Genomic DNA, 57,671 nt, shown 5'->3' on the forward strand with positions numbered 1-57,671 from the left:
TGAGAGTAATCAGAACGTCTGATGTGGGTTGGGAGGTTAAGGCGATGCTGAAATTTCCGGTGTCTCCGGCTTCTGATGTTAGGGTGTCTGTGGTTGTCAGGTTAATCCCAATACTATCGTTATCTGTAATATTAGCTGTAACCGTATTTCCTGCTATTCCATCAACAGTAAAGGGAGTATTCGGAGCATTATAGTTGGGATCAGAACTAGAAAGAGAATGGGTGATAATACTACTATGATTTCCTTCAGCAATATTATCATTAGTGGCTGTTATATTAACAGTTTGAGGGGTTAATGCAGTAGTATCAGCAGCAAAGCTTAAGTTAAGAGGAACTCCTGCGCCTAAACCTAAATCAACTTCGGGATTTGAAGGAGTCGCAGTAATGGTAACAGGCGCAGTGGGAACAGAATTTAAGACAATATTATAAGTATCGGATAATCCACCTTCTGCAATATCCGTACTACTTCCCGTTTGAGTAATACTAACACCAGTTGTATCATCATCGGTTAAAGAAAGGGTTGCATTAGTTAGGGTTCCTAATACGCCATCTCCACTGAATCCAGTAATTTGTAAATCAATATTTTCATCTGATTCATCAATTAAATCTCCTAAAATTTCAAGGGAAACAAACGCATTAGTTTGACTGGGAATAAAACTCACTAAAAACGGCCCAGCTTTATAATCACTTCCTGCGGTTGCTGTTCCTGAAATCGCAGTGACTGTCACATCTTCTGCTACCGTAGTATCACCAGTTCTAACAATTTCTACAAGGTTAGGAGTCGTCGTAGTATTTCCTTCCGGTGTGGTGTAACTGGCTGCACTAAACTGATAGGAGGTATCATCATTTGTTAAGGTTAATGTCGTAGTTCCTTGGGTTCCAACTACTCCTGAACCACTAAATCCGGTTATCTGTAAATCCAGGGTTTCATCGGGTTCAACTCCCAAATCCCCTAAAATTTCAATGGGAACAAACGCACTGGGTTCATTGGCTACAAAACTAACTGTAAATAGTGCTGTTGTATAATCATTCCCTGCGGTTGCTGTTCCTGAAATCGCAGTAACTGTCACATCTTCTGCTACCGTAGTATCACCCGTTCTAACAATTTCTACAACATTAGGAGTCGCTGTAATATTTCCTTCTGGTGTGGTGTAAGTAATATTCCCAAAATCATAGGTTGGTGGAGGTACAATTAATGTGGCTTCTGGTGCAAAACTAGAACGTCCAAAGGCGGTATCAACCGCTTGTACACTCCAATAATAGGTTCCGTAGGGTAAATTTAATGTCCAGTTTGTATTATGATTAACATTCCCAATTTGAGGTAAAGAAGATTGAGGAGAAACAATTTCAGACCCTCCGGGTGTTGTTCCCACTCGTAAATTATAAGTTAAACCTGCTGTAGGAGTTTGATTATCAGTTGCGGGGTTCCAATTTAAGTTGAGGGTCTGGGAAGTGACAATTGTATTTAAGTTTGTGGGAGAGGTGGGAATAGTATTCGTCAGAAGAGAATTATTTTTGTAAATCTCAGATAATCCACTCCCTGTTAATAAAAGATTGAGTGTGTTATCATTATTATAATCTCCCCAAGTCGCTGAACCTTCAAGGATTGTGGGTAATTGTGTACTAATATCAACAAAAGTATTAGCACCTTCATTGCGATAAACAATAGCACTATTAGAACCTGTTACAACCAGATCGAGATCCCCATCATTATCATAATCTCCCCAAGCAATAGAACTATCGGTAACACCGACTAAAGCAGCGACTGGAGAGAAAACTCCCCCAGTATTATTATAGATTTGTGTGACTTGATTGGAAAGACTATCAATTCCCGTCAAACCCAGATCTAAGTCACCATCATTATCATAATCTCCCCAAGCTGCATCACTATGATTAACACCTGTTAAGACTGCATTAATATCAGTAAAGGTTCCACCATCATTGCGATAAATCTTTGTCAAAGTATCGGTTAAACTTTGGCCTGTGATTACAACATCTAAATCCTGATCATTATCATAATCTCCCCAAGCAACGGAACCATATTCTAAGCCAATAATGGTTGTTCCACTATCAACAAAGGTATCAGCACCTTCATTGCGATAAATTTTAGTGGTGGGAATATTGTTACTATAATCACTTCCATTAATTAAAAGATCGAGATCCCCATCATTATCGTAATCTCCCCAAGCTAAATCACTCGCGTAAAAATTAAGGAATCCAGCCCCAATATTGTTAAAAATTCCTCCATCATTTCGATAGATTTGGGCAGTCCCAACTGAGAATTCATTATATCCTGTGAACGCAATATCAAGGTCGCCATCATTGTCATAATCTCCCCAAGCAAGCGCACCACTGGAGGCTTCAGGAAGGGTTGTTGCTATGCTAAAAGTACCTGCATTATTCTGATAGAGATTAGTTGGAGAATTAACCCCTGAAATTAACACATCTAAATCACCATCATTGTCATAATCTCCCCAAACTCCATCACTACCCGTAACCCCTGTTAGTCCAGCATTTATAGGTTCAAAAGGAATAATACCCAACTTAGAAATAAAACCATCGTCAGCCCCCGCACTGGTCAGGTTGGCTGTGCCTGCATTGGGATCAAAATCTACTGTTCCACTAAAATAGCCTGTGGTATAAATATTATAGGATTCATCAAGAGTTATCCCTGTCGCGACATCTTGACCTACACCACCAAAACTTTGAGCCCAAATATAGTTGCCATTGTTATCTAACTTGGATATAAAGGTATCGTCAAGACCATTGGTCGGTAAATTAGCTGTGCCAGCACCAGGGTCAAAATCTGCTGTTCCCTGAATACTTCCAGTCGTATAAACATTTCCTGTACTATCGAGGCTGATACCAAAGCCAGTATCACTGTTGAGTCCTCCTAAATTTTTTGCCCAAACATAGTTGCCATTACTATCTAACTTGGAGACGAAGATATCGTCAGCACCATTACTGGTCAGGTTGTTAACGAGGGCTACATCTGGGTCAAAGTCTACTGTCCCATTAAAACCTCCGGTGGTGTAGACGTTCCCGGCACTATCTACGTTGATGTCACTACCAGTATCAGAAGCACTTCCCCCGAAATTTTTCGCCCAGATATAGTTACCATTGCTATCTAACTTGGATACGAAAATATCTTCAAGACCATTATTGTTAAGGTTGGCTACACCTGCACCTGGGTCAAAGTCTGCTGTCCCATTAAAATATCCAGTGGTGTAAACGTTCCCGGTACTGTCTACACTGATACCGAAAGCCCAGTCAATTCCACTTCCCCCCAAATTTTTCGCCCATAGAAAATTGCCATTACTATCTAACTTGGATATGAAGATATCAGTATTATTAGACGTGAGGTTAAATGTGCCCGCACCGGGGTCAAAGTCTACTGTCCCATCAAAATATCCAGTGGTATAGATATTTCCAGCACTATCTACACTAATGTCATAGGCAATGCTAGTCAGTCCAGGGGTGATTTGGGGAAAATTCTTCGCCCAAAGGAAGTTACCATTACTATCTAACTTAGATACGAAGACCTCAAGTCCATTGCTGGTGAGGTTGGCTGTACCTGCACCAGGGTCGAAATCTGCCGTCCCTTGAAAACCGCCTGTGGTATAGACATTCCCTGCACTATCTACGCTGATGCCATAGGCATTGTCGTTATTAGTCCCCCCTAAATTCTTTGCCCAAAGTAGGTTTCCCTGGCTATTGAGCTTGGAAATAAAGATGTCATCTAACCCATTAGTGCTGAGGTTGAATGTGCCTATTCCGGGGTCAAAGTCTGCCGTCCCATCAAAAAATCCAGTGGTGTAGACGTTTCCGGCACTGTCTACGCTGATATCACGGCTAATATCCGAGTTAATTCCCCCTAAATTCTTCGCCCAAATATAACTATTATTCTCAGCCATTTGTCCTGACTCCCCGTTTGCGATCGCAATTTATCAGTAATATTAGAAAATTGATAAGGTACAATTACGTTCCAATAGTAACAAAAGCACCCTAAAGGAATTTAGTCCTGAATGAAAAATTGATTTGCCGTTAAAGCAGGTTTATTCGTTAAGGTTAGGAATTGACCCCCAGTACCCCAACCTGACGCTGTACCATTTTGATTGTAAAATAATCCTCCGGTTGTCGTGTTATAAACAAGATCAGCAGCACTGGTCGCTGCTACAGTATCGTTAGTAACTGTGGCAAATTCACTACTAACAGAAAATCCGGTTCCTGCATTAGAAATAATTGTGTTAAAGGTGTTTTTATCTAAAACAATTTGATCAGTTTGGGAGATATTAAAATCCGTAATTGTATCAATACCCACCCCAGAAGTTGAAAAGGCAACATTAGTATCATAAACAAATTGATCAGCACCCGTACCTCCTGTCAGAGTATCATTTCCACCCCCACCATTGAGTTGATCATTTCCCTCCTGACCTTGAAAGGATGGAGTCATTTTTACAAAGGACTCCCAATTAAGGTAAAACTCGCCCAATAGTAAGGATGAACTAAGGAAAAATCATCTAAATTTCTCAGTTCTGGGGGAAGGGAAACTTTTATTTTTTCTTCAGATAAGAATAAGTGCTCAGGCTCAAAAACAGCCGTTCCTCGAAGTAAACTAATTTGTGCTTTTTGTAAAGCTTCTGCTTTGGTTGTAGTTTCGGTTAAATGGTGATAAAATCCCGTCATTAATGCCAAGGTTCCGGCATCACTAATATACCATAAACTGGCTAAAGCAGATTTTGCTCCAGAGGCGATCGCTAACCCCGCAAACCCTAATTCCGCTTGATCATCTCCAATGGCTGTCCGACAAGCAGAAAGGGTTAATAAATCTGCCGTTGGGCGACTCCACCCCATTTGCTCCATTTGATCTAAAGTTAATTTTGTATCCCATAATTGAATAAAAGAATTGGCGGGACTACCGGCTCTAAAATCTGCATGGGTGGCTAAATGAACAATGGGGGAAGGTTGCATTTTATATTGTTGTTTAAGATTTTCCAAAGTAAATTTTTCATTCAGAAAATATTCGCCTTGAGCCCGTTGTTCGGCAATGGTTTCGACTTCAACAGGTACACTGGGTAAAAAGTCTTGATCTTGAAAAATAGAAGCCCCCATTGCTAAAACGTCCGCTTGAGAAATGGAACGATAGCGAGTATCTAAAGAGCTAAAACTGGGAATCAGACTCAAGCCATATTTTTCAATTAAAAATTGACTGCCATCATGAAGGGCGGCTAAGGGAAGGGATCTTAATCCCGAATCCAAAGTTAACATGATAATATCCACTTTATTTGCCTTCAAGGTTGCCTCAAGGGGAGCAATCATCCATTGATAAAGTTGTTGGGCTGGTGGCAAATAACTGGTGGTATCTCGTTGGCGAGGAGAGGTAATTTCTTTGACAAAATTCCTGGTGGTAGCAAACAATTTTTCTGGAATGGCTTCTGGAACCGTTTTGTGAACAATTGTATTTTTTGTCACGACTACCAGTTCTAATCCTTCAGGTCGAGAATAGACATAAATGAGAGCGGATTCTTTACCCGTTTGAGCTTGCATTGACCTTAATTGATATTGCATCTCCTTTACCGTTAATTGTGTAATTGATGCGGGTTTGCCCAAATAATTGAGATATTCCAAATTCACTAATTCTTCAATTTGCGAGATCGCAGTTTCTACATTGTTAGAGTCAAAACTCTGATTAATCCCTAAACGAAGATTTTTAATTGAAGTTTCTACCAGATTAGGATTATTTACAGATGGATTTTCCAGGGTGAGTTGATTATCTGCATTCACCTGAACAACCAATCCCCCGCCTAATTCCGAAAATTCATCGTTAATTCTGGTATCAATAGAGGGTTCAATCACTAATACTTCTGCCCCCTGAATGGTAGGCAGATTTTCAACGACCGAATCAGGTTGTATCCACACCCTAGGGACAGGTTGCAGGAGGGTTTGTGTTGCTTGTTCGGTCAAGGTTTCAGGAATGGGTGTTGGTGTGGGAATGGGTGTAGCAATGGGTGTGGGAATAGGCGTGGGAATAGGGGTGGGAATGGGTGTGGGAATGGGTGTTGGGGTTGGTACCACAATTGGTGGACGGGACGGAGTGGGTGGGGAGGTGGGTACAGGCGGTGCTGGTGGCGGTGTAGAAGGGGGTTCGGGAGTTGGGGGTGGGGGGGGTATGGGGGGGACAGGCGGGGGCGTATAAGAGATTANGGGGACGTTCGATGAATGTGGGGTTTAGGTTTTGTTGTAGGGGGGTCATAAATTTTTTAATGATTGAACCGAAATAACTTAACTACTAATATAGACATTATTCTGAAAACTCAAAACCAATGGAAAGCCGTCAAACCTTAAATTTTCCTGTGATGGGATGTGGAACTTGGGCCTGGGGAAATCGCCTATTATGGGGTTATGATCCTAGTATGGATGAACAGTTACAGCAAGTCTTTAACTTGTGTGTGAGTCAGGGGGTAACGTTATTTGATACGGGAGATTCCTATGGGACGGGTAAATTAAATGGACGGAGTGAATCGCTTTTAGGACAGTTTTCTCAACAGTATCAAGGTGTTAATCAAGACCGAATTTGTATCGCTACAAAGTTAGCGCCCTATCCTTGGCGATTAACACGCAAATCGATGATTCAAGCCTGTGAAAATTCGGCCAAACGGTTAGGAAAAAATGTCGATTTAGTGCAGATGCACTGGTCTACAGCTAATTATGCTCCTTGGCAAGAATGGAATTTATTAGAAGGGTTAGGCGATTTATATGAACAGGGATTCGTTAAGGGAGTGGGATTATCCAATTATGGGCCGAAACGGTTAAAAAAAGTGTATCAAAAATTAGCAGACCGAGGAATTCCGATTTCAACTTTACAGGTACAATATTCGTTATTATCAACTTATCCGGTCAGGGAATTAGGATTAAAAGAAGTTTGTGATGAATTGGGGATTCAATTAATTGCTTATAGTCCGTTAGGGTTAGGATTATTAACAGGAAAATTCTCGGAAAATAGCCCCTTACCGAAAGGGATTCGAGGGGGATTATTTAAAAAATTATTACCGGGAATTCAACCGATTTTAGGTTGTTTGAAAGAAATTGCTGAATTTCGGTCTAAAACTGTTACCCAAGTTGCTTTAAATTGGTGTATTTGTAAAGGCACAATTCCAATTCCGGGGGCTAAAAATTTAGAGCAAGCTAAGGATAATTTAGGGGCGTTAGGATGGTCTTTAGACTCAGGAGAAGTAGCAGGGTTAGATAATGCCGTAATGCGTTCTAATCAACAAATGGTGCAGAATATTTTCCAGACTTCTTGATTTTTATCATTTCTGAGCGATTAAACTCAAAAAATCTGTTGCATTTACAATTTCAATTCCTTGATAATTATTTAAAGGAAGTAAATGTTTTTTGTCTCCAGTTACGATATAATTGGCGTGACCTATAACCGCGCATTCTAATACCATATTATCATCAGGATCAGTAATAATTACATTAAGAGTATTAGAAATGATAGCCAACTCTGAACAGTTAGCTATCATTTCGACTTCTGACTCAACTTTTTCTAACGAATAGCGAAATTTAAACTGTAGTTTTTCTCGAAACTCATCCAGAATTTCTTGACAAGTTACAGATTGAATTTGACCTAAATGAGCAAGTCGCAAACACTGATAGGGACTACCTCGTTGTGAGAGAACAGTTGCAATCAGAATATTAGTATCAAAAACAACTCTTATTGACACTTTCTATCCTCATGCAAAATATCATTAATAAAATCTAATCGTTCCTCCTCATTCATCTTATCCCAATCTTTCCCCCTTTTCCAAGCTAAAAGTCGCCCATTTTCTTCTCCATCTTTTGTAAACTGGTCGAGGGAACCCCAACGAGACTCGATTAAAAATCCGACTAATTCCGCTTGACAATAAGAAGGAAGTTGCTTGACTAAATCTAGGACTTGCTCATAAGTTAAAGTTAAGGTTGATGTTGACAATGGTTTTACCTCCAGTATATAAATTTACTATCAATAATGATTGTAGCTTTTATTTTTAATAATTGATATAATCAATATGATTAAACTTACAGTAGATTGAAGCTAAATTATCTAAAATAAAATTACTCACAACTTGCTTCCTCTCGTCGTTCTTGAATGAACTCATCAACTAAATGACGTTCAGGGTAATTAGATTTTAAAATCCCTCTTAATTTTCCTGTTGGGTTTTGGGTTTCGGTTTCTTTGGCAAGTTCTAGCAACACCATCCGTTTTTGTTCTAATGGCAATTGTTGGATCAGATCAATAATTTGTTCTGTTGTTACAGTTAAGGTGGGCATAAAGATTATTCTGAAAGATTAAATCATGATAGGGAATATGAGAAGGATATAGTATTTTTTAGTATAACACAAATATTATCTAACAGACCAATCCTCTAAAGCCATCTGGATTATACTGTCTACTGAGGTAAAATCAGAAGCATCAACTGGTCTTAACTTTTGACGAGATTTCATATATTTTCGATAATTGATATAGTAATCTTGGAAACTCTTATAAACCTCATTAATTTCTGTTGTTCTTAAAGGATAATTTAAGTAACAAGGATCATCTCTATAACAACGAGTATAAAAATCTTCAAATTTTTCAACATTGGTATAATCATCAGTACATATTCTAATTCTATCTACTCTTTTAACATTCTTAGTTACCATCGAAAAGATAGTAGGTAAATAAACATATAATGATAATTTATCTTTTGGATTTGTTTCTTCTGCGGGATCATACATAAAAGATACGCAAGTTTTATCAGTTAATAACTCACCCTTTTTATTGAATTTAGCAAAAAACATTTCTTTTGAAGAATAATTATATTGAGTCTCTAAACTCAGATCAGGACTATAGGATAGAATTTTTTGAATGATTAATAAAATCCTTTCTCTAATTTCTGGTTTATCTAACAAATATCCCTGAATAAAGGAAGGTAAAGACTCAAATAATGAATCTTCTATAATTTCAATTGGAATTTTTGATAAAATTCTATTATCAAGTTTTTTTAAAACTAAAAAATATTCTCCATTGTCGTATTGTTTGACTTCATGGGTTAATAATAAGCAATCAGGAATCATCTTTTGAGCATAATCAATAGTTGAATTATTAAAATGTGAAGCGATCGCAATTAAAAGAAATTTTTTACTAAAATCTACTCGTTTAAAATTAGGATCTTGATGAGATTCTTTTCCGAAAAAATCTTGATATCTTAATAATTGATCTATACTGGCTTTTCCTTCTCCTTTTTTAAGCTCTAAGATTGCGAGTCTACCGTCTGGGTTAACTCCTAATATATCAGAACGATTTTGTTTATTAATAAAATATTGTCTTTTAACCGGTTCTAAATTAAGTAATGGTTGGAGGTGTAACCAGATAAATTCTTCGAGTAAGGCTTCAGACTTAAGCAAAAGTTTTCCCTTGGACGACCTTAACATAATTTCGAGAATAACCTCATAAAGTATTAAGCTAACAATCAACCGCGGTTTAGAACTCCTCCACCATCCATTCTGACGATCTCCCGCCTAAATCTAGGGGAATACTAACGGCTTTTCCTAAACGAGGTTTTTCACGGGTATTGAGAATATAATGTTTCACCTGTTCAGTAGTTCCCCAACTATTCAAATAATCGGCGATCGCATTCAAATGGGCAATATATTCAGCTTCACTCAGGGGAAAAGACATTTGTTCTAAATATTTCCACATAATTTGTAGGAAGATTTTACCCCGTGTCCGTCGTAATTGTAGATCGTAGGACACGCCCCATTTATCTAATAAAAGTTGACGTAGATCTTCACCTGTCATGGTTAGATTTCCCCCCTAAGATTAACTGCCAATTCCTAACCCTCTAGCTAACCCTGGTGTCAGGGGAAATAGGGTTGCAATCATTAAAAATAAAACCAATAATCCCAAGGCGGCGCGAGTATCATCGGGTTCGGTTAATTCATTTAAACTGGGGCGTTCTAAATTCCGTTGTAAAATTAAAATTACTAAAGCCCAATACAGCGCTAAAGGATTGGCTAAAGATGCGATCGCTAATACAATAAAGGTCGCTAAGGTTGAACGTCCGGCAATTTTTCGACCATAAATCGCCTGCATAATTCGTCCCCCATCCAATTGTCCCGCAGGCATTAAATTTAAGGCGGTAATCACTAATCCAAACCACCCAATTAACGCCAAAGGATGAATATCTACGGTGGTTTGATGCAATTGTGAGCCTAAAATTGCCCGTGATAAAGTTCCGACCAAAACTGATCCTTGAAAAAATTCCGTTGGAACTTTAAATAAACTCCCTGGATGAGATAGAAATAACCCACTAATTAACATTAATAAAGATAATCCTCCGCCGGCGGCTGGCCCTGCAAAGGCGACATCAAATAAAACCGTTCTATTGGGTAAAACCGATTCAAAACGATTGAAGGCCCCAAAGGTTCCGATTTGAATCGTCGGAATAAAAAACGGCCAGCTAAATTTAATATTATAACGTTTGGCTAGGATTTGATGGGCAATTTCATGCAGCATTAAAATGGTCATAATCCCGATGGCAATTGGTAAAAGTTCAGGATAGCGATTAATATTTTCAAAAAAATCGAATCCTAATAATAAACCAGTCGCTTCAAAAATAGTACCAACTGTAATTCCCCCTAAAATAATCGCTAAAATTTTTTGAGTGGTTGAAGTGGTTGCAGGTTCATTGGTGCGGGGAAGAACAATCACAACGGGTTTTCCATCAGGATTATCCACTAAAAATAACCGTAAGCGATCGCCAATCCGTTGTTGTAATTTCGTGGATAATTGTTGATAAGCCGTTTCAGGATCACTGCGAAGATTTCCTTTAAAAATTGCCCCATCTTGATAGGGAATGGTTTCTGTGGCAAAAAACGTGTCAACGCCAAAAATTCCTTGAATAATTTTGAGATCTTCGGGAGATAAAGGAACAGGTTGCAAAGGAGAAATTGGCTCAGAAGCCGGGGGCGTGTGATGGGCTGTTTCGGATGAAGTTGAACTGTCCACAGCATCAAGTTTGGGTTCAGGGGGAGACACTGCATCTTGATTGGCGATTTCTCGGAGTTTTCGGCCAATCATTATATATAAGCCTGTGGACGCTACAAATAAGAATAAGATACTCACCACATTCAGGTAGATTCCCAGGGCTGCCAAGGTGAAAAATAGTAACCAAGGGGACATTAACGCGACGGATTGTAACCAGGATAATAAACCTAGTTTTCCGTAAGGTCTAGCGCGATAATACCCCCAACCTAGGATGCCAAGGGCAACAAAAAGAACTAGAACAGTGGTGTTATCAGATGCAGTAAACATTATTGACCTTAATTTTAAGCTTTGGGAGAGAATCTACATACATAAAAGCATATAGCAATCGGCTCTTTAGCGGTTGGGGTGTCCTAACTCCTGGGTATTCTCCCGTCAAGTCGCGCTTAATAGGAGTTCTGTGACTCGATTTAGATCGAATTTAAGGGGTTAGGACTCTTGGCCTGGGGGTTGGAATCCTCTAGGGGGATGAAGTCAGGATTGGCGGCTAAAATGGCTTTGGCTTCGGCCATATCTCGACGGGTGGCTTCCCGCAATTGTTCGCGCAGGGCGGGCATAGCAGCTAAAGCCCTTGTCCAGTCGGGAATTTGAGCAGCGGCTGGATTTTGAAAAAATTCTTCCCCAGCTTCAGCGATGACTTGTTGAAAGATATCAACTGTTGCTTCTTCTTGATGACGATCGTAATGTAAATTATTAAATCGAGCATCAACAAAATATTGACGGGTAAAATCTTGAGCTTCTCGCGTAAATTTAATTCGCAGGGTGTGAATTTGTTCACGGGTAACAACGACTCGTTCTGTTTCGATTAAGGTTCGCAAAATTGACCGCAGAACATCGGAACACATTTTGCGTAATCCTTCTTGGGAAGAGGTGCCAATCACTTGATGTTTATGATCAAAATTTCCGAGGTCAATTTGAGCAATTCTTTGAGGAGCAAGATTGCGATAGACTTCTGCTAACAACCCGATTTCTAAACCCCAATTACTCGGAATTCGAGTATTGAGAGCAATATCATTGGTGAGGGCAAATTCACCGGATAGAGGATAACGATAGGCACTTAAATAACGTAAGTAATTGTTATAACCATATAAATCCATTAAGGCGACTAATAAGGGCGTGACAAATAGACGCATGACGCGACCATGAAAGCCTCTAGGATCTCCTCCTAAACGAGCATAATAGGCTTTATTAAAAGAAATTCCCAGTTCTTTTTCTAGGAGGGGAAATAATAGTTTCAGGGGATAGGATTTATCATAAGTAATAATATCAGCATCATGAAGGGCGATGGCTTCTGCTTGTAAAGAGACTACCCCTAAACCAATCCATACCGCCCGACCTTTGCCTTTGAAACTCATCAAGTCTAAGCCTTTTTCCCGCAATTTTTCTAATAATTGATTAACTCTAGGGCTATTTTCCCAAATCACCAAAGTCGGTTGGGGTAAAACACTAAAAAAGTGAACCGCTTTTGTGTATTGTTCAAGGCTTTTAGCATATAAACAAACCACAACAGTATTCACAAACTGACAGGTTGTCAGACAATCTCGAATTCGAGTTAAAGCAGGGCGTTCTAATTCCTCATATAAAGCCGGAATCAATACAGCCGTGGGGAAAGTTTCACACAGTTGAGTGAGTCGGGCTTCCAATAAATCAAGATCACAACCAAAGTCGTGAATCGTGGTAATTAATTCTTGTTTATAGTCCATTATCGTTACCCAACTCCCAAGGCTGCAAGCCAATGATAAATTCCATCCTAACACTGAACGACAAAGACGGATACAAATTTTTACAACATAGTCTCAGGAAAGCCTCACCTAGGGTTAAGAGCTAGATGAATTAGCAGTGGATTTTAAGGCTGTTCAGGGTTTAAATTTACTCTTTAAAAAAAACTTGATTTGTGTCATACTAAAGTTAGTTTTAAAATTAATAATAGTCGGCCAAAATCCGCATCTATCATCAGGGATAAGAGGTTGAGATTCAGTCAACCGTTCAAACTCTGTTTGAGCGACCCAAACAATGGGGAGGTTCGTTGAACACTAAGGAGATAGTATCTTAATAGTTAGAAAACAGCATTCTTGAATTTATTGTGATGATTTATGTCCAGGTTTTGACTTTTAATATTCAATCGGGTATGCTTTTGTATCAGACTATACCATAAACCCAGTAAACCGCCAGAGCGATTAACCTAATCTTATATTATGCAACAGGAAGAAGCAAGTATCCTCAATCAGGATTTTGTGGCACTAGAAGAAGAATTTATTAATACTCCGGGTAGAATACAACCTCATGGTCTTTTGTTAACGTTACAAGAGCCTGATTTAAAAATTTTACAAGTCAGCAGAAATGCTTTAAGGCTGTTTGGGGTTTCTGTGTCTGCTTTTCTAAATCGACCCTTAAGCCATTTTTTAAACAAACTCCAATTTTTTCAAATCCAAGACTGTTTAATTAGCAACAATTTCCAATATTATAACCCGATTCATCTTATTTTCCATATTAAAAATAAAAGAATTATCTGTGATGGAATTCTCCATCGATATCAGGATATTGTGATTTTAGAATTAGAGCTAAATCAAGATGAAAATGTCACCTTTATCAATTTTTATCATCTGGTCAGATCCTCTGTTTGTAAGATTCAAAGTGCCACAAATTTTAAGGATTTAAGTTTATTTTTGGCTCAGGAAATACGCAAAATTAGCGAATTTGATCGCGTGATGGTCTATCAATTTGATCAAGAAAAAAATGGAGTTGTGATTGCTGAAGATAAACGACAAGATTTAGAAAGTTTTTTAGGACTTCATTATCCTCACCTAGATATTCCTGAATTTGCGAGAGACCTTTATCAGCGAAATTGGCTGCGATTATTAGTTGATATTAATCATCAACCCGTTGATATTGTGCCTCCGATTCATCCCCTAACCCAAAAACCCTTAGATTTAAGTTTTTCGGTGCTGCGTTCTGTTTCTCCCTGTCATTTAGAATATCTTAGAAATATGGGAGTTCAAGCAACCCTTTGTATTTCTTTAATTAAAAAAGAAAGCCTTTGGGGTTTAATTGCTTGTCATCATTATTCTCCTCGTTATGTCTCTTATACCATCCGTAAAGCTTGTGAATTTCTCGGGCAAGTTATGGCGGTAGAATTACCCTATAAAGAAATTAGTGAAGATTACCTCTATTACCGTGAAAAACTCAAATTAGTGCGTAAAAATTTACTGAATGCTCCTGCTTTAGAAACCTCTTTTATCCAAAGTTTAGCACAAGACCAAATTAATTTATTGAATCTAGTTAAAGCTCAAGGGGCTATGATTCGGTTTGGGGAAGATGTCATGTTAGTCGGTAAAACCCCTCCCTTAGCAGAAGTTCAAAAACTAATTGAATGGTTATCTCAATATTGCCATCAAGAAATATTTTATACGGATTGTTTGCCAAAATTGTATCCCCAAGCCGAATCTTATAAAGATTTAATCAGTGGAATTATGGCTATTTCTTTATCTCCCAATCAAAGTGAATATCATTTAATTTGGTTTAGGCCAGAAGTGATTCAAACGGTGAACTGGGCTGGAAATCCCCAAGACTCTATTGAAATTGAACAACAAGGATTGCGTCGATTAACCCCACGCCAATCCTTTGAACTCTGGAAAGAAACCGTTAAATTAAAATCCTTACCTTGGAAACCTGTTGAAATTGAAACAGCCCAAGAATTAAGAAATTCTTTGATGTTAGCCGCCTTAGAATCCAGTGAACATCAGTTAAGACAAAGCAAAGAATTAGCTCAAGTCACGTTACAATCCATTGGTGATGCCGTGATTACCACCAATAGTCAAGGACAGATTGAATCCCTCAATCCTGTTGCTGAAGAATTAACAGGTTGGTCAGTTTTAGAAGCGAAAGGTTTACCTTTAAATGATGTGTTCAAAATTTTGGATGGAAAAACCCATCTCTTCAGCGAAAATCCCGTTGAAAAAGTTTTAAAAGAAGGGTGTATTTTTGATTTTTCCGATAATGTTATTTTAAGGGGAAAGGATGGTAAAGAACGGTCAATTGATAATTCTGCGGCTCCTATCCGCAGCCGAGATGGTACGATTATTGGGGCTGTTTTAGTGTTTCGAGATGTCACCCAAGAACGAGAACTTGCAAATCGATTATCTTGGCAAGCTTGTCATGATTCCTTAACCGGATTAATAAATCGCAGTGAATTTGAAAAACAGGTGACAAAAACGTTAAAATTAGTCCGCGAATCTCCCCATCATCATGCCATTTGTTATTTAGATTTAGACCAATTTAAAATTGTCAATGATACCTGTGGACATCTAGCCGGGGATGAACTTCTACGACAATTAAGTTGTTTGTTACAAAATCAAGTCACAGAACGAGATACCTTAGCCCGTTTAGGAGGAGATGAATTTGGTTTATTGTTAAATTACTATTCCTTAGATGAAGCCCAAAAAAAAGCAGTAGATTTGTGTAATGTAGTTCGAGATTTTCGCTTTGCTTGGGACGAAAAAGTTTTTTCCATTGGAGTCAGTATTGGATTAGTACAAATCACGGATAAAACTCATGATTTAGCAACGGTTTTGAGTGCAGCAGATGCGGCTTGTTATGCAGCAAAAAATCAAGGTCGTAACCGGGTTCACCTTTATCACGCCGATGACCAAGAGTTGATTCAACAACGTCGTGAAATTCGCTGGGCGGCGCGAATTCCTCAAGCCCTAGAAGAAAATCGCTTCTGTTTATATTATCAACCTATTATGGACATTAATCCCGCGACAAAACCCCATAAACATGGTGAAGTTTTACTGCGGTTACGAGACACATCCGGTCAATTAATTTCACCGATGGCATTTATTCCAGCAGCAGAACGATATGATTTAATGAAAAGCATTGACCGTTGGGTTATTCGCACTGTTTTTCAACATTTAGAACAGCATTATCTCTCTATCCATCTCTCCGAAAATCTAGCAGAGATTCAAGAATTTTATGCGATTAACTTATCCGGGGCGAGTTTGAATAATGATGAATTTATTGAGTTTCTCTATGACCAATTTGCACAGTATAAAGTTCCTCCCCAAGTTGTTTGCTTTGAAATTACAGAAACCCTCGCTATTGCTAACCTCAAAAAAGCAGTACAACTGATACAATCTTTTAAAAGATTAGGGTGTTCTTTTGCCCTGGATGACTTTGGCAGTGGAATGTCTTCTTTTTCTTATCTAAAAACCCTGCCCATTGATTATTTAAAAATTGATGGGGGTTTTGTGAAAGATATTTTAACTGACCCCGTTGCCCGTGAAATTGTTGAAGCTATTCATCGTATTGGTCATGTGATGAAGATTAAAACGATTGCAGAATTTGTAGAAAACGATGCTATTTTAACAGAACTCAAAAAAATAGGCATTGACTATGTTCAAGGGTTTGGAATTGGCAAACCTCAACCCTTTATTCTTCCGGTTATTAAAAGCGGAGGCGAGACAAACCCGAATAAACATTAAATCGTTGACCGCGTAAAAATCCAATCAGAGTAAGATTAAACGCCTGGGCTAAACTCACCGCTAAACTACTGGGTGCAGAAACCGCACAAATGATGGGAATTTTTGCCATCAAACACTTTTGAATAATTTCAAAGCTGGTGCGTCCACTCACCATTATCATTCCTTGATTTAGAGGTAATTCATCCGCTAAAAAAGCTGACCCAATTAACTTATCTAAAGCATTATGACGTCCGACATCTTCGCGTAATTTTAATAAATTCCCCTCTGGATTAAATAACGCCGCAGCGTGTAACCCCCCGGTTTTATGAAACACACTCTGCGCCTGGTTTAATTGTTCGGGTAAATTATAGATAATATTAGCCGTAACGTGCCAATCTTCTGTTAAAATCGGACAACCTTTTTGCTCTAAAGATTCAATACTTGCTTTCCCACAAACTCCGCAGGAACTATTTGTAAAAAAATGACGTTCTAAGGATTTAAAATCAAGGTTTAATTCGGGTTTTAGGGCGACATTAACAATATTTTGTTGTTGTTCTCCATCAATATTAGGGTCAACGCAATAACTCATTTTGACAATATCAGATTTATTTTTAATCATTCCTTCACTATACAAAAATCCAGCCACTAATTCAAAATCAGCCCCAGGGGTTCGCATCGTCACTGCCAGGGTTTTGTTAGTCGGAGATAAGCGAATTTCTAAGGGTTCTTCCGTTGCTAATTCATCAAAACGAGAACGTTCTTTTCCCTCAAAAACTACCCAAATTTTTGCTTTTATTTTACTATTACCTGTATTCATAATTCCTAACTTAAAAACCCGGTTCTTTTTCCTTATATTGTAACTTTAGACCCAGGTTTAACCCTAGAAACCTAGTTTCTAAATTACCTATCTCTGTAGAATTTGTAAAACAGTCCTGTAGGGTTTGGGTAATCCAACCCAGGTGCCTAGAGGGTTTGAAAACCAAACCCCTACAATAAAATATTACAACATCGGCACAAATTTCAACATCATATTTTTTCCAGTTTAACAACAGCATTATAATCAGGAACCCCTTCAGTAGACCGTTTATCTTTATCCAATAAAATGTTTCCTTCTGGCCAATGAACTTGTAAATTTTTAGGAGTCATAGGGGCAATATAAATCCGTCCTTGATAATCTCCATAATCATTGATTAACCTGACTTTATCTCCATTATTTAAACCCAACTGTTCTGCATCAATAGGGTTGATTAATATTGCTTCTCGCATCGCCCCAGTAATAGCATCTTTGCTTTCCTGTACCATACTATTAAACTGTTTTCCCCGTCTTGTTGCTACGAAGAAATGCCCCTCTGGTAAGGTTTCAAGGGTTGGAGATAAGGAACAAAAATGAGCTTTTCCATTGGCTGTTGGAAACTGCCAACCAAAACATAAATGTGTTCCCCCATATTGAAATTGATCTCCCGCTTCTTTTAAATGTTGAATACTTGCATATTGCGGTACAACTTTGGCAATTTCTTGACGCATTTCGGCGGTGGTTTCAAAGGTTAATTGTTCGGTTAATTCAGGACGAACTCGCCGCGCTAACTCCATAAAAACTTGCCATTCTGGACGCGCTTCTCCTATCCTTGGCCCCGGAATTTCAGGACTAAAAATCACCCGTCGTTCTGTTGTGGTTTCCGTCACTCCTCCGGGTACTTCATAACGAGTTGTAGCAGGTAATATTAATACCGTTTCTCCCGGTTCTATTAACATTTGATGAGAACAAATAATATCCGCATGAACCCGCAAGGGAACCGTTTTTAAAGCGGTTTCCACAAAGTCAGGGTCTGGCATGACTTCTAAAAAATTCCCCCCAACAGAAAATAGAACATCTAGGTTATTTTCTGAAGCAGCTTGAATCATTTCTGCGGTCATTAAACCCGGTGTTTCAGGAACAGTAAACCCCCATAAATTTGAAAGTTCTGCTGCATTTTCAGGGTTAATTTTTCGCCCCCCTGGAAATACCGTTGCATAACATCCCATTTCCGCCCCCCCTTGTACCCCAGAATGTCCGCGAATGGGCATTAAACCACAGCCTTCTCGTCCCACAAATCCTTTCGTTAAGGCTAAATTAATAATGGCTTTCACATTATCTTCCCCGCATTCATGTTGAGTAATACCCATACTCCAGACAAATACCGCTTTTTCTGCTTCATGAACCATTTGAGCAAACCGGTACATTTCCTCACGGTTTGTACCCGAAACTTGCTCTAAAAATTCCCAAGATTGTTGGTCTAAATTCGCTTTTAAAGTATCAAAATCTGTGGTATAATTTTTAATGAAATTATTATCAACCCAATTCTGTTCAATTAAATGTTTAATCACCCCATTAATAAAGGCTAAATCCCCATTCAAATTAACTAGAAAGAAATCTTCAGCAAATTTAGTCCCAAATAACGCACTTTCAGGAATTGATGGAACCCAATATCGTTCCATTCCCGGTTCTCGATAGGTATTAATCACAACAATGCGAGTTCCGGCTTTTTTTGCCCAGTGTAAATATTTAACCGTAACGGGTTGATTATTGGCAACATTAGAGCCAAAAAAGACTAATAAATCCGTTCCTATCCAATCTTTATAGGAACAAGTGGTCGCCCCGACTCCTAATGTTGATTTTAAGGCTCCCGTGCTCGGAGAATGGCAAATTCTCGCCGCATTATCAATATTATTACTTCCTATCGCCCGGACTGCTTTTTGAGTCGCATAATAGGTTTCATTCACCGTCCCCCGACTGGTAATATAAAACCCTAATTTCTGCGGAGAAGTGGCTTTAATTTTTGTGGCGATTAAATCTAACGCTTCATCCCAACTAATTCTTCTAAACCCTTTATCCCCTTTATCTCGTCGCATAGGATAGGGAACTCGCCCTAATTCTCGTAATTCTGCACTACTTTTTTGTTTTAATTCCGCTACATTTTCTAATAGTTTAGGATCAAATGCAGCCATCGTATTTAACCGCAATAACCGCAGACGAACATTACACAAATGTAACCCGTCTAACGTCCAATCTTTCATCCCGGTGGTTCCCAGGGAACAGCCATCACAAACCCCGTTATTTAAGATATCCCAAGTATATGAAAATTGATCTTTATTCACCCAAGCTGCGCGAAATACTTCCCAATAATTATTCGGATATTGTTCTCCTAAACCAAAAGGTTTCCAACTCGCCCAATATTCCGGGTTCCATAATTTGTTGGGTTTTCGCAACATTCCTTTATTCCTCAATTGCGATGGATATCATTAATTTTATCCTAAAAAGGGTGAGAAAACCCACCCCTACAATGAATTTTAAAGATCTCGTGAAGCTTGATTCACTTTTTCTTTAATATTTTCAACCGAATGTTGAAATTGAGCTTCAGCTTGTTTTGCTTTTCCTTCGGCTTTATCTTGAGGATCACCCGTAATTTCACCGATGGCTTCCTGTGCTTTCCCTTCTATATTTTTAGCCGTTGCGTCCATTCTTTCTTTCATACCCATTTTGACCTTCCTTGTTGTTAAACAAAGTTTAATTTTTATAGTTATAATTGTAAAAAAATTAAAAAATATTAGCTTCTATCCCAAGATAGAAAACAGGGAACAGAACCATAAAAATAAGGAGTTATACTCAATAGGTTTAACTATCTAGGTGCTTTACGCCAACCATTTTTGATCGCCTCTGACTCTGTACAAAACCAGCGTTCTCCTTTTGATAAATCAATATCAGTTGATTCATAATCTTCCATACCTGGCAGATGATAGAATTTATTGCCTGTATTATAGGATATATTGCCTTTAATGTTACATCCGGGTTTGATAGTAGGTAGAATTATAGGAGGAGATTTGCTCAGACTACATTTTTGAATTAAAAGTAAAATTATAGCGACAATTCCTATCTTAGTAAAATTTTTGAATATACTCCCTTTGATGCGTTTATTCGAGTTTAATTCCTTTCGAGATTGAACACCTTGAATAGAAGCTTTACTCGCACTTACTTTTCCATTTGCTTCAGTTTTCTGCTCATACAAAATTATATCTCCAACTTTTGGGCGACGACTTGCACCCTTCAACGCACTAATATGCAAAAAAACCTCTTTACTCCCATCATCGGGTTTAATAAAGCCAAAACCTCGGTCATCTTTCCAGGTGGTCAGTTGCCCTTTTTTCATAACAATTTTTATATCACAGTTTCATTGAGTATAATTATAATGTATTTTGCTTTTCCCTAAACTCCAAACCTGAATTATTCTTGAGCATTTGCCTTTCTAAAGGTTTTAACAACAGATTTATAACCCTGAAATTCAGCTAACATTAAAGCGGTGTATCCGCCTTGATTTTTATCATTAATATTAGCTCCAAACTGAATTAATAATTTAACCGTTTCTTCATAACCCCGTGAAGCCGCCCACATTAACGCAGTTGAACCCGAATCATCCTTGATATTAACATCTGCTCCTCGATTTAAAAGTACCTTAACAATACTAATATCTCCCCGAATTGCTGCTTTCATTAAAGCTGTTTTTCCCTGGTCTGCACAACTATTAATATCAGCCCCAGACTCTAATAAAATCTCAATTAATTCAATATTTCCTCCTTGAATTGCAGCCGTTAATATTGTTTCTCCAAATACTTTGTAATTTAAAATATTAGGCAAATTTTCAATATTTGCTTTTTTAACTAATAACTTAAAAATCCCAGGATAACCTTGCAATATTGACACCATCAGGGGAGTATCACCCAAACGATTTTTGACATCAACCCTAGCTTTGTGATTAAGTAATAATTCCACGATTTCTATATGACCTTCAACTACTGCTAAATTTAAGGCAGTTTCTCCATCCTGATCGCTTGCATGAACATCTGCACCTGCCTCTAATAATAATTCTGCGATCGCTAAATGACCTGCTGCCGCCGCCGCCATTAATGCCGTTCCTCCATCATTATTGCTGCGATTAATATCAGCATTTGCCCCCAATAATATTCGGACTAACTCAATATTTCCCCCATCTACCGCTAACATTAATGGGGTTTCTCCATCTCGGTTACAAACATTCACATCCACCCCAGCAGCTAATAACATTTGTACCCCTTGAATGGCTTGCTGTTGTGTCGCTTGTAAAAGCACTAAACCCACATTGGGATCAGAATTTCCCGCCTTGAGCAAAGCCTCAATAATTGATAAATGCCCCTTAGACAAGGCTAATTTTAAAGCCGTATCTCGGTCTTGATCTTCAATCGTAACATCCGCCCCCGCCGTTAATAATAAATCAACCATTTCTGTATCGCCCTTCAACGCCGCCACCATTAACGCCGTACTTCCATCTTCATTTTTGGCATTAATATTCGCTCCCCCTTGAATTAACAAACGAGCCACATCTAATTGATGATGAGCCGCCGCCAACATTAAGGCTGTTATCCCATAACGTTTACTGGCATAATTAACCTCAGCCCCTCTATCCAGTAAGACCCGAACAATTTCCGTATATCCTTTCGTTGTTGCCAACATGAGGACGCTAATGCCCTCTTTATCCTTAACATTGGGATTCACACCCTTATAGAGTAAAGCACGGGTGTTAATCATATTCCCGGTTTTAACGGCATGAATCAATTGGCTGTTTTGTTTAGTTGCGCCCATGTTGGCTTTTGTGGAACAGGCATCATACCTGTTAAGTGTGTTAAATAGGGTATCAGGGTCTAACAATTGCGATCAACAATTTACCTGAATCATTTTAGACGTTTTTTTGTCTGGATAAACTTAGATATTTTTTAGTCGGCTTCTTTGAAATCCGACCACGGCTGGTGACAATCTCCGGCTTGCCGTCCTTGAGGAAATCCTCAATCGGGTAAATATACGATAGGAGCATCGCTGAAAGTTTTAGGCCTAGCTCAAATTCCTTAAAAACTTTACGGTAGCTGTCAAATTCCGGTTGTAATAGGATGCTCTCTTGGTTTGTATCATTTGAGTAGCAAACTTTAGGTATATTGAGCTTGGGTCAATTTCTGTTTCCCCGTTTTTTAGGTAGTTGTACACTGGCGCATCTTGGTACTAACACATAAGTACCAATAGGAATCAGTGTTTTTCCTATTGACAATGTTTTTATAATTAATTAATATTTTTTTATTTAGGGTTAGTTCAGTGCTTTATCACCTTTCATCTGCTGAGATTGCTCTTTTAAATTTATGTTCCCATTGTCAGGCTTCTAAGACAACTTTGGTTTTGATGCTTTTAAATCGTCAAGTTCTTGCTCGTTCTTACCTCGTCATGTAGAACGATTAATGTTAGAAACTGATTGGAAATTTCACCCCTTATAATAGAATACGGGTTAAATTCCTATCGAAATAAATGGAAACTAAAAGCGGTTATTCAAGTAGGAAACGCTCTATGAAGATCTGTGTTTTTATTGATTCAGCAATTAATAGCTGTGAATTTTTCATTAAAAATATTGTTAAATCAGTAGAAGTTGTCCAACTTAATAATAGTCAAGATAGTATTCAACAAGTTGCAGATTATCTACGACAAAGACGGGAGATTCAAGAAGTTCATCTAATTAGTCATGGTGCTTCAGGTTGTTTAAAGTTTGCCAAAAGTCAACTTAATTTAGAAAACTTAGAAAACTACCATCAACTTTTAAAACAAAGCTTTTCTGCTGTCGATTCTTTAATTCTCTATGGCTGTCATCTTGCTCAAGGAGAAAAAGGTCAAAGTTTTATTAAACAATTACATCAAATTACGGGTACAAAAATAGCAGCTTCAACAAGCTTAACCGGAAACAAAATCTTAGGGGGAAATTGGGATTTTGAATTTACCCTTGGCAATCTTAACGTCAATTTACCGTTTAATCGAAAAGCACTTCAAACTTATCCTTCTGTTTTAGCAACTTTTATTGTTAATAGTACAGGAGATACGAATGATAATGATATAAGCAATGGCATTACCACACTCCGAGAAGCAATTACTGTTGCAAATACAACCCCAGGCGCGGATCGAATTGATTTTAATATTCCGAATAGTGATCCCGGATTTAATGCAGCGACTAATTCCTTTACAATTCTACCATTATCCAGATTACCAGCAATCACAGATTCAGTTATTTTAGATGCGACGACTCAAGCCGGATTTACAGGTGCTCCGATTATTGAAATTAATGGCACTAATGTAGCAGGATTAGATGATGGAGTTATAGAAATTACAGCCGGAGAAAATAGCATTATTCGAGGGTTTGTCATTAATCGTGCTGGATTTAGTAATGCAGCGATTTTAATTAATAATAGTAACGCCAATCAAATAGAAAATAACTATCTGGGAACCGATATTACAGGAACCGTTGATCCAGGGGGGAATGGATCAGGAATTATTATTCTGCATTCTGCTAATAATATTATTCAAGATAATCTCATTTCGGGAAATAATAACACTTCGGCTCAAGGAATCCGTATCGAAGGAAATATCGCTACCAATAATCAAATTTTAGGAAACTTTATCGGCACAACTATTACAGGAAATGCAGCTTTAGCAAATTCAGGTGGGGGTATTGTCATTGAAAATGCGCCTAATAATATTATTGGAGGAACCACAGCAAGCGATCGGAATATTATCTCTGGGAATGGCTTTAATGGAATTAATATTACAGGAATTGATGCTATTGGTAATCGAATTTTAGGAAATTACATTGGTACAGATATTACGGGAACTGTTGCGATTCGCAATATTAATAATGGGATATTAATTTCATCTAATGCGTCTAATACAATTATTGGCGGAACCGCATTTAGTGCAGCTAATTTAATTTCAGGTAATGGTTTTAGTGGTGTTTTTCTCCAAACTGGAACCAATAATCAAGTCATTGGTAACTTAATTGGAACAGATGTTACAGGTAAAATTGCTTTAGGAAATGGTTCAGTAGCAGGAGTCAGAATTGAAAGTTCTGGTCATACCATTCAAGATAACTTAGTTTCAGGAAATCTTGGAGATGGAATCTTAATTCAAAGTAGCAATGCCAATAATAATATTGTTACTGGAAATCTCGTTGGAACAGATATTGATGGAATCGCAACTTTAGGCAATAGTGAAACCGGAATTATAATTGCCCAATCTGCAACAAATAATAGAATTGGTGGAACTATTGCTGATGAACGAAATATTATTTCAGGTAATAATAGTTCGGGAGTTAGTATTCAATTTAATGCCACCAATAACCAAGTTTTAGGAAACTATATTGGTACTACTATTAACGGAACTATAGATTTAGGAAATGCTTCTGATGGTATCAGTTTATTGGCAGCACCTAATAATATTATCGGCGGAACAATTGCTGGATCTGGAAATTTAATTTCTGGGAATAATGGAAATGGAATTGATCTTGGTTTAGCTTCCTCTGAAACTCGAATTTTAGGAAACTTTATTGGTACAGATTTTACGGGAACCGTTGCAATTTCTAATACCAAACATGGAATTAGTACAGATGCGTTTCCGGTTAATGGGATTATTGGGGGTACAACGCCAACAGAACGAAATTTGATTTCTGGAAATGGGGGAAATGGAATTTCTTTGGATGCCCCAAATTATCAAATTATTGGTAATTTTATTGGGACTAAAATTGATGGTATTAGTTCTTTAGGAAATACAAATTCTGGAATAGATATTGGATCAGGTGGTGTCAATACCCGTATTGGTGGAACAAATTCAGGAGAAGGAAATGCGATCGCTTTTAATGGCAGAGATGGGGTATCTGTTGGAAATGGCAGTACAGGAAATTCTATTTTATCGAATGCTATTTTCTCTAACAGTCAGTTAGGAATTGATTTGAGTTCACCTCTAATTAATGATGCAGGAACCACAGCAAATGATTTAGGAGATACAGATACCGGAAGTAACAACTTGCAAAATTTTCCTGTTATTAATTCAGCCCTTTCCGATGGAACTAATACAACTATTTCTGGAACCTTAAATAGTACGCCTAACACAACTTTTCGGGTTGAATTTTTCGCTAATGATATTTTAGATCCCACCACATTCGGAGAAGGTCAACAATTTTTAGGATTTGCCAACGTCATAACTGATTCAACGGGAAATATCAGCTTTGATCAAAGCTTTTTATCTTCTCAAACTGACAATAAATTTATTACCACCACCGCCACAGATCCCAGTAACAGCACCTCAGAATTTTCAGGGGGACAAAAAGTTAATCCCTTAACCCGTGTTGAATTTTCTCAAGGAAATTATCAACTGAATGAAGATGGAACTGTTGTTAGTAATGCTATTACAATTAATCGCACCGGAAATACCGCAAGTTCATCCAGTATTGAGGTTCAATTAACAGATGGAACAGCAACCGGAGGAACTAACCTTGACACGGGGATAGACTTTAATAACACTTCGATTTTAGTTAACTTTGCATCAGGAGAAACCTTTAAAACTGTAACCATTCCCATTAATAATGATACGTTAACCGAAGACAACGAAACTTTGACATTAACACTAGCCAATGGAAGTATTGGAACAATCATTAATCCTCAAAATAGTTCAATTGTTGAAATTATCGATAACGACGAACCTGTTCCCACACCAGAACCCACACCAGAACCTACACCTACACCAGAACTCACACCTACACCAACGCCTACGCCAGAACCCACACCTACACCCATACCCACGCCAGAACCCACGCCAGAACCTACGCCAGAACCCACTCCTACACCCATACCCACGCCAGAACCTACGCCAGAACCTACGCCAGAACCCACTCCTACACCCATACCCACGCCAGAACCTACACCTACACCAGAACCAGAAGATCCAGACTGTCTTTGTCCCTCTTTCCCGACTCCTCCTGATGTTAATTTAACTCAACCTATAGATAGAATTGTAGGTAAGGAACCCGATGAAAAATTATTAGGTACAGAAGGAAATAACTTTTTACAAAGCTTTGGTGGGAATGACACTTTAATCGGCTTAGATGGACAAGATACCCTGGTTGGAGAAATACAAAACGATATTTTATTGGGAAATAAAAACGCAGATTTATTAATCGGTAAAATAGGAGAAGACACACTCTATGGGGGAAAAGAAGATGATTTAATTTTGGGAGACGAAGGAAATGATCAAATTTGGGGAGATGAAGAAAATGATACCTTATTAGGAGGAAATGGAGATGATACCTTATTGGGTGGAATTAACGATCCATCTAATCCCAGCGAAGATGGGCTAGACTTATTATTCGGGAATGAAGGAAATGATTTAATTTTCGGAAATCAAGCTAATGATTCTCTCTCAGGAGAAGCGGGAGATGATAGTTTGTATGGCGGGAAAAATGATGATTTGATGTCCGGGGATGCAGGTGATGATTTACTATTGGGTGATCAAGGAAATGATACCCTTTGCGGCGGTGAAGGGGAAGATACACTGTATGGAAGCTTAGGTTCAAAAACAGAAGCGAGTTCGGGAGAAGAAGAAGATTTACTTTGTAGCGACGAAGGAAATGATTTTCTGTTCGGAAACGAAGGAAAAGACACCTTAAATGGTGGCCTAGGAAATGATAGTTTGTTTGGAGGTAAAAATAATGATAGCCTCATCGGTGGCGCAGGAAATGATACTTTACTAGGCGATCAAGGTAACAATACTTTAGCAGGGGGAACAGGAAGCGATCTCTTCGTTGTTAGGGTTAATCAAGGCGAGAATACAATAATTGACTTTCAAGATAGTCAAGATCAAATTCTGGTAATTTTAAATGAAAATTTAGATAATTTTATTTCTTTTGAAGACTTGATAATTACCCAAAATGGAAACAATACATTGATCCAATTTGAGGAACAAGTTCTGGCTATTTTAGAGGGGATAGAAACAAACTTGATTACGTCAGAGGATTTCTTGTTTATTAACGCCTAACTCAATTTTCTTTTCCCATCTGTTCCCTATTCTAAGAGTGGATAGCGCTATAACGGGTGATTAACGTTATCATGATCTCAAATCAACCCCTATCGTTTATGGAGGGCCAGGAAACTGGTTAAATGTGCCTATCGAAACGATTTATGGTCAACTCCAAGGTCTAAAACCCAGTCAGCTTAAACGGTTGCAAAGCCTGTATCATCAAAGATTACCGGGCGATCGCATTACAACCGCAGAATTTGCCCAGCGACTGGCGGCTATTAGTACAGAAGTTGAACAACCTCTGTGCGCCTATATTAACCGTCGGGGACAAGTCATGCGTGTGGGAGTCGGAAGCCCGCGCCAGACCCAAATTCCCCCCTTAGAACTGCCCCGTTATGGCAATGGACGGCTGAGTGGGATTCGCTGTATAGCGACCCAAACCACCGCCGAACCCCCCAAAGAATCAGCCCTCACTGCAATGGCCATTCAACGGTTAGATGTTCTCGCAGTTCTAACGTTAACCGGAAGCGGGTTTCAACGACGAGGAGGAGGTGAAACAGGTTATGTCAAAGATACCTATATCGCTCACCTTGTCCCAGAAATGGACACGGCAAATAATCAACACATTGATAATGGTTTTTCTGCCATTCCCTATTATTTGTCCTTGCCCATGAGTTTGGATATCCTTTCCCAACAGGATTTTCTCGATTTGGTTAACGGCTTAGAGGCAGAATTTGAACGGGAATTTGTCGCCCGTGAAGTTGATTCTAGCCAAGATAAAGTCCTCTTAGTCGGAGTCAAAACGGAAAAAATCTCTCCCCAACGTTTTGAAGATGGGTTAGCGGAATTGGTGCGTTTAGTCGATACCGCCGGGGGTAAAGTGTTACAAACCCTGCGGCAAAAGCGATCGCAACCTCATCCCCAAACCGTTGTCGGCGAAGGAAAAGTCCAAGAAATCGCCCTCGTCGCCCAAACTATCGGTGCGAATTTAATTGTTTTTGACCGGGACTTATCCCCCGCCCAAGTTCGTAACCTAGAAACCCAAATTGGGGTAAGGGTTGTAGACCGAACTGAAGTTATCCTCGATATTTTTGCCCAACGAGCTCAGTCGGGGGCTGGAAAATTACAAGTGGAACTGGCCCAACTTGAATATAGTTTACCTCGCTTAACAGGTCGAGGTCGGGCGATGTCTCGGTTAGGGGGTGGAATTGGAACCAGGGGGCCAGGGGAAACAAAATTGGAAACGGAACGGCGGGCCATTCAACGGCGCATTTCCCGGTTACAGCAGGAAGTGAACCAACTCCAAGCGCATCGGTCTCGTTTACGCCAAAATCGTCAAGTTCGAGAAGTCCCCACCTTAGCGTTAGTGGGATATACCAACGCTGGAAAATCGACGTTATTAAATGTTCTTACCCAGTCGGAAGTCTACACGGCTGACCAACTCTTTGCCACCCTTGACCCCACCACTCGCCGTTTAGAGATTCCTGACACGATGACCGAGGAACCCTTAACGGTGGTGATTACGGATACAGTGGGATTTATTCATGAGCTACCCCCGCCTTTAATTGATGCCTTTCGCGCTACCTTAGAGGAAGTCACCGATGCGGATGCGTTAATTCATTTAGTCGATTTATCCCATCCCGCTTGGGAAAGTCAAATTGAGTCGGTGATGCAGATTTTAAGGGAAATGCCTGTTACTCCGGGCCCTGGATTATTAGCGTTTAATAAAATTGATCAAACTGATGGCGATACCTTACGATTAGCACAAGAGAAATATCCCCAAGCCGTTTATATTTCTGCATCTAAAGCGTTAGGATTAGAAACCCTCAGAAAACGCATGGCGGCTTTAGTTCATTATGCCGTTTCTAATCGTTAAAAGGGAGCAGGGAACAGGGAACAGGGAACAGGGGGAAAAGAAAATAGAAAAGAGGGAATAGGGGATAGGAAAAGGTGATTAGCCACCCGATCCATTATTTATAGTCAACATTGAAGGATAGAATATAACCCCACAATCCCACTATTTTTTATCTAATCAATGATTTTTTTCAATTGCAACTTTGAGCAATTATCGCTATATTATTAATAGATTGATCGTTCACTTACTCAGGCAGGAAATTAAACATGGACAGCAATACGATTCGAGAACGAGTTGCTTTAATTGAGCAAAAACGGGAATCTCTGGTTAAGTTGTTAGAAAGACCTAATTTAGGAACCCTCAGAATTGATGTTAATCAAGCCTTAGAAGAAATTGATGAATTAATCGAAGAGTTTAAACGCACGTTCCCCAATCCAGAACATAACTAGAAGGTAATTATCCCCTGTAAAAACAACTAAAATTTTAAAAATTACAGGGGAAAATGAGTTAGCAAGTCTCCATTAATCAGATTCAAGCCAAATAAGATTGCTATAGCAATCCCAAATCGCTCGTAATAATTTACAACTGACATAAAACAGCCAGAAGTATTATCTTTGTTACCTATTCCCAGTTCGGTGTTCCCTATCTATGAGCTTACAAAATATAAAAATAGAAACCTCTATTCCCAAAGAATGGGCTAGTCAATTGAATCAATTATCCGCAGAAACAGGACATTCTGTAGACAAATTAGTTCATGAAGCTATCGGACATTATTTAGAAAAAGTTCAATTTTCTTCTATTTCTAATTCCGCTAATTTAGATGCTTCAAACCTTCATCAAGAATTATTAATTTTACAGCAAAAAGTTCAATCCTTAGAACCCTTATTACATCAAGTCGCTAAATTAGAAGCTAAAATAGTAACCCTAGAAAAAATAATTATTCCAGAAGTTCCTATTATTCCTAATTCTACCTTTGCTCAACTTTTAACCAATGATGATGATGATGATGAACCCGATGAAGTTCTAACAGACTTTTTATCTTAAAAAATTTACTTATAATTCAAAAGGAGCCATAATTCCTAATTTTTCTTCTAATAAAATTTGAAGAATCACTTGCGTAATTAAAACCAAACCCAGTCTCGCTTGAGCTAACTCCGGGGTCTGTTGTTTGACCTCTCCCCAAATCCGACAGTGACGATAAAACTGTTGGAAATTTTCGCTTAATTGAACAGCAAGTTTGAGCCAATGAGGAGAACTTAAAGGGAAAAAAAGAGCATCTACAGTCTTCACCAATTGCATTAAAAGTTGATAGTCATAACTTTGAGTAAATTGTAATTGTCCTTGATCTGTTAACCAAGGAATCGGAGAAGAAGTAAAGCTAATTTTTAAGGGTAATACAGCCCTTAAATTGGTTTCTTCTAACTGAATTAAATGCTCCCGGTCAGCCAAACTTAATAAAGAACAACAGCGAGCATGACTATATTGAACCTCAAATTGATCCAGGGAAATTTCCCGATTCCGAAGCGGAGTTAGTGTCCATCGGTGGCGAAGAAGTTGTTCTAACCAAGTCGCAATTCCCACATCCGTAAAAATAAATTGCAACATCCCTGACGACAAGGGATAAACCGTCACATCTGTAGGAATTTGCCCAAAACCGCACTGCTCCTCTGCATTTAAGGTCTTTAAGCTAACACAGATAGCCTCCGCCAAATCCAGAGCCGGTTGATGCAAGCGGGATGAAAGTTTCAGTGCGATCGCCGATCCGTATGTGATCTGAGTCTCATGTTTAATGTGATTTACGGGAATTTCCTGAGAATCAACCGTATCAATCCCTTGAAATCGTAAACTTTTTCCCAGTTGTACCGTCAATACCTTTGCCAAAGCAAGCATAACCTTCAAACTCCATCCCAAACAAGCTCACATTGGCTATTATCAGCATACTAAGTCAATACCCTGACAGAATTTTTTGAAATTGATTGTCTAAAATAGTTGATGAGTTTACTCAAAAGAGATGTGTTTTTTGTTACTTTGGTTAAAGGATCTTAAACCCTTCTCTCTCAAGTATAAAATACACCTTCAGGATAGGCGAGCAATTCTGTGAACCCATTCAACACTTGACGGATGTGGAGGTGTATGAGCATCTTGTCTTGACCTTTGACTAAAAATTGTTTATTACCTGATCTCATGATGCAATCATCTCCTATTCCGACCGATTCCAATCGACCTTTCCTAACCTGGCAGCGGATTACAGACTGGGCACAGGAACATTACCGTTGCCGCAGTTTCAGCAAAGATGAGCGGATTCCGGCGCGTCCAGGGTTACTGTATTTAGTCCAACGGGGTGCAGTCCGATTAGTTGGGAGCGCTCAACTGGAATATGCGAAGGGTAAACCCAATTCCAAACCCCGCAATCGCAATTTAGATGAAGCCTTTCTCGGTTTTGTCGGTGCAGGTCAACCCTTTGAACTGGTGGCTCAGTCTCCCTTTAGTCTACAAGCCTATAGCCATGCCGATGATACGACCGTGTTATGGATGTATTGGCACGATTTAGATAATTGGCCCCATTTTCGTCGGGAAGTTCTCGATGCGTTTCGATATCAACATCAACGGAAATTACTTTGGTTAAGTACATTGGGTCAACGTCGTACCATTGACCGGCTTTTAGGATTTTTAACCTTACTCATTGAAGAATACGGGGAATATTATGCCAGTGGTACTGGGGAAGATGGGTTTAAAGGCTATTGTTTACCTTGGTCATTAACCCACTCTCAAATCGGAAGTGCCATCGGTTCCACACGAGTTACCGTAACTCGGCTGATGGGAAAACTGCGTCAACAAGGCTTAGTTTATACTCAAGACGATAACTTAATTTGTATTCCCATTGAATCTCAAAACTACAACAACGCATTGGATTTAGAAGACGATGCAGGATTTGAAGAAGAATAATCAGTTATCAGTTATCAGTTATCAGTTATCAGTTATTAGTTATTGGTTATTAGTTATTAGTAATAAATAATCATCTGTTGATGAACTCCGAGCCTCTAAACTGTTTACTAATAACTGATCAAACCTTAGACTAATTAGTGATTACTGATTCCTGATAAAACCTGCCGTAACTGTGTTGTTGCCTGGGTTTGGGAGTTGGACAAATCTAACAGTTGATTCAGTTGAGTCGTTGTTTCCTGCAACTGCTGCCGAACTTGATTCCACGAATCTTGAACAGGTCGTAACATTTCCTGATACAAATTAATCCGCCCCCAAAGTTCAGCCACCATGCGTTGTTGTTCGATCCAACTTTGCTCCTGAGTTTCTAACTGTTGACGGGTTTGTTCTTGTTGTTGAACTTGAGCATTTACCTCTGTCTCTCTTTGGGCAAAGGTAGAGCGCAATTGTTGGAGTTCTGTTTCCAAAGTTTGGAGTTGCTGTTGTTGTTCCTGTTGTTGGGTTTCCAAATTCGCAATCACCGATTTCAAATCAGTCGGCCCCCCTGCGGTGGCCGGAGATAAACCTCGACGACGATTTAACACTCCTTCATATTGAGTTTTATGGTCTTCCCGCTCTTTGAGGGTACGGCGCTGACCCACCAATGTTTCATTCAACATTTGATAGGCATCTTGCTCCTCAGCTAATTTCGTCTGTAAACTCTCTCGATCTCCATCATTTGCCGTTTTGAGTTCCTCTTGAATTTCCCCAATCTCTTCGAGTTTGTATTTTAATTCCTCCTCTTGGTCTTTAACAAAACCAGACCAGCGATCCCATTCCTGTTTTAATTGTTCGACTTCCGCTTGTAATTGTTCTAAGGGCATCGCCTCCAAGGCTTGGATATCCACTTTCACGCTCACTGCGGCGGGTTCATCCTGCGATTGACGAGAAGCCAACTCTTGTAACTGTTCTAATAAAGTTTGACGGCTTTGGATCAGGGTTTGTAACGTTTGAGCATAGTCCTGTTTCGTTTGGACTAACTGTTGCTGGGAGGCTAACTCAGAGCGATTTTGAATTAACGTATCCTGCGCTTGCTGCCACTGTTGCCATTGCTGTTTAATGCTGCTGGTTGTCGTTTCTAGGGTTTGTTGAAGACGTTCAGCCTCAGAACGTTGTTCTTGTAATCGTTGCTGATGTTGTGCCAGTAAACTCTCAGCGCTAGTCACTTGTTCTAAGGACTGATGAAGTTTTGTCTGTAACGGTGAAATTTCAACAGGGTTAGACAATTGATTGAGTAAGTTACTGAGGAGTTCAGATTGTTCGGCACTCAAGGAAGGAGACGACTGTAATTGAGCTTGTTGTTCTTCAAGCTGTTTGCGTTGATCTCGTAACTGCTGTCGAGTGGTTTCAATATCTTGACGAGCCTGGTCAATTTGAGACCGTAAATGGTTACTTTCATCTCGGGAACGCTCAATTTCTTGACGTTGCTGTTCGAGCCGTTCTAATTCTTCCTCCAATTGTTCCATCTGTTCGCGTCGGGCTTCCATTTCCATTTCCCGGCGATTTAATTCCTGACTTTGGTAAGTCAACGACTCCTTCCACTGTTCAATTTCTTCCTGTTGGGTTTTAAACTTTTCCTGCAACCGAGAAAAATCTTGGAGAATCCCCACGAGTTGGCGGGCAGCTTCTTGGATACGCTGTACCTGCTTACCCGTATTCAGATCGACTAATACTAACGTTCCGTCCTTAAAGTTATTCGCATCATCAGCAAGGATGATTTCATCTCCGGGTACAGCACTCCAATTGTTTTCACCTCGCTGACAAGCCAATAGCTTGAGTTCAGTCCTACCGCCGCCCAGACCAAATTTGCTACTCTGCTTTTGTACTTCCGCTAAATAGAGCATCGGCCCTTTATCCTCTTGAGGTGTTCAAGCACTATTTGTTCGCTGTCTTAATCATAAAACCTTCTGGGAGTCGCAGGTAAACAGTTAATCCTGAAGCCTAATATACCGTTAGTTAATCCTTAATCGCTAACTATCGGGTGCATAAGTGGCTGTCTCCCCTAGAATATAAGGGAAGCCGTGATTTGATCATCACGATAGTGCCTTATTTTTCATCTCTAGGATGTACCTCAACTCAAACCCATTTGCAGGAGGCAACTTGCTAAATGCAAGGCTCTTTAAACGAAATTGATATTCGCAGTATTTTGCAACTGATTGAGCTTGGCCAGAGAACAGGGGAACTCATGGTCGAAGCTTACAGTTCATCCCAGATGGCCACTGAAATCGAACGCCATCCCAGCCGTTTAACCGGACAATGTTGGTTAGTGTTTTCTTGGAACGGTCGCATTATCTATGCAGGTCAAAGCGAAGGCAGCCTGATGAGATTACGCGATTATTTACGACGCTATAAAGCTGAAACCGTTCTCGCTCAGTTAGAAGTTCCCTCCATTGCTTCGGTCAATGCTCCCGAATATGGGTACTTGTGGGTATTACTTGAACATCAAGTGATTACCCCAGCCATCGCCCGTAATATTGTTCATTGTATGGTTCAGGAAACCTTGTTTGATTTACTGAGTTTACATCAAGGCGCTTTTATTTTTGAAATGGGATCTGCCTTAGCTCCCCAATTAACCACCTTAGAAATTAGCCCGTTATTAGCCAATATTTTCAAACAAGTCCAAGAATGGAAAAAATTCCATCCCCATATTACCTCCCCCAATCAATGTCCGTTGATCACAGATCGATCAAAATTACAAGAGACCGTCCGACCACAAGTGTTTGAAACCTTGAATCGTTGGGCTGATGGCCAAACCTCGATTCGTCAAATTGCCCGTCATTTACATCGAGATATTGTCATGGTGACAAAAGCCATTTATCCGTTTGTACAACAGGGATTAGTACAACTATTAGCCCCCCATCCCGAAAATCCGTTAACCACACTAGAACCCTTCACCGATAGAAATCGTAGCCCTCGGATTGTCTGTATTGATGATGATCTCGTGATTCGACAAACGGTTGAATTTATTTTAAAAGAACATGGCTATGAAGCAACTGCCATTGGCAATCCTTTAAAAGCATTGAGTTTAGTTTTTCAACTCAAACCGGATTTAATTTTGTGTGATATTGCCATGCCTGAATTAAACGGTTATGAAATCTGTGCCATGTTAAGAAATTCGACGGCTTTTCGTCAAACTCCCATTGTCATGTTAACGGGAATTGATGGATTTATTGATCGCCTCAAAGCTCGAATGATTCGAGCCACCAACTACTTAACAAAACCGTTTGGGGATGCTGAGTTATTAACCTTAGTGGAAACTTATATTGGGCCAGGGAAACTCACGAATACAGCTAAAGAGTCTAAATTAGAAGAGGAGTTCATGAGTGAGTTAGAAACCCTTTAACACTCCCCCCTAGAACACCCCAGACTAGATCAATCCAGGCGGTCAAAGATTTGTATAATTAAATAGGACTCTAGCCGACAAGATACACAATGCTGTAAAAACTGGCTCTATGGGTTTATAGAGTCGGGAACTATACTTGAAATTAAACAAGATGTTAAAAAAACTAAGTTATCATAACAATGCCGATGGGATTGACAACTAAACAAACCCGGAGCGATCCGATGCAAAACCCTGCCGCCGATTCGCCCTTCAATTAAACACCCACTGATCGGGTCTTTGAGAACATAGAAATAGCCTCTGTCCTGTAATGCCAACAGGTATGCCAGAAAGAATGACCTCTTTTGAGGCGCAAAGGTTTTGTTGACACTTTACGATAAATTTCTAATGCAGCAGCATAAACCCCTTACTCCTTGGACTCTTACCCCTAACCGGATTATCAATAATTCGGGAGTTTCCCAGGGAGAAGAAAGATGAATAAAGTTATGGTGGTGGAAGATAGTGTCACCCAACGGGAGATGATTTCTAATCTTCTCAAAGATAGTGGCTTACAGGTCAGTGTCGCCAGTGATGGTGTAGAAGCATTAGAACAAGTCCAAAAAAGCTGCCCCGATTTAATGGTGCTCGATATTGTCATGCCTCGGATGAACGGCTATGAACTTTGTCGTCGCCTCAAATCCGATCCCAAAACCCGCAATATTGCCATTGTGATGTGTTCTTCTAAAGGGGAAGAATTTGATCGTTATTGGGGAATGAAACAGGGGGCAGATGCTTATATCGCTAAACCGTTCCAGCCGACCGAATTAGTCGGAACTGTTAAACAATTGCTCAGAGGGTAGGTGTAAACAATAATGGTCGGAAACCCAGATTTTTTAACCGGGCAAGGAACAGATGGCCCAGAATTTCAAGAGTTGGAAACTCCCGAAGGGGAACCCCACCTCCGGTTTTTTGTGCCTTCAGGCAATGAATTTGCCCTTCCTGCCATCGGAATTCGAGAGGTACTGTTTCAATCTCCAGACCGGATGACGCCCATCCCTAACGTTTCCCCTCTATTACTGGGAACCTTCAACCTTCGAGGTCGGGTGATTTGGGTAGCTGATTTAGGCCAATTTTTAGGGGATACCACTCCCTTGAATACAGACCGCACAGAGATCCATGTCATTGCCGTAGAAGACCAAGACATTATATTAGGGTTAGCAGTTGATGCTCTCAATGATATGGCATGGCTTGACCCTGATAAAATGCAAATGCCCACTCAAGTCAGTGATAGTATGGCTCCTTTTATTAAAGGAGAATGGCAATTGGCAAATACAGGGAACGTTCTGCGACTCTTAGACCAAGTAGCAATTTTGCGATCGGCTCGCTGGGCAACGTGATCCATCAAACTCAAGGTTCATACCCAAAAATGTCACAGCCCGCCCAGCATCAATTGATTATAAAACTGTTTAAGTTAAACCTTTCTTACATTGAACTCTTAACGTTTAAGCCATACCACACTAAACTTTAAAATCAAAAGGGGAATCGCTCATGGCAACAAGCACAGACTTCCTACAAGAATATCAGCAAACGGAGGAAGCATACTGTCAGGGAAATTACGAAGAGGCGGCGGCGCTGGTTTATCAACTGGTGGAAGATTATCCAGAAGATCCTTCCGCCCGTCTTTTATGCGGTCATATCTATGGCTATGGGTTACAGCAGTATGATGTGGCTCGTGATCAGTATATGGCGGTCTTAAATTTGACCAGTGATGCGGAATTACTCGAACAAGCGCATCAAGCTTTAGCCGATACTGACCAATACGAACTCGCCTCCCCTTCAGGTGAGTTGAACGATATCCCCGATTCCCAAGCGGTTTTTAATGCCCTTCTCGATGAAGAAATTGATTCTACAGAAGTTGATTTAACTCAAGATTTACAGTGGGTCGCCGAAGAAACCAATGGTTTCGCCAATGGCACATCCTCAATGAATTTATTAAATGATTTAGAATCCCTTGCTGATGATTCCCATCAGCAAGGCAATGGCAATTTGATGAATGGGTCAAACCATGAGATAGACCTGAAGGATTTTAGCGGAACCGAAGATAACTTTGATTTTCAAGGATTAGAGGACTCCGAATTAAGCTTATCGGTTCCTGATCTCGATGATGCGATCGATGAAAGGGGGTTAGAACATCTAGGGGATAATCAAGACTATTTACACTCTAATGGTAGCCAGTCTCCCCTGAGCTTTACAGCCGATAATCCCTTTGCTTTAGAGGATGATTTAGAGGAAGGAACAGAAATTTTAAATCCCTTGGATGAGCCGGGTTCCCTGACCCAATTCGATGAAGATCCGTTTACACTAGAAGAAGATGAATCACAACCCATAACCCCCTTAGCGACCGATGAGGTGAGTGTTAGTGATCTTGAACAGTTAACCGGGGATTTATTTTCCTCCGAGGATGACCAATTCCATCTTCTCGATTCCTCAAACCCCAGCACTGAGGATGACCTGCATTCACTCAATTCCCAGGAAACCCTGGATGAGTCAGAGATGGATTATCTACATCAACCGACTCAGTTCCTTGACCTGGATGACCTAGAGGGTGAAGGAGAGTTTGGGGAACCCAGGGGAGCCGAGGAAGACGAGGAATTGATGGAGACTCCTGAGTCTTCCCCCCAAACCCCTTTTCCTTCATCTCCTTCCGTCGCCCCCATGAGTTTTGAAGAAGAACTCGATGATATTTTTGCCCCCCTAGAAGAGATAGATTCATCCGGGGAGTTCGTTAACCCTGATCCGGTATCCTCCAATGGGATGATGTCGGGTGCGTCAACTCCTTTATTTGAGCCAGAAGAAGAAGAGGAGTTTGACCCTGATCTGTCCGGTTTTACATTTTCTGTGGAACCCTTCGTTGATGATGCTGATGATTCTGTTCCCTTACCCCCTGACCCTTCTAACATGACGGCGAACTTTAATGTTTTGGATGCAGAAGAAAGCAACGAAGAGGAAACCCTGTTGACCAATAACAGGATGAATCAGTCGTATTTTTCCAATACCCGGGGTGAAGCTACCCCATCCTCAGCTTATGGAGCGTTGGATATGGCTGAGGAAGAAGATGATATCGTTTTTGATGCCACGGATATTCCCGATAGTTTTGATCTCGAACCTTTAAATGAGGATACCTTTGGGGACTCCTTTGATATAACACCGGAGATGACAGATCTCAATGGTCGTTCTCCCAATGGTAAGGCCCCCCAAAGCGTGGAAAATGATTTCTTAGATAGTTTTGAAGAGTTTGATGATGTTGCCGATTTTGATATGGCAGCCAGTGGGGATAATGATCTATATGTTGATTCAGACTTTGGCAACTTAGATAGTAAATTTCCGAGCACGACCTACAACAATAGCACCCTCGATAGTGATAGTTCATCGATTCGGGATGATGAGATTTTTAATAGTGCCTATACCGCATCGGCTGTTACCACCTTAAGTCCAGATTTAGGGGATGTGATGGATACCGTCGTCGCATCTGATCAAGGGCCATTCTCCTTTTTAGAAAATGCCTCCCTCAACCGCAAACCCTTTTACACCGCCCTAGGAACGGGACTGGTAACATTGATATTAGTGGCAACAGCAACTAATATTGCCACCCGCACCGCTGCCTTAGATAACAAACGAGAAGTTGTGGATTATCTAAGAGTTACAGGTTGGTTTATGACCACCGTAGCCGGAGCCACGAGTTTTATCACCGCCTGGGGATTAGGTCGGATTACAGCCCAACAAATTACAAAAGCCACAGACGATTTACAAGCTCAATTTGATGCCATTGGTAAAGGCAACTTAGATGCCCGGGCTACGGTTTTTGCCGAGGACGAGTTTGGGAGAATGTCCGCCAAATTCAACCATGCGGCTCAATTTATTCAAAATATTACCCGCGAAGCCCAACGCAAAGCCAAGGAACAAGAAGATGCCAGAGATGATTTACATCGTCAGGTGATTCGGCTCTTGGATGATGTCGAAGGGGCAGCCCGGGGAGATTTAACAGTCACCGCAGAAGTCACCGCTAACGTTTTAGGGGCGGTAGCCGACTCCTTTAACTTAACCATCCAAAACCTGCGGGAAATTGTGGTTCAGGTGAAGCAAGCCGCCCGTCAAGTCAGTAAGGGGGCAACGGATAGTGCGACGTTTGCCAAGGATGTCGCCGGAGATGCCTTCCGCCAAGCGGAGGAACTAGCTGCCACCTTAAACTCGATACAGGTGCTCACCGATGCCATTCAACGGGTAGCCGAAAGTTCCAGGGAAGCTGAAGAAGTTGCCCGTTCGGCGGCGGCGGTAGCGACTAAAGGGGGAGAAGCGGTACAAATGACCGTAGCTGGGATTCTCAAAATTCGGGAAACGGTTGCAGAAACCAGTCGAGAAGTCAAGCGGTTAGGGGAATCTTCTCAAGAAATTTCTAAAATTGTAGCCATTATTTCTCAGATTGCCTCCCGAACCAACTTACTCGCGTTAAACGCCAGTATTGAGGCGGCACGGGCTGGGGAAGCAGGCAAAGGATTTGCGATTGTTGCCGATGAAGTTCGACAGTTAGCGGATAAGTCAGCGAAATCTTTAAAAGATATCGAACAAATCGTGATGCAAATCCAAAGCCAGACCAATACCGTGATGATGGCGATGTCTCAAGGTCATCAACAGGTAATTGAAGGAACTCGTCTAGCTGAACAAGCCAAACGAGCCTTGGATGACATTATCCAAGTGACGAACCGGATTGACGTTCTGGTGCGTTCAATTACCGCCGATACGGTGGAACAAAACGAAACGGCACGAGCCGTCGCCCAGGTGATGCGAGCCGTTGAACATAGCGCTCAAGAAACCTCCCAAGAAGCCCAAGGAGTTTCTAGTGCATTAACCAAACTGGTCGGTGTGGCGCGAGATCTCTTGACTTCCGTGGAACGTTTCCGCGTTGATGCTTCAGAAAAATCTTAGGGAGCAAGAAAGGCAGGGGAGGAAGTGCGTGAAAACAAGTGACCAAGGATTAATTGATAACTGATAACTGATAACTGATAACTGATTAATGATATGCAACTTGAACAGCAACAACGGATCATGGGCTATTTTATTGAGGAGGCTAAAGACCACCTCAATACCATTGAACAGGGATTACTGAATCTACAAACCACCGTTGAAGATCCAGAACTGCTCAATGAAGTCTTCCGAGCGGCCCACTCGGTTAAAGGGGGAGCCGCGATGTTGGGACTCAATAGTATTCAACAAACGGCTCACCGATTAGAAGATAGTTTTAAAATTCTCAAAGAAAACCGTCTTCCGACTCAATTCCTCGATCAACAATTAGAATCGTTATTTTTACAAGTTTTTGATACCTTACAAGCCTTGATTGATCAATTGTCAGGGCCCTATGGGTTAACAGAAGAAGCAGCGAGTGCCATTTTGCAGGATGTTGAGCCTGTTTTTGAAGCCTTAAATTACCATATTAAAAATGTTGTACAGCAACAGGGGACAGGTAAACGGCCCGTAGAAACGGATTATAGTACGCCTGTACAAACCCGCGCTCCATCTCCGTCGATATCGAAACCGCGTGAAGAAACGGGACATAGCAGTGCTAAAGATTTGGTCTTTGGTAGTGATGTCCCTGAACGGTTGCGGGAAATGTTGCAACAGTTCAAACAACCCGAAACCCCCCAAACCCGTCAAGTGTTAATTGAAACTTGCCGAAGTTTAGCCCGGGCGGGAGAACTGTTTGATTTACCGAATTGGGTTAAATTTATCGAAAATGTAGAACAAGTGATCGCTAATTCGGAGAATACTTATCGGAGTTTAGCTCCCGTTGTTATTAAAGCGATTAAAGAAGCTCAAGATCTCGTTTTAGCGAATAGAGAGACTGAAATTGTCGTCACCGAAGCTATTACCCGCTTGTTACCCAAGTCCGTAACCTCTGCAAAAGCCCCAACATCCAAATCTCAGACAACCCAATCGACCCTGCCATCACGTCCCTCAAAATCCTCCGGTCAATCTCCTAAATCCCGGACACTGGGAGAAGCCGAGTCTAAAAAATCAGCAGCTGCGACGAAAGCGACTGCATCACTTCGGCAAGGCTCAGTGACCGCGAAGTCAGGAAATAGTAAGAAGAAATCCCCAGATGTTTCAACCCTCACGAACCCCCTACTCGATACAAACTGGTCGGATTCAGCAACGAACGCCAGTAATACCCCAACTCGTTTACCAAACGGCCCCGAAATTACCCCCGAAGAATATAACAGCCTCAGAGATTTATTTGAAGGTTTGGATGAATGGGATCATGAGGCTTCTGAAGAAACAGTCGGGGAAACCCCTGCACAGGGAGGAATGGAAGCAGACCTCCTACAAGGCGACTTTTTTGATTTGTTAGACGAAAAACAAACCGGGTTAAACAAAACAGAAGCTAAAAACAAAAAATCCCCCAAAGAAACTCCCCAAAGGGGACATCATAACCTGGGGATTTCACCTGCTAACTCTGGTGTTGATGATGATCTAGCCAGTTTCTTTGATAATCTCAGTGATACGGATATTCCAATGGTGGAAACCCCAAACGTCAAACCACCATCGACAGTCAAGATGGCACAAGATAAACCATTGGCCAGTTTTGAGGATTTCTTTGATGAACTATTAGACATAAATCCCGAAACAGAAGTTTCATCGGGATCAGCCCAGCATTCTACATCTGTTTCCCCGGATGAAATCAACGATTTATTAGAGGATGCCGAAAGTTTGGATGAACTGTTTGACCAATTTGACCAGCAGGCTCAAGTGTCTCCCGAACCCAAACCCCAAACGGCAAAACCCAGTTCTTCCTTAACCGGGGAAGCAGCCCCCGAAGCAGTCACAGAGCCTTACCGAAGTGAAGATTGGTTTGATGAACTATTAGAAAGTGAAATGGGCATCGTACCCGAAACATCGACTCCTTCTTCCTTAGATGATTTGATGCAATTTGGAGAAGAGCAAGGTGCAACTATTCAGGACAGTGTTGAGGTGTTAACCCCAAGGATATCTCAAAACTTAGAAGCGATGGGACTTACTGCCCCCAACCTGGAACTACCGGATGATGATTTTACCAGTTTAGATGCTTTACTGAATGAAGAAGGTGCACAAGGTCAGCCCATGGCTGCTAACCAGACGGTAGAAGAAGATATTTTCTTAAATTTAGATCAACTGTTACAGTCCCCCGATGCAGTGGAGTCAACCTCAACTCCAAAATCCTCAGACAGTGGACGAACCCCTGTTAGTAAAGCATCGCCATCCTCCGACGAAGATTCGGAATTTACAGAGTTGCTGCAATTAATTGAAGATGCTCCTCGATCTCGTTCAGCATCGGTTCCCAGAGGAACCTTTGCCAAACCCATCGCTGAACCCATTGTTAAGGTTCCTGTCAAACAACTGGATAACCTCAGTAACTTAATGGGGGAACTGGTGGTCAACCGCAACAGTTTGGAACAAGACCAAGAACGGATGCGGCAGTTTTTGGATAACTTGCTACACCAAGTTTCTTTGCTGGGGGATGTAGGCCAACGGATGCAGGATTTCTATGAACGATCGCTCTTAGAAATTTCCCTCCTGTCCCACCGTCGCAAGCCGTTCTGGTTTAATGAAACGTCGTCAATTCATGATGATGATTCCAATACGGATTTAGATTCAACGGAACTTGATCGGTTTACGCCGTTCCATACTCTCTCTCAAGAGATTATTGAGTTAATTGTCCGGGTGCGGGAGTCGTCAGCCGATATTGAATTTTTGGTGGAAGAAGCGGATCAAGTCACCCGTGAGTTGCGACGGATTACGACGGCGTTGCAGGAGGGGTTAAATCGGGCACGGATGGAACCTTTTGCGATTGAAGCGGATGCTTTGAAGCGTCCAGTGCGGGATATTTCGATTAAATGTGGCAAACAGGCCGAATTGTTTGTGGAGGGTCGAGATACTTTAATTGACAAGATGTTATTGGGTAAGCTGCATGACCCGTTGATCCATTTGGTCAATAATGCCATTACTCACGGGATTGAACCTGCGGATGTACGGACAGCAGCAGGAAAATCGGCAGTGGGTCGGATTACAATTCGGGTATTTCACCAGGGGAATCAAACGATTATTGCGGTTTCCGATGATGGCGGTGGGATTGATGTCAATCGTGTCAAAAATAAGGCGATTCAGAAGGGGTTGATTACGGCTGAAGAAGCTGAGAGTATGAGCAATCCAGAGATTTATGATCTGTTATTCCTGCCGAACTTTAGTACAAAGGATGTGGCGGATGAATACGCAGGTCGGGGCGTGGGGATGGATGTGGTGCGAACCAGTTTAACGGATATTCGTGGCACGATTACGACGGATTCGACGTTGGGACGCGGGACGTCGTTCACCATTCGCTTACCCTTGAATATGAGTATTTCCAGGGCGTTGTGCTGTGTGAGCGATCGGGTGCGGATTGCTTTCCCGATGGATGGGGTAGAAGACATGATTGATGTTCCCCGTGAACAAATTCGAGCGATGGACGATGGCAGTAAGGCTTTAGAATGGCGGGGAACGATTTTACCTTTACGTCATCTGCGGGAATTGTTAACTTATCACCGTCATTTGGGTCGGGGAAATGTCTATGGGGCTACGGCTGAGGAAGACATGATTTCGGTGATTGTCCTGCGGTCTTCGAGTAGTTATTTGGCGGTACAGGTGGATCAGGTGTTGATTGAACAGGAAATTGTGATCAAGCCTTTGGAAGGGCCTGTGCCGAAACCGATTGGCATTGCAGGGGCGACGGTGTTAGGGGATGGTCAAATTGTGGCGATCGCCGATGTGCTGGAATTGATTGATTTGGCCATGGGTCGGATTCGCAAGGATGCTGCTGGTAAGATTTGGCAGATGGGCAATGCGGTGGCTGAACCCCAACTTCAGAAATCTGAACCGACGGTGTTGATTGTGGATGATTCGATTACGGTGCGATCGCTATTATCGATTACATTTGAAAAATCCGGTTATCGCGTGGAAGAGGCGCGAGATGGTAAGGAAGCTTGGGAAAAACTGAAATCGGGTTTACCCTGTGATATCGTGTTCTGCGATATTGAGATGCCTCGGATGGATGGGTTGGAGTTATTATCGCGGATGCAAAAAGATCCGATCCTAACGAATTTACCCATTGCCATGTTAACGTCGCGGGGCGCGGATCGTCACCGTCAAATGGCGTTTAATTTGGGGGCACGAGGTTACTTTACCAAGCCTTATTTAGAAGAACAGTTATTAGAAGCAGCCGGACGAATGTTAAAAGGTGAAGTGGTCGGGAATACGGCGGTTGCTGTTCAATAATGCTTGTTATCAGTTATCAGTTATCAGTTATCAGTTATCAGTTAAGAAAAATTTGAAAAAGTTGATTGTTGACTGTTGACTGGGGTTAACCGTTAACAGTCAATACTTGGACAAAAAGGGAAATTTAGGGCTCTTTTCCTACCTGTTCCCTGTTCCCTATTCCCTGTTCCCTGCTATCGCTTCTAGGAGTTGATCCATTTCCGAGGGAAGGGTAAAGTAATGAACGCAGGCTCTAACGCAATTGGGATCGAGGAGAGTTCGCAGGAAAATACCCTGGTTTTCTAAAGCGTTGACTAAGGATTGATGGGATTTTCCATTGGTGAGTTGAAATGAAACTAAACCCGCTTCGGGGGGAGAGGTTCTTAGACAGTGAATTTGCGGAATTTCTGATAATTTTTGCCAAAGATATTGACTATTTTGACAAATTTGTTGATAACGCTCTGTTGCAGTTCCCCATTGATGATGCAGGGTAATGGCATGGCGTAATGCTGCATATAATGGATAGGCAGAAGTGGCGACTTCATACCGTCTAGCATCGGGTATCCAAGCAACGGGTTTTCCCTGTGTATCGTTAATAATACTTCGCCATCCAATAAAGGTTGGAGATAATTCGGATAAAGATTCCGCACTAATATATAATCCTCCTAATCCATCTGGCCCACACAACCATTTATGACCTGTAAAAGCATAAAAATCAACGCCTGTTTCTGTTAATTGAAGCGGTAAAACGCCAACGGATTGAGCCGCATCGACTAATACTTTTGTGTTATAATTTTGATGACACAGGTTAACAATTTCTGTTAAGGGTAAAACTTGACCTGTATTCCATAAAATATGACTGATCACTAATAGGCGAGTATGGGGTTTTAAATACTCAGAAATCATCTCGACTGGATCACCTTGGTTTAAGGTTTCTCTGAGGGGAAAAAATGAAACTTGCAAATCAAAGCGACGTTGAAGTTCCTGAACCGTTGCGATAATTCCCGGATGTTCACAATCGGAAATTAACAGATGATCTCCCGGTCGCCAATCGATTCCCCACAGCGCAATATTACAACCAACGGTAACATTTTCGGTGAAACACAGGGTTTCGGGAGAAATTCCTAACTCAGTGGCGACCAAATTGCGAGTTAACTGGGTTTCTTGCTTTTGCCATTGGTTAATTTTACCCGAAAAAGGGCCAGAACACTGCACCTCGTTATACCCTTGAATAATAGCATCCATCGATATCCGAGGTAATGGCCCTTGTCCCCCATAATTAAAATAGCCTTTATTGGCTAAGGCGGGAAACTGTTGGCGATGGGTTTCTAGGGAAGGAGTTGTCATAATATTAAGGGTTCGTTATGTTTCGTCAAAGGACACTTTTAAGTTTAAGGTGAAGAGGATATCTAACTCATCATTGATCATTGACACCGAAATAATTATGTTAATCACCGATAAACAACTGTTGCTTTATCAACGCTGTCAGAGGCGTGCATTTTTAGAGCGTTATGGAGATAGTTCTCAACAAGATCCTCCCAGCGATTTTTTACTAAAATTGATGCAGGATAGTTCTGCTTATCAAAATAGTATTTTATCTCATTATCCTTATTCTAAACTCGATCCTTTTTTTGGAAATTGGGAGTTGGGTGCTAAACAAACCCTAGAGTTAATGCAGCAAGGAGTTGACCGAATTTATCAGGGGGTTTTGCTGAAAGTAGAGAAACTTAACCTTTCTGAAATTATGTTAGATGGATCGGTGATAGAATCTGATGAAATGATTCAGATTACTTTAGTGAGTTCTCCTGAATTATTAGTGAAACAGCCCGGATATTCTCAATTTGGAGATTGGGTTTATGTTTCTCAAGATATTAAGTTAGGGAAACGCCCTAAACTCGATTATCAAATTATTTCGGCTTTTCATGCTTATTTATTAGAAGGAATTCAAGGAATCCAGCCGGAAACAGGTTGGTTAATTTTACGAGATAAAGCTCCTTATTCGGTTAATTTAGAACAACGTATTCCGCAAATGTACCAGGTTTTAAATGATTATTTAAACATGGCGTTATCTCGTGATGAACCGGAGGTTTTTATTGCGAGACAAAAATGTAATTTGTGTCAATGGCATAGTTATTGTTTGGAGGTCGCGCGATCGCAAAATCATATTTCTTTAATTCCGGGTGTTACTCCCACTCGCTATCTACGGTTAAAAGAATTGAATTTAACAACCGTTGAAACCTTGGTGGAAGCTACCCCAGAGCAATTAGAAGTTTATCCTGAATTTGCAGAGGGAATTGCTTTACAAATTATTAAGCAAGCTGAATCTAATTTAGAAAGTAAAGCAATTAAACGTCAAGAAGAATTTATCAGTTTTAAACAAAATTTTAATTCTAGCTATTGGTTAGATAATTTTCAAGATAGCTATCAAACCAAATTAAAAGAATTTCCGGTTGAGATTTATTTTGATATTGAAGCACAACCGGAATTGAATTTAGATTATTTGCATGGTCTTCTAGTTATAGATCGGCGGTCTAATCAACAGAAATTTTATCCCTTTTTAGCGGAAGATAAAACCCAAGAAGAATTAATTTGGAAGCAGTTTTTAGAGTTAGTTTGGGCTTATCCGATCGCTCCTGTTTTTCATTTTTGCGATTATGAACCTAAAACCATTAAACGATTAGCTACAATTTATAATACGCCAGATTATTGCTGGAAACCAGTATTAAAACGATTTATTGATCTCCATCAAAAAATGACAGAAACGGTAACACTTCCTGTGGAAAGTTATGCACTGAAACCTGTAGCGAAATGGTTGGGGTTTGAATGGCGAGATCCCAAAGCAAATGGTGCTCAATCTGTTTGTTGGTATGAACAATGGTTAAAAACAGGCGATCGCACCTTATTAGATGCTATTGTTCAATATAATGAAGATGATTGTCGTGCTACATTTCATGTTAAAGAATGGTTAACAGAATTTCTTAATGCTTAATCCCCAAAATGGAGTTTATGAAGAAAAATTTTCAAGAGATATAGAATCTATGAATCAAGAACAAAAAATTGATCGTCAGCGAGAACATCAAGCCAATGAACGGACATTTTTAGCTTGGTTAAGAACATCTATTTCCTTAATTGCTTTGGGTTTTGCGATCGCTCGATTTAGTTTGTTTTTACGTCAATTACAAACCTCATTTACCGAAAAAATTCCCCCTAGTCATCCTATTTTTAATTCTGATAATATGGGGATTATTTTAGTCATTACTGGAATGATGATTACTGTAATTGCAGCTTGGAATTATAATCAAGTTTTTTGGCAAATTGAACAAGCCAATTATAAACCAAACCGTTTATTAATTTGGATGATGACAGTGATTGTGATTATTTTAGGATTAATGAGTTTACCATTATTTTTCCGTCGAGATTTACCCCGGAAAACTGTTTCCAACTCTTTAAATCTGCAAAATCAAAATACATTACCCTTTATTACTAAAGTTCTAATCAATCTTCGATATTAGAATAGAAAATAATAGCTTATTAATTTTTTGTCCCTAAACTTTATTAAAACAGGCAAATCTAATGAGAATTTTATTATCTTGTCTGCTGTTAATCTCAACCTTAATTTCCTTTTTAATATTTAGCACATCTAGTGTGGCGATTTCAACAGTAATTGATTTAATTGGACAAGTCACTTTACCGACAGGATTACTCTATAATAACACAGAAGTTGGTGGTTTATCAGGCATTACTTATAATCCTGAACAACAAGTTTATTATGCTATATCCGATGATCCCAGTGATAAAAATAAAGCCCGATTTTATACTCTCAAAATTGATTTAAGTTCCGGTTACCTTTCAGAAACAGGGGTGAGTGTAGTCGGGGCTACCACACTATTAACAGAAACGGGAAAACCCTTTCCTAAAAATAGCCTTGATCCTGAAGGAATTGCGTTTTTTAAAAATAGTGTTTTTATTGCTTCAGAAGGTAACCTTTATCAAAATATTTCCCCTTTTATTCAAGAATTTTCCAGGGACGGCAAAATATTGAGAAGTTTACCAATTCCTGAAAAGTTTTTTGATGGAAATGGAAATCAAAACCAAGGTGTTCGTTCTAATTTAGCCTTTGAAAGTTTAACGGTGACACCCGATAAGGCTTATTTGTTTACCGCGAATGAAAACGCCTTAATTCAAGATGGAGGAATAGCGAATTTAGATCAGAAAAGTCCTTGTCGAATTTTGCGATATAATTTGCAAACCAATCAACCGGATCGAGAGTTTTTGTATATTACTGATCCTTTAGCAAATTCTTCTTTTATAGCCGAACAATATAACAGACAAGGTTTAGTCGATTTATTAGCTATTGATGAATCTCATTTAATTAGTTTAGAACGATCTTTTTCTTTAGGCTTAGGATATACCATAAAATTATTTCTAGTTTCTTTAGAAAAAGCGGATACTATTCAAGATTTGCCCAGTTTAAAAGCAACAAATTCTGAGATTATACCCGCAGAAAAAACTTTATTGTTGAATTTAAGCCGTTTAAATATTGCAGTTGATAATATTGAAGGATTAACTTGGGGTTCTCCCTTACCCGAAGCAGGGCGATCGCTAATTTTAATCAGTGATAATAATTTTACAACTCTACAAACAACTCAAATCATAGCATTAAGACTGAATCATCTAACAGTAGTAAGCCCTTCAGGGCTTTGAGTCCTTTAGGACTCACTACATCATAACCAAAGCTTAACCCTGGAAACTTGACAAGGCATTGGGGGGATCAGCTATCCTTAGACTAGGAACGTCCGCCATTAGCCAATCACACTCAAATGGAGTCATCCAGCCTGCGGTTGTCAGGTCTGAGGGTGAATTAACAATACGACCTCATTGGAGGTGAAATTCTTCTTTACCTAGCGAGACAAAACCTATTTAATCAAATGATCAAGACTCTTGCATTCGGTTTGGTGACTTTCCAAGAGCCAGTGGTCGAACTGGCAATATCCATTTAGCCGATGCAGAAGTCAAGTTAGAGAACAAAATTGAATTGATTTATTAACCCTTTTTTATGAGTGTCTAATTTGATAAAACCTGAACATTTCTGTGTTACCCACAGGAAACAGAGTTTTATCGTCATCATTAACTTTTAACCCTAAAGCTATCCTGATTTTAGTCGTAACACCTTGGTTTTAAAGGGTTTTCGGCTCAAATAGAGTTTGGTTTAAATTCTCTATTATCAACATTGAATGGAGAATTGATAAAGGTTGTATTGAAGAACAACCTCTAGTTTTTGGTGCAAATTTATCCGTTCGAGATTAAGTCAAAACTTCCGAATTTTCGGAACAATTTGTTATGAATTCTTTAATCATTAAACCCTACGAAGGTCAAAAAGATTGGTCTGCAATTTTTAATTTATTTCAAGCCTGTCAAACCGTTGATCATCTCACAGAAGATGAAAGTTTAGCAGACTTAAAATTAGGACTCTCTTCTCCAACGGTTAACCCCGAAAAAGATATCCGTCTTTGGACAGATGTAAAAGGTCAACTTTTGGGATTAGTTGGAATTGAACCTCAAGCCTCTAAAATTGGAATTGATGGATATTTTGGATTGTATATTCATCCTAGTGTCCGATCCAGCAATTTAGGCAAACAAATGATGCGGTGGTGTGAAAGCCGTATTCGAGAAATCGGACAACAAAAAAGACAACCTGTACAACTGCGAACCTACAGTTTAGAACAACAAACCGAACAAAATCAGTTACTCAAACAACGAGGTTTTAAAGTAGATCGGCAGTTTATTACGATGGCGAAATCCTTAGAATATCCTGTATCTATTCCCGAACTTCCATCCGGTTTTAAATTATCTTATATTCAGGGTAAACAAGACCTTTCAGCTTGGGTTGATTTGTTTAATGAATCCTTTATTGACCATTGGGATCATCATGAATTAACCCTAGAACAAGCCGAATATTGGCAAAATCAACCGATTTATCAACCTGAATTAGATTTAGTTGCAGTTGCACCGAATGGAACATTTGCGGCTTTTTGTAGATGTCACTTAAATTCTGATCAAATTGGTTGGATTGAATGGTTAGGAACACGACGAACATTTAGGAAATTAGGATTAGGAAAAACCATCCTTTTGGCAGGTTTATCTCAACTACAGAAAGCGGGTGTAACCACTGCCAAACTAAGCGTTGATGCTGATAGTTTAACAGGGGCAACAAAGCTCTATCAATCGGTTGATTTTAAACCCGTAACCCCCTGGTTTTCCTGGGTAAAACCCCTATCCCGTCAAAATCTCAGCCAACTTTTCCCCCAACAAGCTACTGCTTAAAGAGCGTATACAATAGGAGTGTGGTTTGTCAGTTGTCAGGAAAAAGATCCCAATGCACAGTGCAACCTAAAGGGTACAGTGAGGCAGTTAGAAATTAATAATTTCCCCCTTGTCCCCTTGTCCCCTTGTCCCCCTGTCCCCCTGTCCCCCTGTCCCCCTGTCCCCCTGTCCCCCTGTCCCCCTGTCCCCTTGTCCCCCTTCCCCCCTTCTCCCCTTCTCCCCTTCCCTCCTCCCCTATGGCTTCTCTTGCTCGAAAAAACCTATTTGAGGATATTCCCCGTTTTTTGGTGGCTCAAGCTGGGATTATGTTTGCTGTCAGTTTAGTTACCATTCAAAATGGGATTTTAACCGGGTTTATTCGGTCTTCCTCGATATTAATTGATCACTCGAAAGCGGATATTTGGATCGCTTCTAAAGATATGATTCATTTAGAGTTAACGATGCCCATTTCTTTAGAACGAGTCACCCAAGCTCAGACGGTTTCTGGTGTTGAACAAGCCGAAGCTTTTATTTTTAGAAATGCGCGTTGGCGCGATCCTGTAGAAAATAAAATTCATGCGGTAACAGTCGTGGGTTCTGATCCAGAAGGGGAATTATTTTCCCCCTGGAATATTATTAAAGGAGATATCAATGCTTTAAAACAACCCTATACGATTATGGTTGATGAGAGTAAATTAGACGCTCTCAAACTTAAAAATATCGGTGATATTGCCAAACTCGGAGGATTAGAAGCCAAATTAGGGGGAATTACGCAAGGAACTCAATCTATTGTGAGCAATAGTTTTGTGTTCACCTCGTTAAAAAATGCTAATGCTTATGTTAATAGTCCTGTAAAAACTCAAACCCGGTGTCAAGTCCAAGATAATGAGGATTTTCAATGTACTCAAAGTTATGAAGATCAATCCTCTAATCAAAAATCTACCGATATTCCACCACCAAGAGCCTTAAATTTAGCTGATCCGATCACCTATGTTTTAATTAAGGCAAAACCCGGTCAAGATTTAACTCAACTGAAGCAAAAACTAGACGATGCTTTACCTGATGATGTTCAAGTTTTGACCCGTGAAGAAATGTCTACGGTAATGCGAACCTTTTGGCAAAAACGCACAGGGGTTGGGTTTGTTCTCAGTTTAGGGGCGGCGGTAGGAGTGTTAGTCGGGATGGTGGTGGTCGGACAAATTCTTTATTCCTCCGTGACTGACCACTTAAAGGAATTTGGAACCCTGAAGGCGATGGGTGCATCCGACTGGGTGATCTACGGCATTATTTTAGAACAGGCCCTCTGGATGGCTGTTTTAGGGTATATTCCAGGTATGGCACTGTGTTTAGGTGTAGCGTCCTGGGCTGGCGCGACTCAAGGTATTTTGATTTTAATTACCCCTTTATCTGCTTTGGGGGTATTCGGGTTAACCGTTGCGATGTGTACGGGATCGGCATTTTTCGCCATTCAGAAAGTTACTAAGGTTGATCCAGCAATTGTATTTAAAGCTTGATGCCAGTCAGTTTTTGTAACCAAATGGTATTAGATCACAGGCAATCGGTAACATTTGAGTTTAAAATAGTGGAACTAAACGGTTCAGGATAGTTCATGGTCAGCCCTCCTTCTCTGGAATTACCCGATTTCTTCAGTAAACTCACCTTATTCCCTTGTAATTAGTTTATTAGACCCGTCAATTCTTGTTAGAAGCCCACATCATTATTAATTTGGAACGATGATACGCACTCAAGTTAGCGAGGCAAAATCCACTATATCTCCCAATCAGGCTGCATACTATTCACCAAATGCTAGAATTAAGCCGATTGGAATTCAAGCTTGTCGTGTTGAAATGGCTTATAAATCGGGGCGGCAAACGGTTCAAGTGCTGCAAAATATTAATTTAGAAGTCGAACAAGGGGATATTCAACTGTTGATGGGGCCGAGTGGTTCGGGAAAAACAACATTGCTATCTATTATTGCCGGACTCTTGACACCGACGGCGGGACGAGTGTTTTTATTGGGTGAAGAAATTACAAAATTGTCTCGGACTCAATTGGCAGAGTTTCGGTTACATAATATTGGGTTTATTTTCCAAGGATTTAATTTATTTCCCGCTTTAACCGCTTTAGAAAATGTGGAATTAGCTCTGCATCTTAAAGGAATGGGCAAAAGAAATGCCAGAGAAGAAGCGAAAACACGTTTAGAACAAGTGGGTTTAGGAGATAAAATTCATCTGTTACCCCAAGATTTATCGGGAGGTCAAAAACAACGGGTTGCTGTGGCGCGAGCATTAGCAGGAGACCCCCCATTAATTATGGCTGATGAACCCACCGCAGCCTTAGATTCGAGTAGTGGTCGGGGTGTAATTGATCTGTTAAAAACCTTGGCCAAACAAGGAGAGACAACGGTATTAATGGTGACCCATGACCCCCGAATTATGGATGTAGCTGATAGCATTTTGACGTTAGAAGATGGCAGAATTAAAAATTAAAACGCCAAGGTAATCTAAATGAAGTCAACAAAACTGGGTTAATAACTGTTATCAACCCAGTTTCTGCTATTTTTTCCAATTCTTTTCCGCCTGTTCTAAAACATAAGCAGAAACCGCTTGAATTTCTGCATCTGTTAAACGATCTTTGTAAGCAGACATATTATTTTTGCCATTAGTAACTAACGCTGAAATTGCTTCTAAAGTATTAACATGATTGCGTTCTAAAGCTTTTTTCTTTAAAGTTTTTCCTCGTCGGACAATATTTCCTCCTCCCCCATGACATCCCACACATTGCGCTTCAAATATTTTCGCTCCCGTATCCAGATTAACAGCTAATGCTGGGAAATAAACAGGACTTAGAATTAAGGTTAAGGTTAATAATAATATTAGGAGTAATTGTTTTAGCATTATTTTATCCTTTAGGGGTGATGGGTAAAAAGTTTGTAGATATCAAACAGTTAACATTAGGGTAAATAATCAGAATTAAGAATATCTTCTAAGGAAAAAGGAGTTTTGAGAGGAAATAAATCACGAGGTAACTGATGAGTTTTTAAAGTATCGGTTCTAGCTTGGTCATAACAATCGAGGAATATTTCATCTAACAATGTCCTTAAACTTGGGCTATCTTCTAAGGATAATTCAATTTTTAATCGTTGTTCTATAACGTTATTGAGCCATCCTCTGGCATTATATTCTTTTTCGCTTGTCCAATATTTTAATTTTAACAAATTTCCAATTAATGTTTTTAATCTGGTTTTTAAGTTTTCTTTAACATTGAATTTTAAATTTTTAATTTCTGCTTTTAAATTATCAATATCTAGTTGATTAAGTTGACGAGTATCTAAGATTTCTGAAGTTTTTTGTAGCCAGAGATAATAATCTTTTTCATAGAGAGATTGATATTGAGATAGCTTTTCCATGAATTTTGCCTAATTTCAAGATATCTAATCTAATATCATATCACACAAAATTAATGACAAAGACAAATACCTAATCAGGATGGACTCTCAGCTTTTACTGTACCCAGATTGACTTAATATCAAACAAATATGATAAAATCAAACTTAGATGGAACATCTGTTGGTTTTGAATCCCATGCTCAATATTCCCCAAATTCTCGCTCAAGAACTGTCTCTTAAACCCTTTCAAGTAGAAAACGCGCTACAATTGTTTTCTGAGGGAGCAACGATTCCGTTTGTGGCGCGATACCGGAAAGAACTCACCGGGTCTTTAGATGAAATTCAACTGCGAGATCTTTCAGAACGTTATACCTATTTAACGGAATTAGAAGACCGGAAAAAAAGCATTTTAGACGCGATCGCATCTCAAGATAAACTCACCGATGAACTGCGAGAAAAAATCGAAAATTGTTTACAAAAAACGGAATTAGAAGATTTATATTTACCTTATAAACCTAAACGACGAACTCGCGCGACTGTTGCGAAAGAAAAAGGATTAGAACCTCTCGCTCAATTTATTGCTAATTTTAATCAACCTAATTCCCCGACGGTTGCGTTAGAAGGGGAAGCCGAAAAATATATTTCTGAAGAAAAAGGTGTGAAAACCGTTGAAGATGCCTTAAATGGAGCCTCTGATATTTTAGCAGAAATTGTGTCTGAGAAAGCGAATTTACGAGCGTATTTGAGAGAATATTTAATGAATGATGGGGTATTTTTATCCCAGGTGAAAGAAGATTACCCCGAAGGAACGACTAAGTTTGAAATGTACCGTCAATATAGAGAAAATGTACAGGATATTAAGCCTCATAATTTATTAGCTTTATTTCGGGGAGAAGCGGAAGGAATCTTAAAAGTCGAGATAGAATTTGATGATGATTTTGTACAGTCTTATTTAGAATCTCAGGAAATTAAAACGAAAAATCCGGTGATTCGCAAATTTTATCAACCGATGTTAAAAGATGCTTTTAATCGGTTAATGAAAACGTCCTTAATGAGTGAAGTCAGAAGCGATCGCAAAGCCTACGCTGATTTAGAATCCATTAAAACCTTTGAAGCCAATTTAAGAGAATTATTACTCGCCTCACCGGCGGGAATGAAACCCACTTTAGCCATTGACCCAGGGTTTAGAACCGGATGTAAAGTTTCAGTTTTATCCGAAACCGGAAAATTCTGTGAATATCATACGATTTTCCCTCATCAAGCAGAAGGTCAACGTCAAGAAGCCGCGAAAAAAGTTAAACAATTAATCGATAAATATAATATTGAATTAATCGCCATTGGAAATGGAACCGCCGGACGAGAAACCGATGAATTTATAACCGAAATTATCGCTAAATTAGACCGAAAACCGATTAAAGTTATGGTGAATGAATCTGGTGCATCGATTTATTCTGCGAGTGATGTAGCGCGACAAGAATTCCCTGATTTAGACTTAACAGTACGGGGTGCAATTAGTATCGGACGACGGTTACAAGATCCGTTAGCAGAATTAGTTAAAATTGATCCAAAATCCATAGGAGTTGGACAATATCAACATGATGTCGATCAAAAATTATTAAAGAAAAAACTGGATGATACGGTTGAAAGTTGTGTGAACTATGTGGGAGTGGAATTAAATACCGCGTCAAAAGAATTATTAACCTTTGTTTCAGGAATTACCCCAGCAGTGGCGCAGAATATTGTCAATTATCGTAATGAAAATGGAGCCTTTAAAACCCGTAAGGAACTGTTAAAAGTGGCAAAATTAGGCCCTAAAGCCTTTCAACAGGCGGCAGGATTTTTAAGAATCCGAGGGGGGGTTAATCCTTTAGATAATACCGCCGTTCATCCCGAAAGTTATAAGGTGGTGGAAGTCATGGCGAAAGATTTAGGCATTTCCTTAAATAATATTAGCCAATTTAAGGATAAAATTAAATCCGTTAAACTGGATAAATATGTTACTGATACCATTGGAATTCCAACTTTAAAAGACATTATTAACGAACTTGAAAAACCGGGACGAGACCCCCGTGCGGAGTTCAAATATGCCACGTTTAAAGAAGGGATTAAAGAAATAACGGATTTAAAAATCGGTATGGAATTAGAAGGAATTGTCACGAATGTAGTTGCGTTTGGTGCATTTGTTGATATTGGAGTGCATCAAGATGGGTTAGTTCATATTTCTCAAATCGCAGATCAATTTGTCGATGATCCGAATAAATTTGTTAAAGTGGGTCAAGTGGTGAAAGTGCGGGTGATGGAAGTTAATGAGAAGTTAAAACGGATTAGCTTAACGATGAAATTGTAGGGAATATATGAGGGATTCTAAATCAATTTCATAATATGGCGCGTAGCACGATGCGTTACCAAATTAAAGGAATTAATCTATATTTCACCTGATTTGTGTAATCTTGATATCCTTCTAATTCTTCAACTAACATCTTTTCTTCTCCCCTAATTCTAGCAACGAGAAGCAAGGATATTATAACACCGATTAAAACCCCATATTGAGAACCCAATAATATTGGTGTTCCCAGGAATAAAAAGATCGCTCCTAGATACATAGGATGTCTAACAAAGCCATAAACACCAGTGGAAACGACGTGGTGATTTCGTTCGGTTTGGATTCTGACCAGAGGCGATAAAAAGGTATTATCTGTAAAAGCTCGGTATAAAAAGAAAAATGAAATCAATAATCCTATCCCTCCCAAAATTTTTAGCTCCCAGGGGAAATTTGTTGTCCATTGATATCGTTTGCTATCTAAAGGCATGATTATAATCCAAGCTAAAAATAAAAGTTCAAATCCATAGAGAAAATATTGATCCCAGACTTTTTGATTATCTGATCCGGGTTGTTTAAATCTTTCTACCAGTAATTCCGGGTCTTTTCGATATAAATAAATGGCAGTAACTCCAGAAATTATAATTAACCAAACTCCAAAAATCCATCCTTCAAGCCATAACCAATCTCCTGAAAAAAGTAGAAGTAATAGGGGGATTATAAGAATATAAATAATTGCCAGGATAATCTGACCTGCTGATAATCTCCTATTTTCTAT

42 protein-coding genes (1 of these 42 running past the window's edge) are annotated in these 57,671 nt (G+C 39.9%); 20 read left to right on the forward strand and 22 right to left on the reverse strand.

All coding sequences use genetic code 11. The features are described from left to right. The 3 genes from PL9214_RS10610 to PL9214_RS10620 form a co-directional block, all read right to left on the reverse strand. The coding region (locus PL9214_RS10610; RefSeq protein ID WP_186440334.1) for a beta strand repeat-containing protein at nt 1–3,913 on the reverse strand (3,913 nt) is incomplete at its 3' end. 101 nt (nt 3,914–4,014) lie between these two features. Beyond that, nucleotides 4,015–4,452, reverse strand: coding sequence for a calcium-binding protein (locus PL9214_RS10615; protein ID WP_072718799.1), 438 nt, complete (start codon nt 4,450–4,452; stop codon nt 4,015–4,017). A 2-nt stretch (nt 4,453–4,454) separates the two neighbouring features. Beyond that, nucleotides 4,455–6,074 (reverse strand): CHAT domain-containing protein, encoded by a 1,620-nt coding sequence (locus tag PL9214_RS10620; protein ID WP_139295033.1) that lies wholly within the window; start codon nt 6,072–6,074, stop codon nt 4,455–4,457. Here PL9214_RS10620 and PL9214_RS31200 point away from each other — a divergent pair. Both PL9214_RS31200 and PL9214_RS10630 read left to right on the forward strand, forming a co-directional pair. Further along, nucleotides 6,052–6,195, forward strand: coding sequence for a hypothetical protein (locus PL9214_RS31200; RefSeq protein ID WP_186440335.1), 144 nt, complete (start codon nt 6,052–6,054; stop codon nt 6,193–6,195). The two genes, PL9214_RS10620 and PL9214_RS31200, sit on opposite strands and share 23 nt — an antisense overlap. Before the next feature lie 127 nt (nt 6,196–6,322). Further along, entirely contained in the window at nt 6,323–7,303 is a 981-nt protein-coding gene (locus tag PL9214_RS10630; protein WP_072718801.1) for an aldo/keto reductase, read from the forward strand. Nucleotides 7,304–7,309: 6 nt separating this feature from the next. Here PL9214_RS10630 and PL9214_RS10635 read toward each other — a convergent pair whose 3' ends face one another. The 7 genes from PL9214_RS10635 to PL9214_RS10665 form a co-directional block, all read right to left on the reverse strand. Next, nucleotides 7,310–7,726 (reverse strand): putative toxin-antitoxin system toxin component, PIN family, encoded by a 417-nt coding sequence (locus PL9214_RS10635; protein WP_072718802.1) that lies wholly within the window; start codon nt 7,724–7,726, stop codon nt 7,310–7,312. Further along, on the reverse strand, nt 7,717–7,974 hold the full coding sequence (locus tag PL9214_RS10640; protein ID WP_072718803.1) for a hypothetical protein: 258 nt from the start codon (nt 7,972–7,974) through the stop codon (nt 7,717–7,719). Before PL9214_RS10640 ends, PL9214_RS10635 begins: the two co-directional genes overlap by 10 nt. Before the next feature lie 122 nt (nt 7,975–8,096). Next, nucleotides 8,097–8,312: a hypothetical protein gene (locus PL9214_RS10645; protein ID WP_072718804.1), complete on the reverse strand. Its 216-nt coding sequence runs from the start codon at nt 8,310–8,312 to the stop codon at nt 8,097–8,099. A gap of 75 nt (nt 8,313–8,387) precedes the next feature. Further along, nucleotides 8,388–9,428 (reverse strand): PDDEXK family nuclease, encoded by a 1,041-nt coding sequence (locus PL9214_RS10650; protein ID WP_186440336.1) that lies wholly within the window; start codon nt 9,426–9,428, stop codon nt 8,388–8,390. 76 nt (nt 9,429–9,504) lie between these two features. Continuing rightward, a complete protein-coding gene (locus PL9214_RS10655; protein WP_072718806.1) occupies nt 9,505–9,822 on the reverse strand; it encodes a DUF3067 family protein in 318 nt (105 codons plus the stop codon). Between the two features lie 21 nt (nt 9,823–9,843). Next, nucleotides 9,844–11,337 carry a site-2 protease family protein gene (locus PL9214_RS10660; RefSeq protein WP_072718807.1) on the reverse strand — a complete coding sequence of 498 codons (1,494 nt, stop codon included), beginning with the start codon at nt 11,335–11,337 and terminating at the stop codon, nt 9,844–9,846. 140 nt (nt 11,338–11,477) lie between these two features. Further along, on the reverse strand, nt 11,478–12,770 hold the full coding sequence (locus tag PL9214_RS10665) for a glycosyltransferase family protein (protein WP_072718808.1): 1,293 nt from the start codon (nt 12,768–12,770) through the stop codon (nt 11,478–11,480). Nucleotides 12,771–13,262: 492 nt separating this feature from the next. Between PL9214_RS10665 and PL9214_RS10670 the strand changes: the two genes are divergently transcribed. After that, nucleotides 13,263–16,547: an EAL domain-containing protein gene (locus PL9214_RS10670; protein ID WP_072718809.1), complete on the forward strand. Its 3,285-nt coding sequence runs from the start codon at nt 13,263–13,265 to the stop codon at nt 16,545–16,547. Here the strand turns inward: PL9214_RS10670 and fdhD are convergent. From fdhD to PL9214_RS10700, 5 genes are all read right to left on the reverse strand, one after another. Beyond that, nucleotides 16,510–17,343, reverse strand: a complete 834-nt coding sequence (fdhD, locus tag PL9214_RS10675) for a formate dehydrogenase accessory sulfurtransferase FdhD (protein ID WP_072718810.1) — start codon at nt 17,341–17,343, stop codon at nt 16,510–16,512. The genes PL9214_RS10670 and fdhD overlap by 38 nt on opposite strands. A 209-nt stretch (nt 17,344–17,552) precedes the next feature. After that, nucleotides 17,553–19,775: an FdhF/YdeP family oxidoreductase gene (locus PL9214_RS10685; protein ID WP_072718812.1), complete on the reverse strand. Its 2,223-nt coding sequence runs from the start codon at nt 19,773–19,775 to the stop codon at nt 17,553–17,555. 78 nt (nt 19,776–19,853) lie between these two features. Then, on the reverse strand, nt 19,854–20,042 hold the full coding sequence (locus PL9214_RS10690; protein WP_072718813.1) for a CsbD family protein: 189 nt from the start codon (nt 20,040–20,042) through the stop codon (nt 19,854–19,856). Between the two features lie 140 nt (nt 20,043–20,182). Continuing rightward, nucleotides 20,183–20,710: a cold shock domain-containing protein gene (locus PL9214_RS10695; RefSeq protein WP_139295034.1), complete on the reverse strand. Its 528-nt coding sequence runs from the start codon at nt 20,708–20,710 to the stop codon at nt 20,183–20,185. Nucleotides 20,711–20,784: 74 nt separating this feature from the next. After that, a complete protein-coding gene (locus PL9214_RS10700; RefSeq protein ID WP_072718815.1) occupies nt 20,785–22,176 on the reverse strand; it encodes an ankyrin repeat domain-containing protein in 1,392 nt (463 codons plus the stop codon). A gap of 747 nt (nt 22,177–22,923) precedes the next feature. Between PL9214_RS10700 and PL9214_RS30075 the strand changes: the two genes are divergently transcribed. From PL9214_RS30075 to PL9214_RS10735, 4 genes are all read left to right on the forward strand, one after another. After that, nucleotides 22,924–27,426, forward strand: coding sequence for a DUF4347 domain-containing protein (locus tag PL9214_RS30075; protein WP_186440337.1), 4,503 nt, complete (start codon nt 22,924–22,926; stop codon nt 27,424–27,426). A 130-nt stretch (nt 27,427–27,556) separates the two neighbouring features. Then, entirely contained in the window at nt 27,557–29,284 is a 1,728-nt protein-coding gene (hflX, locus tag PL9214_RS10725; protein ID WP_222425232.1) for a GTPase HflX, read from the forward strand. 245 nt (nt 29,285–29,529) lie between these two features. Beyond that, the gene (locus PL9214_RS10730; RefSeq protein ID WP_072718817.1) at nt 29,530–29,712 is read left to right on the forward strand and encodes a hypothetical protein; all 183 of its coding nucleotides are present in this window, start codon (nt 29,530–29,532) and stop codon (nt 29,710–29,712) included. Nucleotides 29,713–29,911: 199 nt separating this feature from the next. Next, the gene (locus PL9214_RS10735; RefSeq protein ID WP_072718818.1) at nt 29,912–30,307 is read left to right on the forward strand and encodes a hypothetical protein; all 396 of its coding nucleotides are present in this window, start codon (nt 29,912–29,914) and stop codon (nt 30,305–30,307) included. 9 nt (nt 30,308–30,316) lie between these two features. Here PL9214_RS10735 and PL9214_RS10740 read toward each other — a convergent pair whose 3' ends face one another. Then, nucleotides 30,317–31,153 carry a DALR anticodon-binding domain-containing protein gene (locus tag PL9214_RS10740; protein WP_072718819.1) on the reverse strand — a complete coding sequence of 279 codons (837 nt, stop codon included), beginning with the start codon at nt 31,151–31,153 and terminating at the stop codon, nt 30,317–30,319. A 167-nt stretch (nt 31,154–31,320) separates the two neighbouring features. Then, complete coding sequence (locus PL9214_RS32690; RefSeq protein WP_281250322.1) at nt 31,321–31,449, reverse strand: hypothetical protein; 129 nt, start codon at nt 31,447–31,449, stop codon at nt 31,321–31,323. A 1-nt stretch (nt 31,450) separates the two neighbouring features. Here PL9214_RS32690 and PL9214_RS10745 point away from each other — a divergent pair, with 1 nt between their 5' ends. Then, entirely contained in the window at nt 31,451–32,209 is a 759-nt protein-coding gene (locus PL9214_RS10745) for a Crp/Fnr family transcriptional regulator (RefSeq protein WP_072718820.1), read from the forward strand. Nucleotides 32,210–32,343: 134 nt separating this feature from the next. Here the strand turns inward: PL9214_RS10745 and hmpF are convergent, their stop codons facing one another. Then, a complete protein-coding gene (gene hmpF, locus PL9214_RS10750) occupies nt 32,344–34,089 on the reverse strand; it encodes a pilus motility taxis protein HmpF (RefSeq protein WP_072718821.1) in 1,746 nt (581 codons plus the stop codon). Nucleotides 34,090–34,352: 263 nt separating this feature from the next. Here hmpF and PL9214_RS10755 point away from each other — a divergent pair, with 263 nt between their 5' ends. The 5 genes from PL9214_RS10755 to PL9214_RS10775 all read left to right on the forward strand — a co-directional run bounded on the left by PL9214_RS10755 (nt 34,353) and on the right by PL9214_RS10775 (nt 44,903). Continuing rightward, complete coding sequence (locus tag PL9214_RS10755) at nt 34,353–35,588, forward strand: response regulator (protein ID WP_072718822.1); 1,236 nt, start codon at nt 34,353–34,355, stop codon at nt 35,586–35,588. A gap of 470 nt (nt 35,589–36,058) precedes the next feature. After that, complete coding sequence (locus tag PL9214_RS10760; RefSeq protein ID WP_072718823.1) at nt 36,059–36,424, forward strand: response regulator transcription factor; 366 nt, start codon at nt 36,059–36,061, stop codon at nt 36,422–36,424. A 12-nt stretch (nt 36,425–36,436) separates the two neighbouring features. Next, nucleotides 36,437–36,961, forward strand: coding sequence for a chemotaxis protein CheW (locus PL9214_RS10765; protein ID WP_072718824.1), 525 nt, complete (start codon nt 36,437–36,439; stop codon nt 36,959–36,961). Between the two features lie 151 nt (nt 36,962–37,112). Beyond that, nucleotides 37,113–40,547: a methyl-accepting chemotaxis protein gene (locus PL9214_RS10770; protein WP_072718825.1), complete on the forward strand. Its 3,435-nt coding sequence runs from the start codon at nt 37,113–37,115 to the stop codon at nt 40,545–40,547. 93 nt (nt 40,548–40,640) lie between these two features. After that, nucleotides 40,641–44,903, forward strand: a complete 4,263-nt coding sequence (locus tag PL9214_RS10775) for a hybrid sensor histidine kinase/response regulator (protein WP_072718826.1) — start codon at nt 40,641–40,643, stop codon at nt 44,901–44,903. Nucleotides 44,904–45,059: 156 nt separating this feature from the next. Here the strand turns inward: PL9214_RS10775 and PL9214_RS10780 are convergent, their stop codons facing one another. Continuing rightward, complete coding sequence (locus PL9214_RS10780) at nt 45,060–46,229, reverse strand: aminotransferase class V-fold PLP-dependent enzyme (protein ID WP_072718827.1); 1,170 nt, start codon at nt 46,227–46,229, stop codon at nt 45,060–45,062. 97 nt (nt 46,230–46,326) lie between these two features. Between PL9214_RS10780 and PL9214_RS10785 the strand changes: the two genes are divergently transcribed. From PL9214_RS10785 to PL9214_RS10810, 6 genes are all read left to right on the forward strand, one after another. Then, a complete protein-coding gene (locus PL9214_RS10785) occupies nt 46,327–47,871 on the forward strand; it encodes a TM0106 family RecB-like putative nuclease (RefSeq protein WP_072718828.1) in 1,545 nt (514 codons plus the stop codon). Beyond that, nucleotides 47,864–48,394 carry a YidH family protein gene (locus PL9214_RS10790; protein ID WP_245824230.1) on the forward strand — a complete coding sequence of 177 codons (531 nt, stop codon included), beginning with the start codon at nt 47,864–47,866 and terminating at the stop codon, nt 48,392–48,394. The genes PL9214_RS10785 and PL9214_RS10790 overlap by 8 nt, the downstream gene beginning before the upstream one ends. Nucleotides 48,395–48,455: 61 nt before the next feature. Next, a complete protein-coding gene (locus PL9214_RS10795; RefSeq protein WP_072718829.1) occupies nt 48,456–49,586 on the forward strand; it encodes an esterase-like activity of phytase family protein in 1,131 nt (376 codons plus the stop codon). Nucleotides 49,587–50,222: 636 nt separating this feature from the next. After that, nucleotides 50,223–51,206, forward strand: a complete 984-nt coding sequence (locus tag PL9214_RS10800) for a GNAT family N-acetyltransferase (protein ID WP_072718830.1) — start codon at nt 50,223–50,225, stop codon at nt 51,204–51,206. Nucleotides 51,207–51,442: 236 nt separating this feature from the next. Beyond that, the gene (locus tag PL9214_RS10805; RefSeq protein ID WP_072719114.1) at nt 51,443–52,699 is read left to right on the forward strand and encodes an FtsX-like permease family protein; all 1,257 of its coding nucleotides are present in this window, start codon (nt 51,443–51,445) and stop codon (nt 52,697–52,699) included. A gap of 219 nt (nt 52,700–52,918) precedes the next feature. Next, a complete protein-coding gene (locus PL9214_RS10810) occupies nt 52,919–53,674 on the forward strand; it encodes an ABC transporter ATP-binding protein (RefSeq protein WP_072718831.1) in 756 nt (251 codons plus the stop codon). A gap of 66 nt (nt 53,675–53,740) precedes the next feature. On the opposite strand, the gene petJ is transcribed toward PL9214_RS10810, so the two are convergent. Together petJ and PL9214_RS10820 are read right to left on the reverse strand one after the other, a co-directional pair. Beyond that, nucleotides 53,741–54,082: a cytochrome c6 PetJ gene (gene petJ / locus PL9214_RS10815; RefSeq protein ID WP_072718832.1), complete on the reverse strand. Its 342-nt coding sequence runs from the start codon at nt 54,080–54,082 to the stop codon at nt 53,741–53,743. A 56-nt stretch (nt 54,083–54,138) separates the two neighbouring features. Next, a complete protein-coding gene (locus PL9214_RS10820; RefSeq protein ID WP_072718833.1) occupies nt 54,139–54,594 on the reverse strand; it encodes a DUF29 domain-containing protein in 456 nt (151 codons plus the stop codon). Between the two features lie 175 nt (nt 54,595–54,769). Here PL9214_RS10820 and PL9214_RS10825 point away from each other — a divergent pair, with 175 nt between their 5' ends. Continuing rightward, nucleotides 54,770–56,920 (forward strand): Tex family protein, encoded by a 2,151-nt coding sequence (locus tag PL9214_RS10825; RefSeq protein ID WP_072719115.1) that lies wholly within the window; start codon nt 54,770–54,772, stop codon nt 56,918–56,920. Nucleotides 56,921–56,975: 55 nt separating this feature from the next. Here PL9214_RS10825 and PL9214_RS10830 read toward each other — a convergent pair whose 3' ends face one another. Then, nucleotides 56,976–57,671, reverse strand: the 3' portion of a protein-coding gene (locus PL9214_RS10830) for a methyltransferase family protein (protein WP_072718834.1). It continues 6 nt past the right edge of the window; 696 of the gene's 702 nt are visible here — the last part of the coding sequence; its start codon lies beyond the right edge, outside the window — the gene reads right to left on this strand; its stop codon occupies nt 56,976–56,978.

The sequence above is a fragment of the Planktothrix tepida PCC 9214 genome (assembly GCF_900009145.1).
Lineage (GTDB): Bacteria > Cyanobacteriota > Cyanobacteriia > Cyanobacteriales > Microcoleaceae > Planktothrix > Planktothrix tepida.

Bases quoted from the DNA above. Each gene is read 5' to 3' on its own strand.
- PL9214_RS10615 (WP_072718799.1), bottom strand. From the start codon at position 4,452: ATGACTCCATCCTTTCAAGGTCAGGAGGGAAATGATCAACTCAATGGT.
- PL9214_RS31200 (WP_186440335.1), top strand. From the start codon at position 6,052: ATGGGTGTTGGGGTTGGTACCACAATTGGTGGACGGGACGGAGTGGGT.
- PL9214_RS10630 (WP_072718801.1), top strand. From the start codon at position 6,323: ATGGAAAGCCGTCAAACCTTAAATTTTCCTGTGATGGGATGTGGAACT.
- PL9214_RS10645 (WP_072718804.1), bottom strand. From the start codon at position 8,312: ATGCCCACCTTAACTGTAACAACAGAACAAATTATTGATCTGATCCAA.
- PL9214_RS10655 (WP_072718806.1), bottom strand. From the start codon at position 9,822: ATGACAGGTGAAGATCTACGTCAACTTTTATTAGATAAATGGGGCGTG.
- PL9214_RS10660 (WP_072718807.1), bottom strand. From the start codon at position 11,337: ATGTTTACTGCATCTGATAACACCACTGTTCTAGTTCTTTTTGTTGCC.
- PL9214_RS10665 (WP_072718808.1), bottom strand. From the start codon at position 12,770: ATGGACTATAAACAAGAATTAATTACCACGATTCACGACTTTGGTTGT.
- PL9214_RS10670 (WP_072718809.1), top strand. From the start codon at position 13,263: ATGCAACAGGAAGAAGCAAGTATCCTCAATCAGGATTTTGTGGCACTA.
- fdhD (WP_072718810.1), bottom strand. From the start codon at position 17,343: ATGAATACAGGTAATAGTAAAATAAAAGCAAAAATTTGGGTAGTTTTT.
- PL9214_RS10685 (WP_072718812.1), bottom strand. From the start codon at position 19,775: ATGTTGCGAAAACCCAACAAATTATGGAACCCGGAATATTGGGCGAGT.
- PL9214_RS10690 (WP_072718813.1), bottom strand. From the start codon at position 20,042: ATGGGTATGAAAGAAAGAATGGACGCAACGGCTAAAAATATAGAAGGG.
- PL9214_RS10695 (WP_139295034.1), bottom strand. From the start codon at position 20,710: ATGAAAAAAGGGCAACTGACCACCTGGAAAGATGACCGAGGTTTTGGC.
- PL9214_RS10700 (WP_072718815.1), bottom strand. From the start codon at position 22,176: ATGGGCGCAACTAAACAAAACAGCCAATTGATTCATGCCGTTAAAACC.
- PL9214_RS30075 (WP_186440337.1), top strand. From the start codon at position 22,924: ATGAAGATCTGTGTTTTTATTGATTCAGCAATTAATAGCTGTGAATTT.
- PL9214_RS10730 (WP_072718817.1), top strand. From the start codon at position 29,530: ATGGACAGCAATACGATTCGAGAACGAGTTGCTTTAATTGAGCAAAAA.
- PL9214_RS10735 (WP_072718818.1), top strand. From the start codon at position 29,912: ATGAGCTTACAAAATATAAAAATAGAAACCTCTATTCCCAAAGAATGG.
- PL9214_RS10740 (WP_072718819.1), bottom strand. From the start codon at position 31,153: ATGCTTGCTTTGGCAAAGGTATTGACGGTACAACTGGGAAAAAGTTTA.
- PL9214_RS32690 (WP_281250322.1), bottom strand. From the start codon at position 31,449: ATGAGATCAGGTAATAAACAATTTTTAGTCAAAGGTCAAGACAAGATG.
- PL9214_RS10745 (WP_072718820.1), top strand. From the start codon at position 31,451: ATGCAATCATCTCCTATTCCGACCGATTCCAATCGACCTTTCCTAACC.
- hmpF (WP_072718821.1), bottom strand. From the start codon at position 34,089: ATGCTCTATTTAGCGGAAGTACAAAAGCAGAGTAGCAAATTTGGTCTG.
- PL9214_RS10755 (WP_072718822.1), top strand. From the start codon at position 34,353: ATGCAAGGCTCTTTAAACGAAATTGATATTCGCAGTATTTTGCAACTG.
- PL9214_RS10760 (WP_072718823.1), top strand. From the start codon at position 36,059: ATGAATAAAGTTATGGTGGTGGAAGATAGTGTCACCCAACGGGAGATG.
- PL9214_RS10765 (WP_072718824.1), top strand. From the start codon at position 36,437: ATGGTCGGAAACCCAGATTTTTTAACCGGGCAAGGAACAGATGGCCCA.
- PL9214_RS10770 (WP_072718825.1), top strand. From the start codon at position 37,113: ATGGCAACAAGCACAGACTTCCTACAAGAATATCAGCAAACGGAGGAA.
- PL9214_RS10775 (WP_072718826.1), top strand. From the start codon at position 40,641: ATGCAACTTGAACAGCAACAACGGATCATGGGCTATTTTATTGAGGAG.
- PL9214_RS10780 (WP_072718827.1), bottom strand. From the start codon at position 46,229: ATGACAACTCCTTCCCTAGAAACCCATCGCCAACAGTTTCCCGCCTTA.
- PL9214_RS10785 (WP_072718828.1), top strand. From the start codon at position 46,327: ATGTTAATCACCGATAAACAACTGTTGCTTTATCAACGCTGTCAGAGG.
- PL9214_RS10790 (WP_245824230.1), top strand. From the start codon at position 47,864: ATGCTTAATCCCCAAAATGGAGTTTATGAAGAAAAATTTTCAAGAGAT.
- PL9214_RS10795 (WP_072718829.1), top strand. From the start codon at position 48,456: ATGAGAATTTTATTATCTTGTCTGCTGTTAATCTCAACCTTAATTTCC.
- PL9214_RS10800 (WP_072718830.1), top strand. From the start codon at position 50,223: ATGAATTCTTTAATCATTAAACCCTACGAAGGTCAAAAAGATTGGTCT.
- PL9214_RS10805 (WP_072719114.1), top strand. From the start codon at position 51,443: ATGGCTTCTCTTGCTCGAAAAAACCTATTTGAGGATATTCCCCGTTTT.
- PL9214_RS10810 (WP_072718831.1), top strand. From the start codon at position 52,919: ATGATACGCACTCAAGTTAGCGAGGCAAAATCCACTATATCTCCCAAT.
- petJ (WP_072718832.1), bottom strand. From the start codon at position 54,082: ATGCTAAAACAATTACTCCTAATATTATTATTAACCTTAACCTTAATT.
- PL9214_RS10820 (WP_072718833.1), bottom strand. From the start codon at position 54,594: ATGGAAAAGCTATCTCAATATCAATCTCTCTATGAAAAAGATTATTAT.
- PL9214_RS10825 (WP_072719115.1), top strand. From the start codon at position 54,770: ATGCTCAATATTCCCCAAATTCTCGCTCAAGAACTGTCTCTTAAACCC.